Source organism: Adlercreutzia murintestinalis, assembly GCF_943192905.1.
Lineage (GTDB): Bacteria > Actinomycetota > Coriobacteriia > Coriobacteriales > Eggerthellaceae > Adlercreutzia_A > Adlercreutzia_A murintestinalis.
The window spans coordinates 1-57,671 of sequence record NZ_CALPCC010000008.1; the positions used below are offsets into that span (position 1 = coordinate 1).

General features: G+C 61.1%; 42 protein-coding genes, 2 tRNA genes and 1 riboswitch (1 of these 45 running past the window's edge). Of the genes, 13 read left to right on the forward strand and 31 right to left on the reverse strand.

Features of this window, described 5'->3' with window-relative positions; genetic code table 11:
- Nucleotides 1-214: 214 nt before the first annotated feature.
- The 4 genes from alaS to NFR19_RS03655 all read right to left on the reverse strand — a co-directional run bounded on the left by alaS (nucleotide 215) and on the right by NFR19_RS03655 (nucleotide 6,566).
- Complete coding sequence (alaS, locus tag NFR19_RS03640) at nucleotides 215-2,851, reverse strand: alanine--tRNA ligase (protein WP_251212430.1); 2,637 nt, start codon at nucleotides 2,849-2,851, stop codon at nucleotides 215-217.
- A 294-nt stretch (nucleotides 2,852-3,145) separates the two neighbouring features.
- The gene (locus NFR19_RS03645) at nucleotides 3,146-4,522 is read right to left on the reverse strand and encodes an AI-2E family transporter (RefSeq protein ID WP_251212431.1); all 1,377 of its coding nucleotides are present in this window, start codon (nucleotides 4,520-4,522) and stop codon (nucleotides 3,146-3,148) included.
- Nucleotides 4,497-5,099 carry a DUF948 domain-containing protein gene (locus NFR19_RS03650; RefSeq protein ID WP_251212432.1) on the reverse strand — a complete coding sequence of 201 codons (603 nt, stop codon included), beginning with the start codon at nucleotides 5,097-5,099 and terminating at the stop codon, nucleotides 4,497-4,499. Before NFR19_RS03650 ends, NFR19_RS03645 begins: the two co-directional genes overlap by 26 nt.
- Before the next feature lie 135 nt (nucleotides 5,100-5,234).
- Nucleotides 5,235-6,566 carry a replication-associated recombination protein A gene (locus NFR19_RS03655; RefSeq protein ID WP_251212433.1) on the reverse strand — a complete coding sequence of 444 codons (1,332 nt, stop codon included), beginning with the start codon at nucleotides 6,564-6,566 and terminating at the stop codon, nucleotides 5,235-5,237.
- 368 nt (nucleotides 6,567-6,934) lie between these two features.
- On the opposite strand from NFR19_RS03655, the gene NFR19_RS03660 reads away from it, so the two are divergent.
- Nucleotides 6,935-7,741: a UTP--glucose-1-phosphate uridylyltransferase gene (locus NFR19_RS03660; protein ID WP_251212434.1), complete on the forward strand. Its 807-nt coding sequence runs from the start codon at nucleotides 6,935-6,937 to the stop codon at nucleotides 7,739-7,741.
- 2 nt (nucleotides 7,742-7,743) lie between these two features.
- Here the strand turns inward: NFR19_RS03660 and NFR19_RS03665 are convergent, their stop codons facing one another.
- Nucleotides 7,744-8,949 (reverse strand): acetate/propionate family kinase, encoded by a 1,206-nt coding sequence (locus NFR19_RS03665; protein WP_251212435.1) that lies wholly within the window; start codon nucleotides 8,947-8,949, stop codon nucleotides 7,744-7,746.
- A gap of 159 nt (nucleotides 8,950-9,108) precedes the next feature.
- Here NFR19_RS03665 and NFR19_RS03670 point away from each other — a divergent pair, with 159 nt between their 5' ends.
- Both NFR19_RS03670 and NFR19_RS03675 read left to right on the forward strand, forming a co-directional pair.
- Nucleotides 9,109-9,666 carry a hypothetical protein gene (locus NFR19_RS03670; RefSeq protein WP_251212436.1) on the forward strand — a complete coding sequence of 186 codons (558 nt, stop codon included), beginning with the start codon at nucleotides 9,109-9,111 and terminating at the stop codon, nucleotides 9,664-9,666.
- A 60-nt stretch (nucleotides 9,667-9,726) separates the two neighbouring features.
- Nucleotides 9,727-10,296 carry an HdeD family acid-resistance protein gene (locus tag NFR19_RS03675; RefSeq protein ID WP_251212437.1) on the forward strand — a complete coding sequence of 190 codons (570 nt, stop codon included), beginning with the start codon at nucleotides 9,727-9,729 and terminating at the stop codon, nucleotides 10,294-10,296.
- 83 nt (nucleotides 10,297-10,379) lie between these two features.
- Here the strand turns inward: NFR19_RS03675 and NFR19_RS03680 are convergent, their stop codons facing one another.
- Genes NFR19_RS03680 through NFR19_RS03700 form a run of 5 tightly spaced genes read right to left on the reverse strand, consistent with a single transcriptional unit; the run spans nucleotide 10,380 to nucleotide 14,491 of the window.
- The gene (locus NFR19_RS03680) at nucleotides 10,380-11,336 is read right to left on the reverse strand and encodes a magnesium transporter CorA family protein (protein WP_251212438.1); all 957 of its coding nucleotides are present in this window, start codon (nucleotides 11,334-11,336) and stop codon (nucleotides 10,380-10,382) included.
- A 29-nt stretch (nucleotides 11,337-11,365) separates the two neighbouring features.
- Nucleotides 11,366-11,830 (reverse strand): 6,7-dimethyl-8-ribityllumazine synthase, encoded by a 465-nt coding sequence (ribH, locus tag NFR19_RS03685; protein ID WP_251212439.1) that lies wholly within the window; start codon nucleotides 11,828-11,830, stop codon nucleotides 11,366-11,368.
- A gap of 15 nt (nucleotides 11,831-11,845) precedes the next feature.
- Nucleotides 11,846-12,481, reverse strand: a complete 636-nt coding sequence (locus NFR19_RS03690; RefSeq protein ID WP_251212440.1) for a riboflavin synthase — start codon at nucleotides 12,479-12,481, stop codon at nucleotides 11,846-11,848.
- Entirely contained in the window at nucleotides 12,463-13,608 is a 1,146-nt protein-coding gene (ribD, locus tag NFR19_RS03695) for a bifunctional diaminohydroxyphosphoribosylaminopyrimidine deaminase/5-amino-6-(5-phosphoribosylamino)uracil reductase RibD (RefSeq protein ID WP_251212441.1), read from the reverse strand. The genes NFR19_RS03690 and ribD overlap by 19 nt, the downstream gene beginning before the upstream one ends.
- A gap of 1 nt (nucleotide 13,609) precedes the next feature.
- Nucleotides 13,610-14,491, reverse strand: coding sequence for a DUF362 domain-containing protein (locus tag NFR19_RS03700; RefSeq protein WP_251212442.1), 882 nt, complete (start codon nucleotides 14,489-14,491; stop codon nucleotides 13,610-13,612).
- A 112-nt stretch (nucleotides 14,492-14,603) separates the two neighbouring features.
- Here NFR19_RS03700 and NFR19_RS03705 point away from each other — a divergent pair, with 112 nt between their 5' ends.
- The 7 genes from NFR19_RS03705 (at nucleotide 14,604) to NFR19_RS03735 (ending at nucleotide 22,964) form a co-directional block, all read left to right on the forward strand.
- Nucleotides 14,604-15,614, forward strand: a complete 1,011-nt coding sequence (locus NFR19_RS03705) for an ABC transporter substrate-binding protein (RefSeq protein ID WP_251212443.1) — start codon at nucleotides 14,604-14,606, stop codon at nucleotides 15,612-15,614.
- Between the two features lie 6 nt (nucleotides 15,615-15,620).
- The gene (locus NFR19_RS03710; RefSeq protein WP_251212444.1) at nucleotides 15,621-16,352 is read left to right on the forward strand and encodes an ABC transporter permease; all 732 of its coding nucleotides are present in this window, start codon (nucleotides 15,621-15,623) and stop codon (nucleotides 16,350-16,352) included.
- A gap of 192 nt (nucleotides 16,353-16,544) precedes the next feature.
- Nucleotides 16,545-16,620: transfer RNA gene (locus NFR19_RS03715), tRNA-Ala, on the forward strand.
- 255 nt (nucleotides 16,621-16,875) lie between these two features.
- Entirely contained in the window at nucleotides 16,876-18,708 is a 1,833-nt protein-coding gene (locus NFR19_RS03720; protein ID WP_251212445.1) for an NAD(P)-binding protein, read from the forward strand.
- Complete coding sequence (locus tag NFR19_RS03725) at nucleotides 18,702-20,516, forward strand: [FeFe] hydrogenase, group A (RefSeq protein WP_251212446.1); 1,815 nt, start codon at nucleotides 18,702-18,704, stop codon at nucleotides 20,514-20,516. The genes NFR19_RS03720 and NFR19_RS03725 overlap by 7 nt, the downstream gene beginning before the upstream one ends.
- A complete protein-coding gene (locus tag NFR19_RS03730; RefSeq protein WP_251212447.1) occupies nucleotides 20,513-21,529 on the forward strand; it encodes an ABC transporter substrate-binding protein in 1,017 nt (338 codons plus the stop codon). The genes NFR19_RS03725 and NFR19_RS03730 overlap by 4 nt, the downstream gene beginning before the upstream one ends.
- The gene (locus NFR19_RS03735) at nucleotides 21,522-22,964 is read left to right on the forward strand and encodes an ATP-binding cassette domain-containing protein (protein ID WP_251212448.1); all 1,443 of its coding nucleotides are present in this window, start codon (nucleotides 21,522-21,524) and stop codon (nucleotides 22,962-22,964) included. The genes NFR19_RS03730 and NFR19_RS03735 overlap by 8 nt, the downstream gene beginning before the upstream one ends.
- Before the next feature lie 119 nt (nucleotides 22,965-23,083).
- Here the strand turns inward: NFR19_RS03735 and NFR19_RS03740 are convergent, their stop codons facing one another.
- Together NFR19_RS03740 and NFR19_RS03745 are read right to left on the reverse strand one after the other, a co-directional pair.
- Complete coding sequence (locus tag NFR19_RS03740; RefSeq protein WP_251212449.1) at nucleotides 23,084-24,604, reverse strand: alanine/glycine:cation symporter family protein; 1,521 nt, start codon at nucleotides 24,602-24,604, stop codon at nucleotides 23,084-23,086.
- A 51-nt stretch (nucleotides 24,605-24,655) separates the two neighbouring features.
- Nucleotides 24,656-24,761, reverse strand: a riboswitch (glycine riboswitch).
- A 134-nt stretch (nucleotides 24,762-24,895) separates the two neighbouring features.
- Nucleotides 24,896-26,233, reverse strand: a complete 1,338-nt coding sequence (locus NFR19_RS03745; RefSeq protein ID WP_251212450.1) for a coproporphyrinogen III oxidase family protein — start codon at nucleotides 26,231-26,233, stop codon at nucleotides 24,896-24,898.
- A gap of 205 nt (nucleotides 26,234-26,438) precedes the next feature.
- Here NFR19_RS03745 and NFR19_RS03750 point away from each other — a divergent pair, with 205 nt between their 5' ends.
- Nucleotides 26,439-27,803: a PFL family protein gene (locus NFR19_RS03750; protein ID WP_349665504.1), complete on the forward strand. Its 1,365-nt coding sequence runs from the start codon at nucleotides 26,439-26,441 to the stop codon at nucleotides 27,801-27,803.
- 132 nt (nucleotides 27,804-27,935) lie between these two features.
- Here NFR19_RS03750 and NFR19_RS03755 read toward each other — a convergent pair whose 3' ends face one another.
- The 12 genes from NFR19_RS03755 to NFR19_RS03810 all read right to left on the reverse strand — a co-directional run bounded on the left by NFR19_RS03755 (nucleotide 27,936) and on the right by NFR19_RS03810 (nucleotide 41,478).
- Complete coding sequence (locus NFR19_RS03755) at nucleotides 27,936-28,787, reverse strand: MetQ/NlpA family ABC transporter substrate-binding protein (RefSeq protein WP_251212452.1); 852 nt, start codon at nucleotides 28,785-28,787, stop codon at nucleotides 27,936-27,938.
- Nucleotides 28,788-28,817: 30 nt separating this feature from the next.
- Complete coding sequence (locus tag NFR19_RS03760; protein WP_251212453.1) at nucleotides 28,818-29,477, reverse strand: methionine ABC transporter permease; 660 nt, start codon at nucleotides 29,475-29,477, stop codon at nucleotides 28,818-28,820.
- A gap of 1 nt (nucleotide 29,478) precedes the next feature.
- Nucleotides 29,479-30,570 carry a methionine ABC transporter ATP-binding protein gene (locus tag NFR19_RS03765; protein WP_251212454.1) on the reverse strand — a complete coding sequence of 364 codons (1,092 nt, stop codon included), beginning with the start codon at nucleotides 30,568-30,570 and terminating at the stop codon, nucleotides 29,479-29,481.
- 127 nt (nucleotides 30,571-30,697) lie between these two features.
- Nucleotides 30,698-32,047 (reverse strand): DHA2 family efflux MFS transporter permease subunit, encoded by a 1,350-nt coding sequence (locus NFR19_RS03770; RefSeq protein ID WP_251212455.1) that lies wholly within the window; start codon nucleotides 32,045-32,047, stop codon nucleotides 30,698-30,700.
- 49 nt (nucleotides 32,048-32,096) lie between these two features.
- Nucleotides 32,097-32,173 (reverse strand) — tRNA-Pro (locus tag NFR19_RS03775).
- 64 nt (nucleotides 32,174-32,237) lie between these two features.
- Nucleotides 32,238-33,815 (reverse strand): bifunctional phosphoribosylaminoimidazolecarboxamide formyltransferase/IMP cyclohydrolase, encoded by a 1,578-nt coding sequence (gene purH / locus NFR19_RS03780; RefSeq protein ID WP_251212456.1) that lies wholly within the window; start codon nucleotides 33,813-33,815, stop codon nucleotides 32,238-32,240.
- 122 nt (nucleotides 33,816-33,937) lie between these two features.
- A complete protein-coding gene (locus NFR19_RS03785) occupies nucleotides 33,938-34,927 on the reverse strand; it encodes an XdhC family protein (protein ID WP_251212457.1) in 990 nt (329 codons plus the stop codon).
- Complete coding sequence (gene purN / locus NFR19_RS03790) at nucleotides 34,917-35,525, reverse strand: phosphoribosylglycinamide formyltransferase (RefSeq protein WP_251212498.1); 609 nt, start codon at nucleotides 35,523-35,525, stop codon at nucleotides 34,917-34,919. Before purN ends, NFR19_RS03785 begins: the two co-directional genes overlap by 11 nt.
- Nucleotides 35,518-36,573: a phosphoribosylformylglycinamidine cyclo-ligase gene (gene purM / locus NFR19_RS03795; protein WP_251212458.1), complete on the reverse strand. Its 1,056-nt coding sequence runs from the start codon at nucleotides 36,571-36,573 to the stop codon at nucleotides 35,518-35,520. The genes purN and purM overlap by 8 nt, the downstream gene beginning before the upstream one ends.
- A gap of 487 nt (nucleotides 36,574-37,060) precedes the next feature.
- On the reverse strand, nucleotides 37,061-38,539 hold the full coding sequence (gene purF / locus NFR19_RS03800) for an amidophosphoribosyltransferase (RefSeq protein WP_251212459.1): 1,479 nt from the start codon (nucleotides 38,537-38,539) through the stop codon (nucleotides 37,061-37,063).
- Nucleotides 38,536-39,609 carry a class B sortase gene (locus NFR19_RS03805; protein ID WP_251212460.1) on the reverse strand — a complete coding sequence of 358 codons (1,074 nt, stop codon included), beginning with the start codon at nucleotides 39,607-39,609 and terminating at the stop codon, nucleotides 38,536-38,538. Before NFR19_RS03805 ends, purF begins: the two co-directional genes overlap by 4 nt.
- Nucleotides 39,610-39,816: 207 nt before the next feature.
- A complete protein-coding gene (locus NFR19_RS03810; RefSeq protein WP_251212461.1) occupies nucleotides 39,817-41,478 on the reverse strand; it encodes a polyphosphate--AMP phosphotransferase in 1,662 nt (553 codons plus the stop codon).
- A gap of 102 nt (nucleotides 41,479-41,580) precedes the next feature.
- Between NFR19_RS03810 and ppk1 the strand changes: the two genes are divergently transcribed.
- The gene (ppk1, locus tag NFR19_RS03815) at nucleotides 41,581-44,472 is read left to right on the forward strand and encodes a polyphosphate kinase 1 (RefSeq protein WP_251212462.1); all 2,892 of its coding nucleotides are present in this window, start codon (nucleotides 41,581-41,583) and stop codon (nucleotides 44,470-44,472) included.
- Here ppk1 and glmM read toward each other — a convergent pair.
- The 4 genes from glmM to rpoB all read right to left on the reverse strand — a co-directional run bounded on the left by glmM (nucleotide 44,455) and on the right by rpoB (nucleotide 54,363).
- On the reverse strand, nucleotides 44,455-45,792 hold the full coding sequence (glmM, locus tag NFR19_RS03820; RefSeq protein ID WP_251212463.1) for a phosphoglucosamine mutase: 1,338 nt from the start codon (nucleotides 45,790-45,792) through the stop codon (nucleotides 44,455-44,457). The genes ppk1 and glmM overlap by 18 nt on opposite strands.
- Before the next feature lie 2 nt (nucleotides 45,793-45,794).
- A complete protein-coding gene (hisE, locus tag NFR19_RS03825; RefSeq protein WP_251212464.1) occupies nucleotides 45,795-46,217 on the reverse strand; it encodes a phosphoribosyl-ATP diphosphatase in 423 nt (140 codons plus the stop codon).
- A gap of 71 nt (nucleotides 46,218-46,288) precedes the next feature.
- Nucleotides 46,289-50,719: a DNA-directed RNA polymerase subunit beta' gene (locus NFR19_RS03830; protein ID WP_251212465.1), complete on the reverse strand. Its 4,431-nt coding sequence runs from the start codon at nucleotides 50,717-50,719 to the stop codon at nucleotides 46,289-46,291.
- Entirely contained in the window at nucleotides 50,719-54,363 is a 3,645-nt protein-coding gene (gene rpoB / locus NFR19_RS03835; protein ID WP_285813445.1) for a DNA-directed RNA polymerase subunit beta, read from the reverse strand. The genes NFR19_RS03830 and rpoB overlap by 1 nt, the downstream gene beginning before the upstream one ends.
- Nucleotides 54,364-54,594: 231 nt before the next feature.
- On the opposite strand from rpoB, the gene NFR19_RS03840 reads away from it, so the two are divergent.
- Complete coding sequence (locus tag NFR19_RS03840; RefSeq protein WP_251212466.1) at nucleotides 54,595-55,836, forward strand: diphosphate--fructose-6-phosphate 1-phosphotransferase; 1,242 nt, start codon at nucleotides 54,595-54,597, stop codon at nucleotides 55,834-55,836.
- Nucleotides 55,837-55,925: 89 nt separating this feature from the next.
- On the opposite strand, the gene NFR19_RS03845 is transcribed toward NFR19_RS03840, so the two are convergent.
- The 3 genes in view from NFR19_RS03845 to NFR19_RS03855 are tightly spaced (at most 17 nt apart) and all read right to left on the reverse strand, a layout consistent with a single transcriptional unit that may run on beyond the window.
- The gene (locus NFR19_RS03845) at nucleotides 55,926-56,642 is read right to left on the reverse strand and encodes an ABC-2 transporter permease (RefSeq protein WP_251212467.1); all 717 of its coding nucleotides are present in this window, start codon (nucleotides 56,640-56,642) and stop codon (nucleotides 55,926-55,928) included.
- On the reverse strand, nucleotides 56,620-57,522 hold the full coding sequence (locus NFR19_RS03850; RefSeq protein ID WP_251212468.1) for an ABC transporter ATP-binding protein: 903 nt from the start codon (nucleotides 57,520-57,522) through the stop codon (nucleotides 56,620-56,622). The genes NFR19_RS03845 and NFR19_RS03850 overlap by 23 nt, the downstream gene beginning before the upstream one ends.
- Before the next feature lie 17 nt (nucleotides 57,523-57,539).
- Nucleotides 57,540-57,671, reverse strand: partial view of a GntR family transcriptional regulator gene (locus NFR19_RS03855; RefSeq protein ID WP_251212469.1) — the 3' portion only. Its footprint extends 261 nt past the window's final position; only the last 132 of its 393 coding nucleotides appear in the window; its start codon lies beyond the right edge, outside the window; it ends in the stop codon at nucleotides 57,540-57,542.

Below are 57,671 nucleotides of genomic sequence, written 5' to 3' on the forward strand. Positions count from 1 at the left end.
TATTCAATCACCATCGCGTTGCCACCTGCAACCCCTCCGACACAATCTCCATATTTGATTTTGCGAGAGCGCGGCCGAAAACCATTAGGTCCAGCCACTTTGTTTTACCCGATCACCGTGGCTTTTTGCTCCATAAAAGTGACACACGTGCAAAAGCAACGTGCGTCAATGAAGAGGTGCTTATTCACAAGCAAAACGATCCGCGAGCGACTCCCTACAGTACCATGTTGCGCGCGATCTCCAAGGCATCTTCAATGCCAGCCGGGTTCTTACCGCCAGCCTGCGCCATGGTGGGTTTGCCACCACCACCGCCACCAATGGCTGGCCCCATGGCCTTGATGATCTGCCCAGCATCAAAGCCCTTCGCCACCGCTTCGTCGGTAGCCGCTGCCATCAGCACCGCCTTGCCGTCATTCTCGCCCGCAATGACCAGTGCTCCTGGCGCAGCCATGCGCGCCCGCACCACATCCCACAGATGACGCTGCCCACCGGCTTCTTGCGCTGGCGTCTTCGCAATAATGACCGGATAGCCCGCAGGCGCCTGCTGCGCCATCGACAACAGCTCGTTAATGCCATCATCCGAGACGGCCTCTTTGCCGCGTTTGGCTGCCTGTTGAAGCTCTTTCATGCTCTTGAGGTTCGAAGCGGTGCGCTCGGAGACGTCGAACAGCGGCACCTTCAACATGCTGGCCGTTTCGCGCAGTTCAGCTTCCATCTTGTCCACATACGCCAAAGCCCCGTAGCTGGTTACCGCCTCGATGCGCCGCGTATTTGAACCCACGCTACTCTCGCTCGTTATCTTCAGGAAGCCGATCTCAGCGGTATTGTTCACGTGGCAGCCACCGCACAGTTCTCGGCTGAACTCGCCTGCCTCCACCACGCGCACGTCGGTATCGTACTTCTCGCCGAACAGCGCCGTCACGCCGTTGGCGCGGGCCTCGTCGAGCGTGGTCTCGTAGATGGTGGTGGGCACAGCCTCCATGATACGGTCATTGGCAACGCGCTCCACCTCGGCTATTTGCTCGGGCATCATGGCCTCGAAATGCGTGTAGTCGAAGCGCAAACGATCAGGGCCTACATAGCTGCCAGCTTGGCGCACGTGATCGCCCAGCACCTGACGCAGCGCCGCATGCAGAATATGAGTTGCCGTATGGTTGCGCTCGATGGACGCGCGCCGCCGCGCATCCACGATGGCCTCCACCGTATCATCCGTGGCAATGCGACCGCCCTCCACCTTCACGCTATGGCGCACCAGACCCTTCTCGGGCGCGGTGGTATCTTCCACGTAGGCATGGACCTGCCCGTCAACGATGCGGCCGGTATCTCCCACCTCACCGCCCATCTCGGCGTAGAACGGCGTCGTGTCCAGGAAGATATCGCCCTTCTCGCCCGCTTCCAGCACATCAACGCGCTGCCCATCGCGCACCAGCGCAACTACCGTGGCGGGCGCTTCGGTGTGTTGGTACCCCACAAATGCGGTGGGTCCCACCTCGTTCAGAATATCGGCGTACACGCCGCCGTAGGTGCTCCATGCGGCCTCGGCATCTTTGGCGCCAGCGCTGCGAGCTCGCTCGCGCTGCGCCTCCATTTCGCGCTCGAAGGCGTCCATGTCTACCTGAATGCCGCGCTCGCCCACGATCTCGGAGGTGATCTCGACCGGGAAGCCATAGGTGTCGTGCAGCGTGAATGCCGTGGTGCCTGAAAGCGTCGTGCCCGAAAGCGTGGCGAGCTCCTGCTCTAGGTATGCCTGCCCGTGGGCCAGGGTGGCGCCGAACCGGTCCTCTTCGGCCATGATCAGCTTGCGCTCAAGTTCGCGGTTCTCCACGATCTCCGGGTACACGTCTCCCATCAGACGAACGATCTCGTCCACGTACTCGTTGAGGAAGTGACCTTCCACGCCGATCAGATGCGCTTTCATGATGGCGCGACGCAGCAGACGGCGCAGCACGTAACCGCGGCCCTCATTGCCGGGCAAGATGCCATCGGCGATCATGAAGGTGACCGCGCGACTGTGATCGGCCATGATGCGCAAGCTGAGATCCACCGTCGCGTCCTCGCCATAGGTGGCGCCCGCCAGGCGCTCGCCCACCGCGATCAAGCTACGCAGCACGTCGGTTTCGTAATTGGTCTGCACCCCTTGCAAGATGGCCGCAATGCGCTCCAAGCCCATGCCGGTATCAATGTTCTTCTTGGGAAGCTCCACCAAAGAGCCGTCTTCCTGGCCGTCGAACTGAGTGAACACGCAGTTCCAGTATTCAAGGAAGCGGTCGCAATCGCAGCCGGGCGCACAGTCGGGGCTGCCGCAGCCGAACTCGGGGCCCTGATCGTAATACAGCTCTGAGCATGGCCCGCACGGCCCCGTAGGACCTGCGCGCCAGAAGTTGTCGTCTTCGCCCAGGCGCGAGATATGGTCGTCAGGTACACCCAGATCCTTCCAGATCTGGATGGTTTCATCGTCGTCCTCGAACACGGTGAAGTACAGCTTCTCAAGCGGCAAGCCCAGCACGTTCACACTGAAATCAAGCGCCATGGTGCACATCTCGCGCTTGAAGTACTTGCCGAAGCTGAAATTGCCCAGCATCTCGAAGAAGCTGAGATGGCGACCGGTCGTGCCGATGATGTCAATGTCGTTGGTGCGCACGCACTTCTGCACGGTAGTGGTGCCCACGTAGGGCTCTTCCAGCTGCTTTTGCTGCAAGAAGTACGGCTTGAACTGCACCATGCCGGCACTGGTGAGCAACAGTGAGGGGTCGTCAGGAATCAGCGAGGACGAGGGCATGCGCTTGCAGCCCTTGCTCTCGAAATAGCTGAGGTACGCTTCGCGAATCTGCGCGGTTGTCATGTATTCCATGGGCGATCTTTCAACGGTCCGATAGTCTCCGATGCATTATATAGCTAAGCATGCGGTCCCGACCGCCCACAAGCCGCTCGGGACCCACGAAACGGCAATGTTCCATTACGTCTGCACAGTGCGCGACGTTTCCAGTGCCGCAGGGAGTCTGGTCGTCGCGAGCACCCCTGCCCTCGCCCGAACCCTTGACGCGCTTTCGCCCGAGCCTTTGGTGCGCTCTTGCGTACGTTTACGTTTTCGCCCTTGATCCGCTCCTGGTCGTGCTCTTGCTCGCGCCTTTGGTGATATTCACCTTTAGTGACGCTTTTGCCCTTTGCCCTTGTGGCTCTTCACCTTGCGGAACCGAGCGATCAGGCCGCTCTCGCTTTTCACCGGCTCGAAGCTGGAAGTAGCATCCATGAGCGGATGCGCTGAGCCGTCCTGATGTTCTTGCGGGGTGCCCTTGAAGAACACGCCATCCTCGCTGACCACCTGACGCCCGGTGCGCTTCTCGAAGTAATACACGAAGCACGACTTCATCACCGCAACCGCCGGAATGGCCAAGAGCATGCCCACTAGCGACCCTAAGATGCCGCTCATGGCTCCGCCGATAGCCGTGCCGAACATCATGGCGATCAGCGTGAGCGCCGGATGCACATCAACCGAATTGGACATGATCTTCGGGCTGATGAAGGTGTAGACGAACTGCTGAATCACGATGGTTCCGATCAGTGCGATGATTGCCGTCAGTGGGCTGACGAACACCGCGGTAATGGCCGCCGCCGCACCACCCAACCACGGACCGATGATGGGAATGATGTTGAGCACACCGGTAATGACACCCAGCGCAGGCGCATTGGGAATGCCAACCACCCCGAACAGAATGCCGCAAGCCACACCGATCAGCAGGCATTGCAAGATCATGCCTTTGATGTAGCCGCCCATGATGCGCGTGAAGGTGATATGCAGGAAATGCGCGTCGTCATAGTATTTGGGATCAAGAAGGCGCTTTATCTCGTTGCGCAAAGCGGGAAGCCCCATCAGGAACCAAAATGCGATGACCAACGCGAAGCCGATGGCCATAAACGCATTGGCCACGCCCGCGCTCATATCGACCATGGCGGTGGCAGCCCCCGAGGCCATGCCCGACGCCCAGCTCGACAACGAAGATGCTGCGCTGTCGATGAAGTTTTTCATGGTGTCGTTCTCGAACCACTGCGCATACTTTCCGTATTCGGTGTTGAACCAGTGGGTGATGTTATCCACGTAGGTAGGAATGCCAGACAGCAGATTGCGAAATTGCTCGGGCAAGCCGAACATGGGCGAGAACATCAGGAAGCACACTGCGGCGAGCACCACGAACATGATGAGGTAAGCGAGCGTGGTGGCCAGCATGCGATTCATGCCGCGATCAGCCATGCCATTGACAAGCGGACGCAACATGAAGATGAACAGCAGCGTCCAAATGATCATGCTGACGGGCAGCGCCAGCACGTTCAGGAGGTAGATGGTAACGCCGATCAGGATAATGGCGCCCACGGCGGCCCAGATGCGCATGAACCACCGTTTCAGCCTCTCGTCACCCGAGACGGTGGAGGGCAGAGCCGCCACGCGCTTCAAAGCCTGAGGGCGCGTGGCGGTATTCGATGCGTTTGTTGAGGATGCGCTATTCGGCTGCTTGTGCTGCGCCATTATGCGTCAGATCCTCATGTTGCGGTTCATCGTTGAGCGGTGCTGTGGTTTCAACTTTCACCGCGGTGTAGCCTTCGTTGACGCTTTCAGGCGCATCGCTGCCAGCCAAGTCGGCGTCAATGCCATCGAGCATAGCATCTTCCACGTGCTCAAGCCCTTCTGCCTTAGCCTTGCCCATTTCCTTCGAGACATCTGATGCGTGCTTGCCGCCAAGCTTGTTGCGCACCTTGCGGGTCAAAGAGTTCACCAGGTCCATAGGAGCGTTCGCCACGTTATCGACCGTATCGACCGCGCGAGTGACCGTGCCGGTTATCTGATTGACGTCTTGCAGGATCTCATCGACGCGCATGATCTCCAGATTCGCAGCATCCACCGTAAGCGATACGCGCTCGACCAGCGGTTTTGCGTCCTCGGTCAGCTGCTGCACATTGTCAAGCGTCGGCTCGATTTGCTTTTGCACGTCGTCTACCATGCTGCGCGTGCGACGGATGGTCAGAACCAGTTCAACGATGAACCACACGAGGGCCGCACCCACCACGATATACACGATCGGAAGGATCATATTGATGATATCCATGCTTCACGCCTCCTTCGCCAAGCTAACTTGAACAAGTATTCTATGACTTAGATTGCGATTTTGCGCGAGCATTCGTCAGCAGGTTGAAATGCCGTAAAGAAGATGCAGACAGACGGTCAGGCACGGGCACGGGCGCTACTCGCTCAAGTCGGCCCGATCGCGCGCGATGGCGTCGGTGCGATACGCCTCCCAACCGCGCTCGCCCGCCTGCCAGAAGGAACCACGGCTCACCCCGTCGGGCAGATACTGCTGATCGACCCAACCGCCCGGGTAGTTATGAGGATATTTGTATTCGCCGTAGTCATCCGAGCCAGGGCGATGTCGGTCGCGCAGATTGTCCGGCACTTGCCGCAGCGGGCCTTGCCGCACTTCTTGCAGTGCCTTGAAGATGCCGCACGCCGCATTCGACTTCGGTGCCAACGCCATATAGGTAGCCGCTTGAGCCAAGATGAGCTGGCATTCTGGATAACCGATGACCTCCGCCGACCTAAAGGCCGCCTCGGCCACCAAGAGCGCTTGCGGATCCGCATTGCCGATATCTTCCGCCGCCAGAATGAAGATGCGCCGCGCGATGAACTTCGGGTCTTCTCCCCCGTCGATCATGCGCGCCAGCCAGTAGAGCGCCGCATCAGGGTCGCTCCCGCGCATGCTCTTGATGAACGCGGATATGATGTCGTAGTGCATATCCTTATTCTTGTCGTAGGGCAGAGCGCGATGCGGTGTTGCCGTGCGCACCATATCCTCGGTGATAGCGAAAGGCCCCGCCGCTGACGCATCGTCGGTGGGACGGGCCAACTGCGCCGCCAGCTCCAACGTGGAGAGGGCACTGCGACCGTCACCCCCTGCTAGCAACACGATGGCTGCGCGCGCATCGTCCTCGAGCGTGAACGCGCCAGCAAGACCACGCTCTTCGGTGAGCGCGCGATCGAGCAGCTGGCCGATCTCAGCGTCAGAGAGCGCGTGGAGCTCCACGATGCGGCTGCGGCTCAGCAGCGCCGAATTGACTTCAAAGAAGGGGTTTTCCGTGGTAGCGCCCACCAGCACCACCACCCGGTCTTCCACCGCATGCAGCAACGCATCTTGCTGGCTGCGATTGAAGCGGTGTATCTCGTCTACGAACAGGATGGTCCGCATGCCGCCCGCAGATAGGCGCTTCTCAGCTGCGGCAATCTCACGGCGCAGATCGCTCACGGTGCCGCCCACGGCCGAAACTTCCACGAAAGAAGCCCGCGTGTTTTCCGCGATCACCTGCGCGATGGACGTTTTGCCCGTGCCTGCGGGACCGAAGAGGATGACGCTACTCAAGGTATCGGCCTCGATGGAGGCGCGCAACCAGCTGCCTTCGCCCACAGCGTCGGCCTGCCCAACCACCTCTGCTAGCGTACGAGGGCGCATGCGCACCGCGAGCGGCGCCACCGCTCTACGATGGGCGTCTTCTATATCGCTGAACAGGCTCACGGTATCCATGAGTTCATAGTATCACGGGTTGCGTAATCGTACAAATGTTTTATAACTCCCGATGCGTGCTAGACGTTAACGCGCCGTAACGCAGAATTCATAATCTGTCCAAAACTGCATCATAAGGGCTTCAAATGCATTTCCTATACTGAACGCGCCGACATGAGGCGAGCTGCCTGTTTGGATCATCCACTCAGCTGGTGCGCCTGATTGAAGGCCTGCTTACCCTTTTGAAGCAGCGCGGCTCACGCCGCATCATCCCCTCTTTTCTGACGCCCCCGGTCCTCGGGGGCGTCGCCTTTTTCTCCGCTGTGCGACAGCCCATACGCCATGCAAGATTGGTAAGATAGTGCCACCGTGTCGAAGAAAGGAACCTCATGAAGGCTATCATCCCCGCTGCTGGTCTTGGAACCCGCTTCTTACCTGCCACCAAGGCGGTCCCCAAGGAGATGCTCTTGGTCGTTGACCGTCCCGCCATCCAATACGTGGTTGAAGAGGGTCTTGCCAGCGCCGCCGATGAGGTCATCATCGTCAATTCCCGCGAAAAGCATGCGATCGAAGAGCATTTCTCTCCCAACCCCGATCTGGTTAGCCTGCTGCGCGAGCGCGGCAAGAACGCGTATGCGGACGCGGTGGAGTACGTGGGCAACCTGAACGTAGGATATGTGTATCAAGATGAAGCGCTGGGGCTCGGTCATGCGGTGCTCTGCGCAGCTGAGGCAGCGGCTGGCGAGCCGTTCTACGTGCTTCTTGGGGACGTGCTCGTGCCAGGCAACCAGATGCTGCCTGCCATGCAGGCCGTCTCTGATGCCCACGGTGGCGCCAGCGTCATCGCCGTCATGCCCGTACCAGACGAAGAGGTCAGCCGTTTCGGCGTCATCGCCGGTAGCGAGGTCTCAGAGGGCGTTTGGAAGGTGGATGCGCTGGTGGAAAAACCTGCCCTCGAAGATGCGCCGAGCAACTTGGCGGTATTCGGGCGCTACCTGCTCACTCCGCGGGTTATGGAACTGCTTGCCCAGGTCCAGCCGGGCGTTGGTGGCGAGATACAGCTGACCGACGCGCTGGATGCGTTGCTTGTCGAAGAGGAAATGTATGCGCTTGTGGTTGACCCGGCCGACGGCTTTGACACCGGTACGGTGCCCAGCTGGCTGGAAACGAACAACACGCTCTTCGCGCAGCGATAGGCTCAGTCGACGAGCGCGCTGGTCTCGCGGGCGATGCGCATCTCTTCATCGGTGGTTACCACGCATATCTTGATGGGGCTATCGTCGATGGAGATGATGCGATTGACGCCGATCTGGCCTGTGACATCGTTCTTCTCTAAATCCAAGATCATGCCCATATGGGCGAGACCGGCGAAGACGCGTGCGCGCAGTTCGGCTGAGTTTTCGCCGATGCCCGCGGTCATGACCACCGCATCGGTGCGCGTCATGGCCGCATAGAAGCTACCGATGGCTTTTTGCACCCGGTATACATACATATCCACCGCCAGTGCTGCATGCTCGTTGCCCGCATCCGCCGCCGCCAGCACATCACGCATATCGGCCGACAGACCGCTCACGCCCAGAATGCCCGACTCCTTGTTCAGGATGCGGTCCATCTCTTCAAAGCTGATGCTATCGCGACGCATGATGTACGTCACGATAGCCGGGTCGATGGAGCCGGACCGCGTGCCCATCATGAGCCCTTCAAGGGGCGTGAACCCCATGGTGGTATCAATGGATTCCCCGTGATTCACGGCCGTGATGGAGCCACCGTTGCCCAGGTGGCACGTGATCAGGCCCACATCCTTCAGTGGGCGCCCCAACAGATTGGCCGCCTGCTGGGCCGCATAGCGATGCGACGTGCCATGCGCACCATAGCGGCGGATCCCGTAGTCTTGATAGTAGCGCTGCGGCAACGGATACAGGTATGCCTTCGGCGGCATGGTGGTATGAAACGCCGTGTCGAACACCGCAGCTTCAGGTGTGTGCGGCAGGCGCTCGCGCAGCAAGCGAATGCACGCGTCGGCAGGCGGATTATGCAGCGGCGCAAGCTCTTCGCAGCGCGTGAGCTTCTCGAACGCTTCGTCGTCTATCAACGTTGATTCGCTGAAATACTCACCGCCCGCAACGATGCGGTTGCCGACCGCCTGAATATCATCCAAAGAGGCAATGGGCGAGTCGGGGTCCCTCTCAAGCATGTCCAACAAGATACTCAGGCACTCCGGCACCGTGCAGCCTTCCACCGGAACCGTCTGCTCACGAAAGTCAGGAGCGAAGGCGACCTCCATGCACGCCCCCGCCGCCCCAATGCGCTCTGCGAGCGCCTTCATCAGGCGTATCTTCCCATCGGTCTGTATCAACTGGCACTTCAACGTTGAACTGCCAGCGTTCACCACGAGCACTATCATGCGCGCCTCCTGCCGATGCGTATGTTTCCACTTGCTCACAGATCGGGTTCGGTTCAAAAACCCCTGGTACCCAATATAGGCGAAGTAGCGTAAGCTGTGGCATACCGTCATTGAACGGAAAGGACAGGGGAATACCGATCAACGAGAGAAGGGCAAAGCATGAAGAAGATCATCTCCATTATGACCGCGGTAGCGTTGGTGGCAGGCGCGCTATGCTTGGTAGGCTGTGGCCAGAACAACGAGCAGCTGATCCGCGAGAAGCTGACCGAGGAACTGGATACGTTCAAGAACCAGGACGACTCCGCTTTGAGCAGCATCGCCACCGCCATGGAAAACGAAGGGCTCGATGAGATGGGGATCGACTCGCAGGAGTTCGCCGCGGCTGTGCTGGATGGCTTCGATTACACCATTGATGACGTGCAGGTCAACGGCGATACCGCTAACGCAACGGTGACCATCGTCTCCAAGAGCAGCTCTGATTTCACTCAGCGCATCACCGAGGTCGCGCAGACGCTCGTTGACGATCCGGCCATTGCCGAGCTGACCTCGGAAGAGAAGATGAGCAAGTTGGGCGAGGCCGTCATGCAGGCGTTCGATGAGACCGAAGTGGTTACCGAGACCGCCACCATCGAATACAAGCTGAACAACAACACCTGGGAGCCGGTGGACGGCAGCAACTCCCTGGCTTCGCTGGACAGCATCGTCTTCGCTCGGTAAGTCAGCGCAAAGCTGGTAAGAACGTAACGCACGCGCCGACCGGGAAGAAAGGAGCGCATCATGGAAACCCTCTTCAAGGCCATCAGATCGAACATGTTCGTGCAGGCCATCTTGTTCATCTTGCTGGGACTCTTCTTGATCCTGTGGCCCGGCGTTACCGTGATGACGGTCATTTACCTGTTCGGCGCCCTGTTCGCCCTGTCGGGTGCGGCATCGCTCATTGCGTATGCCCGCCCGAACGGGGCCGACCGCCACTCCCCCAGCGTGCTGACAACCGGTGTGCTGTGCCTGCTCATCGCGCTGGTCGCCTTCGTCTTCCCGGAAGCTGTTGCTGGGTTCTTCTCCATCATCGCAGGCATCATCATCGCGCTGTGCGGCATCGTGTGCGCCATCCGCTCTATCGAGTTGCGCCGCTTCAACGACAACTCCTGGATAGCGCCGCTGATCATTGGCCTTCTTGTGGCCGCAGGCGGTATCGTCATCATCGTGAACCCGTTCGAGTCGGCCGCCACCTTCATCTTGGTGCTGGGCGTCATCATGCTCGTGAACGGCGCATGCGAGCTGTTCATGGAATACCAGCTGAAGCGCCTTCAGAAAGCAGACATCCAGAACGCAAACGACGCATTGTAGCCGGGCGTCCCACCATCGTAGCTGGACGACCCGCCATCATGGCTGAGCGTTCCTGCGTCCCCCTACCATCGTAGCGGGCGTTCCTATAGCCACCGCTTCCGATAGAACAGCACCAAAAGTGCGACGATGCAGACGGCGAACACTCCTAGCATCACCGCCCACATCGCAGGAACATCCGCGCCGGGCAGGGTCACCAGATTCATGCCGAACCATCCTGTGACCAACGTCATGGGGGCCAGTATCACCGTCACGATGGTGAGCAGCTGCATGATGGAATTCTGACGCAGATCGATATGGGTCTGATGCAGCTCATGAAGCTGTAAGCTGTATTCGCGCAGTGTGTCCGCTCGATTGCTCAGGCGATCGGCCAGGTTCTCGATATGATCGAACTGACGCGCTTCCTCGTGCGACATCATCTTATTCTCGTTGTCGGAGAGCATGGCGCCCATCGTGGCAAGCTGCTGATAGAACGCCGCGAACCGCATGGAGAGCCGTCGGTATCCCATGATCTGGGAGGTGCGCACCTCGGTATTGAGGTCCATCATGGCCTCTTCCAGATCTTCCATGTTATCTTCTATGGTGCCCATGTAATCCAGATCGTCCAGCATCAGATACTTCATGAACACATAGAGACAATGAGCCACCGAGGTGCTGCGCAGCACGCCGGCTTGCACGATCTGCGCGAGCACGTGCTTCGCCGCTGCGCCATCGTCCACGAAGACCAGCTTGCGCTTGTCCAAAAAGAAAGCGAACGTATCTGGATCCGCCGCTTCAAGAGAGCGTGCAGGAACGGAGAACGAGCCCATCACATGGTCAGGATAGATATCCACATAGTTGCTCTCAGCATCAGCCAGTGTCTGAGAGGTGGCAAGATCGGTGCAATCCTCAAGGCCAAGCTGGCAGAACTGAGCGGGGGTGAGTACTTCAACAACGGGCAGCGCGCTGGTCGCAGCCTCGTCTGCCGATACCTCGACCAGATTCGAGGCGAGCGTGCTCGCTTGAAGCGCCCCGACCGAGCGCAGCTCGTAGTAGATGGACATGAGCGCGTCTTCCGCTGCGCGTCGCCGCGTCAGGCCATGGCGCGCATCAGGTTCACCATCTCAATGGCACCTTCGGCGCATTCGCTTCCCTTGTTGCCCGCCTTGCTCCCCGCACGCTCAATGGCCTGCTCGATGGTATCGGTGGTGATAACGCCGAACATCACCGGCACACCAGCCTGCAAGGATACCTGGGCAATGCCCTTGCTCACCTCGGCGCACACGTAGTCGTAGTGCGTGGTGGCGCCACGAATGACCGCACCCAGGCAGATGACCGCATCATAGCGGCCGCTCTGTGCCATCTTCTGCGCTGCAAGGGGTATTTCAAAAGCGCCAGGCACCCAGGCAACGTCAATATCCTCCGCTGCAACCTGATGGCGCATGAGCGCATCTTGAGCTCCACTGAGCAGTCGCGCGGTGATGAAATCATTGAAACGGCTGGCAACGATACCGAAACGCGCACCCTTCGCAACCAGCTCACCTTGGAACACCGTCATGTTCGCCGCCTTTCGTTAGAAACCGTTTTGGACCAAAAAATCCATCGTGATGCCTGAGGATTCTTGTGCGCCCATCAACTTCTCGATGTATTTTCCTATGATATCGCACTCCACGTTGAGCGCGTCACCAACCCGCTTATCGCACAGGTTCGTATGCGCGAAGGTGTGCGGGATGACCGAGACCTCGAACGTGGCGGCATCGACCGCGGTCACGGTCAAACTGATGCCGTCAAGAGCCACCGACCCTTTTTCCACGATCAGCGGCGTGAGATGCGCAGCATCGGCGATGCGAATGCGCACCGCGTTGTCGTCGTGCGCAAACGATGCGATGCGCGCGGTGCCGTCAATGTGACCCGAAACCAAATGCCCGCCAAGCCGGTCGGACAGGCGCAGCGCCCGTTCCAGATTCACGGGGCTGCCCGGACGCAGCTGCCCCAGATCGGTGCGGGTCAACGTTTCGGGCATGGCGTCGGCCATAAATCCGCTCGCTGACAGATCGGTCACCGTGAGGCAGACGCCGTTCACGCTGATGCTGTCGCCCAGCTTCGTGCCCTCGACCACCGTGGATGCCTTGAGCGCGATCGTAGCTGAGCGCGCGCCGGGCGTGATGCGCTCAACGCTGCCGACCTCTTCTACGATACCGGTGAACATGGCTCATCCTCGTTTCCTGACGTATACCGCACATCGCCCTCGATCAGGATATCATCCCCTAAGGCCGTCGTCTGCGCGTTGACAAGCGACGCGCATGCCGATGGCTCAGCCACGCCGCGGCCCGCAAGAGGACCAGGGGCCGAAGCGCCGCCGAACAGCTTAGGCGCAAGGTATGCCTGCACCCGATCGATCAAGTGCGCATCGAAGAGAGCACCCAAAAGCACCGGTCCACCCTCTACGATCACGCTGGAAATACCACGCTTTCCCAATGCGTCCACCAACTGCGGCAGCGGCACATGATCATCAGGAGTTACCGGCAATGCAAGCACCTCGCAACCCGCCTGTTCATAAGGCGCCAAGCGCGTCGTGTCGCTCGCGCCTCCCACGATGAGCGTGGGGTGCTCGTGCGCGGTTCGCACGAGCTGGCTTGTGAGCGGCGTGCGCATGTGCGTGTCGCAGACGATGCGCATCGGCTGATGAGCGCCTTCCACCCCGCGCACGGTCAGCGCAGGGTCATCGGCGAGCACCGTGCCCACTCCAACCAGAATGGCGGCGGCGCGGGCACGATCCTCATGCACGCGCCCGCGCGCGTCCGCGCCCGTGATCCACCGGGATGCGCCCGTGCGCGTAGCCACCTTGCCATCCAACGTCATGGCATATTTCGCAACAACCAACGGGCGTCCCGTTGTGATGAAGTGGAAGAAGGCGCGGTTCAGTGCATCACATTCCGCGCGCATCACGCCTTCGTCCACCCGAATGTCAGCGTGCCGCAATCGCGCGATGCCTTTGCCAGCCACCAAGGGGTTTGGGTCGGCCGACCCGACCACCACGCGCGCCACGCCCGCCTCGATGAGCGCATCACAGCACGGCGGCTGCTTACCGGTGTGCGCACAGGGCTCAAGCGTGACGTACGCAGTGGCGCCAGCCGGATCAATACCGGCACGCTCGCAGGCGACCAGCGCCTCGCGCTCGGCATGGGGCGCACCATAGCAGGTGTGCCACCCTTCGCCGAGCACCTGACCATCGCGCACGATAACGCAGCCGACCTGCGGGTTCGGCGCGACCCATCCACCTCCGCGCGCCGCGAGTTCAAGCGCGCGAGCCATATAGTCGGCATCCGAGAACACGCTATACCTCGATCAGTTCGTAATCCTTGCTGCCATATCCCAAGCGCGCCGCATGGTCGATGATCTTCGTGCCTTGCTTCGACTCGATGCGCTCGACCAAATGATCGCGTCCCGGATCGCTTGAGCCATAGACCGCATCGATACACGCCTGATCGATGGCAACCGGATCGGTGGAGGCGAAGATGCCGATATCTGCCATGCAGGGGTCTTCTGCCACCGCGCAGCAGTCACAGTCGACTGAGAGGTTCACCGCGATGTTCACGAACGCCAGATTGCTGCCGAAGTGATTCACCACCGTCTCGGCAGCCTCAGCCATAGCCTCCAGGAAATCTTCCTGCGTGGCATGCTTATCCCAGAAATCACCCTGCACGGTGCTCGCGGCACCGGTATGGATGAGCACCTTGCCCGCATTGGAAGCGCACCCGATGGAGAGCTGCTTGAGCGCGCCGCCGAAACCGCCCATAGGGTGCCCCTTGAAGTGGCTGAGCACCAGCATGGACTGATAGTCCATCAGATGCTTGCCCACCAAGTTCTCATGCAGCACCCGCCCGTTCTCAATGGGAAACGACACGTCGGGGCCATCGGCATCCATGATGTCCACCTCGAAGAACTCGGTCCACCCATGCGCCGCCATCAGCTTCTCGTGCTTCTCGGTGGCGTCGCGCGCACCCTCGTAGGCGGTGTTGCACTCCACGATGGTGCCATCCACCTCTTCCACTATGGGGCGCATGAACTCAGGGTGTAGGTAGTTCTGATTGCCCTGTTCACCTGAGTGCACCTTCACCGCCACCTTCCCCGGCAGCTTGACGCCTAACTTCTCGTAAAGGCGCACCACGCTCTGTGGGCTGATGTCCGTTGTGAAATAGACCTTCGATCTCGCCATGACTGGGGGCTCCTTTCGGATAGAATCTGTTCTTTGCATGATACAACGCGCGCATGCGCGTAGGAAAGCAGGTGCGCCAACGCCTGCAAAGACAAAGAATAGGAGTCCCCTTGTGAGAATCAACGCTTTGAAGGCGATGGTCGTGAGCGCATGCGCTGCCCTCGCGCTCGCCAGTTGTGTAGGATGCTCGACCCCCGCATCGACACCGAGCGAAACCGAAGCCGCCGTCGTTCGCGTCGGCACCATGCCCACCGAAGATATCCTGCCTTTATGGGTGGCACAAGACAGTAACATGGCTGCCGCCGATGGCACCACTGTTGAGGTGGTTCCCTTCGATTCCGCCCAGGCGCTTTCCGCCGCCATCACCGCAGGCGAGGTGGATATGGCCATGACCGATATCATGCGCGCAGCCAAGCTGACCGAGAGCGGCACCGCCGTCGATCTGGAATGGGTGACGCTGGGCGAGATGGCGAGCCAGGGCGTGTTCGGCATCTTGGCGCCCGCCGATGCGCCATACAGCACGCTTCAAGAAATGGCCGCCTATGCTGCCGATTCCGCGAGCGCCGATCTGCACGGCGTTGGCGTGGGAGCGAACACGGTGCCCGAATACGTGTTCAACATGCTCTGCGCCGAAGCGGACGTGACCATACCCTCGGAGGAAGTTGCCAGCCTGCCCGAGCGCTACGGCCTGGTCGCCTCCGGGCAGCTGATGGGCGCGGCGCTTCCGGCCCCCCTGCTGGCCCTTGGTGAGGCGAACGGCATGAAGGTCATTGCTGACGATTCGCAAGGCAGCAACATCTCGCAATCGGTCATGGTGGCGCGCGCCGAGTGGGCCGCCGAAAACGAGCAGGCTGTGCTCGATGTGGCCGAGATCTGGGATGGCGCGGTGAAGCTTTTGACCGACGACCCTGAGGCGTATCACGATATCTTGGTGACCAACGCCAATCTGAACGAGACCATCGCGGAGAGCTATCCTATCAGCAGCTACCCCAACGCGCTGAGCAACGGAGCGCTGGTGCATCCGAGCGATACGATGGTGCAGCCCGTGCTCGATTGGATGAGGTCACGCGGGTATGGCGGCGCTGTCTCCTATGATGCAGCCACAGGAGCTATGAGCCTGTAGGCGCACATGGGCAAGGCGGTCGGATACATCTGGGGAACCCTGCTGGTCATCGCCGTGTGGTGGACGCTCGCGGCGGCCATCGGTTCCCCTGCGCTGCCCACCCCGGCCGCTACCGTACCGGTGTTGATCGCTCAATGCGGAGCCATCATGCCGGAGTTTTTGCTGAGCTTAGAGCGCATTTTAGTGGCCATGCTGATCGGCACGCTCATTGGCGCTCCCCTTGGTCTGGCGCTTGGACGCTCGCGACGCGCCGACCTCATCTTGGGCCCTGCGCTCTACATTCTCTACCCTCTGCCCAAGATCGTGCTTCTGCCCATCCTGTTCGTGCTGCTCGGCATTGGGGGCGAGGCGAAAGTGACCCTCATTGCCATTGCTGTGTTCTTCCAGATGGTGGTCACCATGCGCGATGCCGCCCGTGCCATCCCTGAAACAGCCGTGGAATCCATGCGCAGCTTGGGCGCGGGGCGGCTGAGCACCTTCGCGCACTTGATCGTGCCCGCCTCGCTGCCGTCGCTGTTCACCGCGTTGCGCATCACCACCGGAACGGCCGTGGCCATCCTGTTCATCGCTGAATCTATGGCGGGCAGCACCGGGCTTGGCTACTTTATCATGCATTCATGGTCGCTTCTCGAATACGCGCGCATGTTCGCGGGCATCATCGCCTTCGCCGTGATGGGCGTGCTGATCTATGAGGCCTTCGATGTAGCTGAGCGGCGTTTCAGCACGTGGCGCAGCTAGACGAGCGAAACGCAGCATCCGCGCGACCCGGCGCAACGACCCAACGTGCAACCTAACACCGCATTCCAGCACCGCGACCGATACGATCCTCCTCCCCTCTCTCAAACCCCATCTTGGGCCCAGCCTAAAACCTCGATTGCAGCGCCGCGTCGTTGCGCTATAATAGTTCGGCGCGGCAACAGCCGCATCCATGGGGCATTAGCTCAGCTGGGAGAGCGCGTGGTTCGCAATCACGAGGTCAGGGGTTCGATCCCCCTATGCTCCACCATGAATTTGAGAGCCGGTACACTCGGCTCTTTTTCATTCCTGCACGGTTTGCAGGGAATCGAACCACAAGGTGCTCTTTACCCGCATACAACGCGCGGGGCACCCTGCGGGCACGGCTCGGAACTCATAAGATTTCTCCCTATCGCCTAATCGTTATCACATCCGAAACATTCCTCGCTCATACTTGACGCATTCGTATTCGGAACTGCCGCGCGCGAACCTTTGCGGCATCGATGCTTTCCGATGAAGGAGAACCATGCCACGTCTCGTACTAGAAAGCCCCACAGCTGCTGAGGCCGAACATGCCCGGCTGGCTAAGAAGGCAGCCGCCATGCTCGCCTCAACCCCCTGCGAGCAATGCCCTGTGGAATACACGGCCGCGCTGAGCCGTATGTTCTTGGCCGATTCCTGCGGGAAATGCACGCCCTGCCGTGTGGGCCTGCGTGCGTGCTGCGCGAAGCTTGACAGCATCCTCGACGGCACGGGTAGCGCGGAGGTGCTGGACGAGCTCCGTGCGACCGCCGAGGTCATGCGCGCCGCATCCGACTGCGCCATCGGCTTCACCGCCGGACGCATGATCCTTGATGCGCTCGACGGTTTCGCGGAGGACTTCACCAGCCACATCGAAGACGATTCATGCAGCCATCGCGCGCGTGCTCAGGCAACCTGCACGACCACCTGCCCGGCCCACGTGGATGTGCCCGCCTATATCGCCTGCATCCGCGCTGGACGCTTAGACGATGCGCTGCGCGTCATACGCAACACCAATCCGCTTCCTACCGTGTGCGGGTACGTATGCGAGCATCCCTGCGAAGCTACCTGCCGACGTGCGCTTGAAGACGCACCGGTCAACATCTGCGGGCTCAAGCGCTATGCTGCCGATAATGCCACGTGGAGCCCGGCGCCTGCGCCTCTTCCCGCTACCGGCAAGACCATCGGTATCGTTGGCGGCGGCCCCGCCGGTCTCACCGCTGCCTACTATCTGCGTCTCATGGGACACGATGTCACCATCTACGATCAGCGAGAGAAGCTGGGGGGTATGGTGCGCTACGGCATTCCCGACTACCGGCTGCCGCAAGACCACCTTGATGCTGATATCGACTTTATCCTGAGCACCGGAATCGCGGTTCGCACCGACTGTGCGGTCGGCACCGATGTTACCTTCGAAGAGCTCATGGATGCCCACGATGCCATGTTCGTCTCCATCGGCGCGCACGAGAGCAAGAAGCTCGGCTGCGCTGGAGAGGATGCCGTTGGGGTCATGTCAGCCGTTGAGTTCTTGCTCGCCGCCAGCAGTGGATGCGCGCCCGATTTCAACGGGAAGCGCGTCTGCGTGGTGGGAGGCGGTAACGTGGCCATGGACTGCACGCGCACCGCAAAGCGCTTGGGAGCGCGCTCGGTCGAGTGCGTCTACCGACGCCGACTCGCAGATATGACAGCCCTTCCCGAAGAGATCGACGAGGCGAAGGCGGAAGGCTGCCAGATCACGCAGCTCCAAGCGCCCATCGCCATCGAAGTTGACGACCAGGGCGCCGTGTGCGCGCTGATAGTGCAACCGCAGGTCATCGGTGCCATCGGGCGAGGCGGCCGACCGACTCCCTACGATGCCGACGTGGCGCAACGCACGATCCCCTGCGACGCCATCATCATCGCCATCGGTCAAGCTATTGATTCCGGCGCGTTCGCAAGCATCGTCCAGACCGAGCGCGGCTGCATCGTGGCGCAGGAGGACGGCGCCATCGCAGGTGCCCCCACCCCCTTGTATGCCGGAGGCGATGCAGTGAGCGGGCCTTCCACCGTCATCAAGGCGATCGCAGCCGGACGCGTGGCGGCAGCCAATATCGATAACGCGCTTGGCTATACGCACGACGTGTACGACCGCGTTGACATCCCGCCTGCGCGCTCTGCCGTGGGGCCCTGCGGACGCATCGAGCTCAAAGACGTCATCTCCGCCGATGCGGCGCAGACCTTCGAGATCGCAAAGCTGGGCATGAGCGCCCAAGAAGCACATCAAGAAGCAAGCCGTTGCCTGCGCTGCGACCATTACGGGTTCGGGGCAACGTGCACTCAGGAGGTAGCATCATGGTGAACGTGATCATCGACGGCATCGCGCTCGAGGCAGAGGAAGGCGCCACCATCCTTGAAGCCGCCCAGCGCGCAGGGGCGCAGATTCCCACCTTGTGCTTCCTCGCCCAACTCAACGACATCGGATCGTGCCGCGTTTGCGTGATTGAGGTGGAAGGCGAGGATCGCCTCGTTGCCTCCTGCAACACCGTGGTGCGCGAAGGCATGGTCGTGCACACCGACACCGATCAGGTGCGCACCGCACGCACGACCGCCCTTCAGCTGCTGCTCTCTCAACACGACTTGAACTGCGCGTACTGCCCGCGCACCGGCACCTGCCGCTTCCAGAAGCTCCTGCTCGATGCGGGGCTCATCGCATGGGATCCATCCGGGCTGTTCGTGACCGAGACGCCATCGCCCTACGCCAAGCAACTCGTGCAAGGCAAGCGAGCGGCCTGGCCAGCAGAGCGCATCGTACAGCGCGACGAGAACCGATGCATCCACTGCGGTCGATGCATCGCGGCGTGCGACCGTCTGGAAGACATCGGAGTCTGGGCGTTCAGAGGCACGGGCAGCCGCTCGACGGTTGGCGTTGCCGACGGCATGAGCATGCGTCAGGCGGGTTGCGTCTCGTGCGGCCAATGCATCACCCATTGCCCCACCGGTGCCCTCTCCGAGCGCGACGACACCAGCCTGCTGCTCGATGCCATCGCCGACCCGGAGCAGACCACGGTCGTGCAGATCGCGCCCGCAACACGAACGTCGTGGGGCGTGGGCCTCGGCGCTGACGATGGAGCGCTTCCCGTTGAGCGCATGGTAGCCGCCTTAAAGCAGCTTGGCGTTGACTATGTGTTCGACACGTCCCTCGCCGCCGATCTGACCATCATGGAGGAAGGCACCGAACTGCTCGAGGGGCTCACTAATCGCACTGCATCCGACGATGGCATCACCTGGCCGCTCTTCACGAGCTGCTGCCCAGCATGGGTTCAGCATGCGAAGGATCACCATCCCGATGCGCTCGCGCACCTCTCCACCTCGAAAAGCCCCATGATGATGCTCGGCGCGGTGATAAAGACCTGGTTCGCTGAGAAGCAGGGGATCAAGCCCGATAACATCTTCTCGGTCGCGCTCATGCCCTGCACCGCCAAGAAGGCAGAGATCACGCTTCCGATGAACTCCCATCCCGATATCCCCGATATGGATGCAGCGCTCACCACGCGCGAGCTCACGCGCATGATCAAGAACGCCGATATCGACGTTGACGGCCTTGAGGACATGCCCCTTGACGACCCGCTGGGCACCTTCACGGGCGCAGGCGTCATCTTCGGCACCACTGGTGGCGTCATGGAAGCCGCTCTGCGCACTGCGTATTACGTGGCCACCGGACAAACAGCGCCTCCCGACAGCTTCGCCTTCGCCGTCAGCGAGCATGGCGCTTGGACCGAGGGCACCTTCGATATGAACGGCACGTCAGTGCGCTGTGCGGTCGTGCATGGCCTCTCGAACGTGCATGCGCTGCTGGAAGCCCTTCGCGCGGGCGTTGTCACCTACGATTTCGTGGAAGTGATGGCGTGTCCTGGCGGATGCGCGGGCGGCGGCGGACAGCCTATCGACGGATCGGATTGCGAGCGGGGCCTGCAGCGCGGTCAAACGCTACGCTCGATCGACAAGACCCAGATGCCGCTGCGCTATTCGCATGAGAACCCGCAGATCAAGATGCTCTACGACGTATTCTTCGGCAAGCCCTGCTCGGAGCGCGCCCACCATCTGCTGCACACCATCCATCTTCCCCACGACGGCAAAGACGCCACGGCAAAGGAGGCAACCGCATGACCAGAACATCCATTACGCTTGGCGCCCGGGCGCTCGCGCTCATCCTTGCCGCGGCATGCCTTCTCACCGGGTGCGCATCCACGCCCGCAGCACCAGAACCCGACAGCACCGCTCCCGTATCCTCTGACGCAGCGGATACCGCCGCTAACGTGCTGCGCATCGGGTCGCTGAAAGGGCCCACCTCTATCGGGCTCGCCTCCATGATGGCGCAGGACCAAGGTCAGTTCACCATCGCGGCTTCGGCCGACGAGATAGCACCCCAACTCCTTCAAGGCCAGCTCGATATCGCGCTCGTGCCAGCGAATCTGGCCGCCACGCTCTACCAGCGCACGAGCGGCGCCATTCGCGTCATCGACGTCAACACTCTCGGCGTGCTGTATGCCGTGAGCGCCGCTGAGGTGACGGCGGTCGAGGACCTTCGTGGACGTACGGTATACCTGACCGGGAAAGGGACCGTTCCCGAATACACCGTGCTCGCCCTCTTGGAGGCCAGCGGTCTGACCACCGAGGACGTGGACCTGCAATTCCGTTCCGAGCCAGCCGAGGTTGCTGCGCTCATCGCTCAAGACCACGAGGCGGTGGGCATTCTACCGCAACCCTATGCCACCTCAGCGAGCATGAAAGATGCCGCCCTTAGCGAAAGCATCGACCTGACCGCCGCTTGGGAAGCTGCCACCGGGGGTGCCCGCGGCAGCCTGATCACCGGCGTGACCATCACCAAAGCAGATACCGTAGAAGCGCAGCCCGAAGCGATCAATGCCTTCTTGAGCCGTCATGAAGCCTCTGCTGCCATCGCGCAGAACGACCCCGATGCCATCGTTGACCAGGTGGTTTCCCTTGGCATCATCGACAACGCAGAGGTCGCCCGAAAAGCGATCCCGCTCTGCAATGTTGTCTGCCTGACCGGTGATGAGATGAAGCAGGCCCTTTCGGGCTACCTTGAGACGCTCTACGCGCAGGCTCCCGATGCGGTGGGCGGCGCGCTGCCCGGGAATGATTTCTACCTTGCCTAACGTCACCATGCCCGATCATGGTGCACCGGAAGAGCACGCACGACCACGGTCTTCTCGCTCTGCGGGCGGATTCGCCTTAGGCGCCCTCTTTTGGATAGCACTCTGGTGCGTCGTCGCCAGCATCATCGGCAACGACCTGCTTTTCGCGGATCCATGGGCCGTGCTCGCATCGCTTGGGGAAAGCGTCGCACAGCCATCGTTTTGGATAGCCATCGGGAACACGGCAGCGCGCATCATCGGCATTGGCGCGCTTTCGGGCCTTTGCGGTCTCATCCTCGGATCGCTCGGACATCGCTTCATGCTCGTCCATCAACTCTTCGCGCCGCTGTTGCACGTGATGAAGAGCGCACCGGTCGCCTGCATCGTCGTGATCGTGCTCGTCATGTGGGGAGCACAGGGGGCATTCGCCACCATCGTCGCCTTCGTCGCCTTCCCGCCGTTCTACGTTGCCATTCAACAGGCACTCGAAGCGCGTCCGCGGCGCACCGAAGAGGCGCTGAAGCTGCTCGGGGTAAGCCGCTGGAAGATATTCTGCGGCTGCATATGGCCCGCCGCGCTGCCTTTTTTCACCTCTGCGAGCAAGACCGCCGTTGCGCTCGCATGGCGGGCGGGCATCACCGCCGAGTTGCTTTGCCTGCCACTCGGCTCGATCGGTGCCGAGGTGTACACCTCGAAGCTGACGCTTGACAGCGCAGGACTGCTCGCATGGACCATCACCGTGATGCTTCTCAGCTGGCTCAATGAGCGGATCGTGCTCGCAGCGCTGCGCTGTTCAGAAGGGCTCGCAACATGGGCGCTCAACGGCACGCGCGCGCATCTGCCCACCTCCTCCCCCCGCTCCCTTCCCGCGCCAACGGGCGCGACCCCGGTATCGCTCATCCTTGAAGATGTGCACAAGGCATACGGGGACACGAGCGTTCTTGCGGGCTTCTCTCTTGGCGTCTCCCTAGGCGAGCGGATTTGCCTGATGGCGCCCACCGGCGAGGGCAAGAGCACCGCGCTCGGCATGCTCGCGCGTCTGTGCACGCCCGATGCAGGACGCGCGCATGCGCCCGCGCGCATCGGCATCGTCATGCAGGACCCCACGCTTCTGGAAAACCTCAGCGCATTCCAAAACGTTGCTCTTGCCGCAGGAAAGCGCATGAGCGCTGATCGCATTCGCGCACAGCTCGCATCTCTGATCGGCGCTGATGCTCTTGACCGAGCAGCATCTGAGCTATCCGGCGGCACAAAGCGCCTGACCGAACTGGTGCGTGCGCTGCTCTCGGACGGACAAGCGATCGTGCTCGACGAGCCATTCACCGGTCTTGATCCCGCGCGTCGCGAAGCGGTCTGCGCTTTCATCAAGGACGCGCTCGATGGCAGGCCCCTCATCGTTGCCACGCATGACCCCACCGACGCCGCCTTGCTTGATGCCGCTATCGTGCGCCTCTGAGCGCATCTTCTGCCACAGCCCCAGCGCATCGGATATCATGAATGACCGCACCAGAGCCCTGACCTGACCGCTTGCAACATGCTGGCGCCCCACCATGAAGCGCCAGCATGCTCCTTCCGCTACCGCTCGCTTCGGTCAGATCCGCCGTGCGCAGCCTCATCCTCAGCGGTGCGCGCAAGCTCCTTCGCCACCTTAACCGCGGCTGCGCGCTCTTGATCCTCGAGCTTCTCTTCACCCACATCGCTTGCCCGCTTATCGTGGCGCGCATTCGCGATAGCCAAGATAGGCGCGCTCAGTGCGAACAGCGCAATGGCGTTGGGCAGCACCATGAGCTGGTTGAACATATCCGCCAACTCCCAAACGAGCTCGTTGGAGAGCAGCGAACCCAAGAAGATGAACGCCAGTGCCACGATCGTGAAAGGCAGCACCGCTTTCTTGCCGAACAGCCACTCCACATTGAGCTTCGCGAAGAGATTCCACGACAAGATGGTGGAAAAAGCGAAGAACAGCAAGCAGATGGCCACGAACCACGCACCCAAATCGGCACCGAAGAACTTCCCGAACGCCAACTGCGCGATGTTGGTCTTGGTGACCGTCTCGGCGGTCAGCGTCATATAGTCGCCTGTCGCCAGCGTGCCATCGCCCACATACATCGTGGAGAGCACCACCAGCGCGGTCATGGTAACCACCACGATGGTATCCACGAACACGCCGATCATAGCCACAACGCCCTGCTCGTGCGGCTCGCGAACCTCAGCGAGCGCATGCGCGTGCGGCGTTGAGCCCATGCCCGCTTCGTTGCTGAACAGGCCGCGCTTCGCCCCCTGACTGATAGCGGCGATGATGCCGAAGGTGGCGCCGCCAACGCTCGCCTGCGGGTTGAAGGCGCACTCGAAGATCAGCGCGAAGGTGGCGGGCAGCGCAGGCGCATTCATGATGAGGATAACGAGGGAACCTATCACGTAGAGGATGGCCATCACGGGAACGATCTTTTCCGTGACCGCCGCCAGGCGCGACACGCCGCCCACGAACACGAAGCCAGCCAGCACCACCACGAGCAGACCGATGACCCAGGTGGGCACCCCGAATGCGTTGTTCATGGTTTCGGCGATGGAATTCGATTGCACCATGCACCCCATGAAACCCAGCGCCAAAATAATGGCAACAGCGAAGAATCCGGCCAGGAATTTGCCACCCTTGCCCTTGAAGGCGGTGGTGATGTAGTAGACCGGACCGCCATGGACCGTGCCGTCCGGGTCGGTGATGCGCGTTTTCTGCGCCATGACCGCCTCAGCGTAGTTGGTGGCCATTCCCAACAGCGCGATGATCCACATCCAGAAGATGGCTCCTGGGCCACCGATGATGATGGCGCCGCACGCGCCGACGATGTTGCCAGTGCCCACCTGCGCCGCCACGGCCGTCGACAGCGCCTGGAACGACGTCATAGCACCGCCCTGGTCACCGCCACGCAACGAGAAGTCGCCGAACAGACGGCGCCATCCTTCGCCGAAGCAGCGGAATTGAACGAATCGCGTCCGAATGGAGAACCACAGCCCCATACCCAACAGCAGGATGATCAGGACGTAGTTCGACAGATAGTTGTTGATGGTGGTCACGATGCCAAGAAGTGCCTCTTCCACGCTCTTCCTTTCTCCTTGCGGTCGAAAACCTGAAGAGCGCCCCATATGAGGCAGCTTCGCTCTGTCCGTTTGCCTGAGAGATTCGGCACGCCGCCCTACGATCAGCGGCTGCCTTGCACCTTCGGCACTCACTTAAGAGTTCTCCAGAGTTTTCTCAGCTTCCGGTCTGCCGCAGCATTCCGGAAACGTCATCGAAATAGTTGCGTCTGCGATTATGCGCGAAAGGGCGGCATGCGCGCAAGGGTTCCAAGATAAGATGGCCCTTCTTTCCGCGAAAGGCAACCGCGCGCGTCAAAGGCACGGCGCGGCTGCGTCCTCATCGCCGAAGAGCAGCGCGCGCTCGGCTCCCGGCAGCGCTGCACGCGCCTGCTCGCGCAGGTTGTTCATGCTGGCCAGAAACTGCCGGTACATCACCACTACCAGATAGCGTCCGCGCACCGTCAGCGTCAGCTCGTGCGCATCATCGGTGGCAAATGCCCGGTTCACGCGCAGAAATGCCATCTCGATCGGCAACCCCGCATCCACGCTGCACCCGAAATCTTCCTTGAAGTGCTCCTTGTCCAAGCGCAGCTTGTACAGATCGAGCAGCAGTCGATAGCGCATCAGGTCGTGCTTGCTCATGTCCGCACGACCCATGATGGACATACGGCCCGCCTCAATAGCAGCGTTGTAGTCGGAGATGCTGAACGTATTGACGTAGAGCGCATCCCCCAAATGCGTGATGGAGCCACTCCCGATCGCTGGATAATCCACATAGTTCGTCTGGTATTCGTCAATATGATCCGGGTCATCATCGCATCCATGATCGTCCGTTCGCGTGAACGTCCACAACGTGGAACGCTCGAACAGGGCATCGTCTCCGTCGGCGAGCACGCCATCGACGATGCGATAGAAGCGCTCTTCACGGGTGCGATCGAGCTTGCCGAGCGCCGTCTGCATCTTCCGCATGGTCCCCTGCGAGGCATACAGCGGTGAGAACGTGACTTGACGCGCGCCGCACAACGCCACCTTCTCCAAGTCGGCGAAAAGGATGTCCTCGGTTTGCGAGGGGAAGTTGAAGATCATGTCCACGTTCAGCGAATCAATGTATCCGTGCGCTTCGGCGATGCGCTCAAGTATCTCCGCGCCCGATCCGTACTTCTTGTACCGATCCATCTGCTTGAGAAGCCCATCATCGAAGCTCTGCACGCCCACGCTCAGCCGCTGCACGCGCCCCGCCATCTTCTCCAGGTACGGTTTGATCAGGTGGTTCGGATTCGTCTCCACCGCCACCTCGGTCACCCCGAATGCATCGCGCGCCAGATCTATCGTCTCGCACAGCTCGTCGATCATGATGGTGGGCGTGCCGCCACCCACGTACACGCTCTCGATGCGATAGCCCAGATCAGCCAGCATCAGCATCTCCTTGCGCATGCTTGCGAAATAGGGCTTGGCTATCTCTTCGCGAAACGGGTAACGGTTGAAGCTGCAATACGGACAGAGCACCTGACAAAACGGCACGTGCATATACAACATATAGCGACGCTGAGGGTCGGCAACGGGAAACTGCGTCTCCTGCGTCGGCGCAAGCGCAAGTTCGCGCTTCGCGGCAGACTTCACCACTGCGGTGAGAATGCGCTCTGATAGCATGGTGCCCCCCTTTGAAAGCCGCACCTAGCACCTGCGGCCTACACACCTTTTTATCTCAACAGAAGATTCTACTCAAGATGAGCCCGATGCGCGCGGCGTTTTTCGCGGCGGCAGACTGCGCGGGGTCACCATGCGCGCTGCACTGGTCGAACTGGTAGAATCTGATGAACGCACCACGGCCGAAAGCCCCGACGGATGGAGAGCTATGCAGCTGACACCTGCTGAGATACACGAAACGCTGGCGATGGTCAGCAAGCAGCACCTCGATATCAGGACCATCACGCTGAGCCTGAACCTGCGCGGGTGCGCAGACGCCGATATCGATGCGGTCTCGCGCAAGGTATACGAGCGCATGGCACGCGCGGCCGAGCGGCTCGTTCCTACCGCCGACCAGCTAGAGCGCGAATTCGGCATCCCCATCGTGAACAAGCGCATCTCCGTGACACCCATCGCCGAGGTATGCGCCGCCACCGAAGCGCATGACCTCTCGCCGGTTGCGCGCGCCATGGACCATGCCGCCGCCGAGGTTGGGGTCGATTTCGTGGGCGGCTTCACGGCGCTCGTGCAAAAAGGCGCCAGTCGCGGTGACGAAAAGTTGATGGATTCCATTGCGAGCGCACTAGCGGACACCGAGCGTGTCTGCTCGTCGGTCAACATCGGTAGCACGCGGGCCGGTCTCAATATGGAGGCCATCTGGCGCATGACAGGCGTCATTATCGACACCGCGAATGCCACGGCCGATCGCGACTGCATCGGTGCAGGCAAGCTCGTGGTGTTCTGCAACGCGGTGGAGGACAACCCGTTCATGGCCGGCGCCTTCCACGGGTCGGGTGAGGCGGACGAGGTCATCAACGTGGGCGTGAGCGGCCCGGGCGTGGTGCGCGCCGTGCTGGCCGATCTGCCCGCCGATGCCGATATCACCGCTGTTGCCGAGGCCATCAAAGCGACCGCGTTCAAGATCACACGTGCAGGCGAGCTGATGGCGCGCGAAGCGGCGCGACGGCTCGGCTACTCCAAGGGCATCCTGGACCTGTCGCTTGCCCCCACACCTGCCGAGGGCGATTCGGTAGCCGAGATCTTGGAGGCCATCGGCGTGGGCACCTGCGGCGGTCCCGGCACCACCGCGGCGCTCGCCATGCTCAACGACGCTGTGAAGAAGGGTGGCGTGATGGCGTCATCGTCGGTCGGCGGCCTCTCGGGCGCGTTCATCCCGGTGTCTGAAGATGCGGGCATGATCCGCGCAGCCGAGGCGGGCGCGCTGACGCTTGAGAAGCTGGAGGCCATGACGTGCGTGTGCTCGGTGGGCCTCGACATGATCGCGGTGCCCGGCGACACGAGCCGTGAGACCATCTTCGGCATCATCGCGGATGAGGCAGCCATCGGCATGATCAACAACAAGACCACCGCCGTACGCATCATCCCGGCCATCGGCAAGAGCGTGGGCGACACGCTCGACTTCGGCGGTCTGCTGGGGCGCGCACCGGTGATGCCCGTCAATCAGCATGCTGGCACCGTGTTCGCCCACCGCGGCGGTCGCATGCCCGCCCCGCTGAACTCCTTGAAGAATTAGCGTCCTTGAGGTGGCGGGCACACCCCGTCGTTCAGCGACGCACAAAGGCGCGTGACGCAAAAAGAGCGCTTGCGCCACCCGAAGGCGATGCGCAAGCGCTCTGGAGCGTTGCTCTTCTGTCAGCAGTGCAGCTTAGAACAGTGCGACCACCGAACCGTTGTAGTTATCCTCGATGAACTGCTTCACCGCATCGCTTTGCAGTGCGTTCACCAGCGCCTGGATCTTCTCAGCATCCTGGTTGCCATCCTTGACCGCGATAACGTTCACGTACGCCTCGGCTGCCTGACCCTGATCGGACTCGGTCGCAAGGGCATCGGCCACCTGCAAACCAGCCTCGAGCGCATAATTGCCATTGATGACCGCCAGGTCAACATCGTTGAGCACGCGCGGCACCTGTGCAGCCTCCACTTCCTGAATATTCAGGTTCTTCGGATTCTCGGCAATATCCACCACGGTGGCAGACAGGCCCGCGTCGTCCTTCAGCTTGATCAGGCCCTCCTGCTCAAGCAGCAGCAGCGCACGCGCCTCGTTGGTGGCATCGTTGGGCACCGCGATGGTAGCGCCATCGGGCAGCGCCGTCAGATCGGTGGTCTTGCCCGTATAGATGCCCATCGGCTCGAAATGAATGCCCGCCGCATCAACCAACGTCGTACCGTTCTCGGCATTGAAGTCGTTCAGATACGTGATGTGCTGGAAGTAGTTCGCATCCAGCTCACCATCCTGAAGCGCGGTGTTGGGCAGCACATAATCGTTGTAAGGAACGATCTCAAGCGTGTAGCCTTCTTGAGCGAGCTGGTCGTTCACCACTTCCAGGATCTCAGCATGCGGCGTCGGGCTTGCGCCCACCTTGATGATCGTGTCGTCGCTGGTTGCGCTCGCTGCACTGCTCGCGCTCTCGTTCGACCCGCATCCGGCAAGGCCCGCCACGGCGAGCGCACCGACCACAGCAGCAGCGCCCAGTTTCTTCACGAGGGACAATTTCATAGTATGCTCTTCTCCTTTCGGACCGCGCGTCTAACGCAGTCGCTTATCTACCTTGCTCACCAGCTTCAATCCGCCTTCTTGGAAGATCTGCACGATCACCACGAGCAAAGCAACCGTGATGAGCATGACATCGGATTGATACCGGTAATAGCCATAATTGATCGCGATGGCACCCAAGCCGCCACCGCCGACGAAACCCGCCATAGCCGAATAGCCCAGAATCGTGGCGAGCGATATGGTTGCGCCCACCAGAAGCGACGGCTTCGCCTCGGGCAAGAACACCTTCCAGATCATCTGCCAGGCTGACGATCCCATCGCGCGCGCCGCTTCGATCACGCCGCCATCGATTTCCTTGAGCGACGACTCCACCATGCGCGCCACGTAGGGGGCCGCTGCCACCACAAGCGGCACGATGGTGGCATTCGAGCCGATCGTGGTGCCCACGACCAGCCGTGTGAACGGCAGAATGGCTACCAGCAGGATAAGGAAGGGCACCGAGCGCAGCACGTTCACGATGATGCCGACGATCAGGTTCACCGCCCGATTGCGTCGAATGCCGCCATCTCCGGTGATGTAGAGGATGACACCGAGCGGAATGCCGATGAGATAGCTGATGACCGTTGAGACCACGGTCATATACAAGGTCTCCCATACGCCATTCGCGATCAGCGATACCAGTTCAGGTGACATGCTAGAGCACGCTCCCTTCTCTTACGGCCGCATCCTCAAGCTTCTCGCGCTCGGCGCGAACCTCACGCGGGCCCTCTTCCTGCACGGGTTCAGCAGGCGGCACTGCCGCACTTTCTTCGTAGAGAATGCCACGCGAATCAAGGTACGCGCGGATGCGCTGGCGGGCAGCCTCGTCGTCAGGCAGCTGGATGAGCATCTGGCCGAACGCCTTGCCGCCGATGTTCTCGGTGTTGGCGGACAAGATGTTCACCATGACGTCGCATTGCACGGTCATATCCGATATCACGGGCGCCCCCGACTCTTCGCCGGTGAACGCCAAACGGAGCGTGTTGGGGGTGTTGTCGATGGTGAGCGCCCCTTGCGACGGCTCGATCAGGCGCTTTGCGGTGTCAGAGGTAGGACGCAGGAACACATCGTGCACGCTTCCCTGCTCCACGATGCGCCCATCGCTCATGACGGCCACCCGATCGCAGATCTGCTCGACCACCTTCATCTCGTGGGTGATGACCACGATGGTAACGCCCAGCTGCTCGTTGAGCCGCTTCAAGAGGTCAAGAATGGATGCGGTCGTGATCGGGTCAAGAGCGCTGGTGGCCTCGTCGCACAGGATGATGCGCGGGTTTGACGCCAGCGCGCGCGCGATGGCCACCCGCTGCTTCTGACCGCCGGAAAGCTGCACCGGGTACGCGCGTGCCTTGTCAGCCAAATCCACCATCTCGAGCAACTCAGCAGCGCGCTTGGACGCCTCGGCTTTGGGCGTGCCTGCGATCTCGAGCGGATAGCGGATATTCGCCTCAACCGTGCGCTGCGATAGCAAATTGAACTGCTGGAAGATCATGCCGATGCCACGGCGCGCCTCGCGCAGCTGCTTGCGACCAAGGCCGCACAGATCGGTGCCATCGATGATCACCTGGCCGCTCGTCGGGCGCTCGAGCAGGTTCATGCAACGCACGAGCGTCGACTTGCCAGCCCCGGAAAAGCCGATGATGCCGAAAATATCGCCGTCGTCGATGCGCAGGTTCACATCATGCACCGCATCCACCAGTCCAGCAGCCGTTCGGAAGCTCTTATTCAGGTCTTTCAGTTCGATCAAGACAGATCCTTCGAGTCGTTTTTCGCACGGTGAATGATTCTAGGGCATGCCCGGGTGTTCTCAAAATAGCGGTATCGGATAGACGGCCATCGGTTTTCACGATGGCGGTCGTGCTCCTTTGTGCGCGCTAGCGTACCTTCCACACCGCGCACGCCAGCACGGCGCACGAGAGAACCGCCGAGAATGCAAAAGCGAGGTCGAAGGCCACCGCCGCAGCTCCGGCCGATGAGATGATGAGCATCATCAGCGCCGTGCCCAACGAAGCGCACGCCTGACGCACCGTGGTGAAGAAGGCGCTGCCGTCCACCATGTGCTGCGGCTCAAGCTCGCGCATGCCCCACGAGTTGAGCGGCCCGATGAGCGAACTCACGCCGATGCCGCGCACGGTCTGCATCACCATGAGCAGCCACAGCGGCGTGGACGCATCGACAAAGATCATGCTGACCGCACCAACAGAGAGAAGCACAGCGCCGCCGATGACGACCGTGCGCGCCCCGATGCGATCAGAGAGCATCCCGGCAAGCGGGTTGAACACCACCGCCAGAATGGTTGCCGGAATGAACACCACGCCAGCATCAAGAGCCGAACCCCCGCACACGTTCGTTACGAACAGCGGAATGATCAGCGTGATGCCCATAAACGATGCGAACAGGCAATTCTGCGCAAAGAAGCTCACGCGGTAACTCGCAGCATCGAAAATGTGCATGTTGATGAGCGGGTGCGCAATGCGCTGCTGTCGCGCAATGAAGGCGATGAGGAATGCCACGCCCAAAAGCCCGGGCGTCGCCACCTCTACCGACAGAAGGGGCACGCTGGCAGCATTCGTAAAGCACAGGAGCAGGCCTCCGAATCCCAGCGTTGACTGGATAAACGAGATAACGTCAAGATGCGCATCACGCGCCGCCACCTTTTCGCACGGAATGAGCGCAACGGCACAGACGAGCAACACCACCAACGCTACGAGCAAGATGATGAAGAAGCTGCGCCAACCGAGCGTGTCAGCGAGCGCACCACCAATGAGCGGCCCGATGTTCGGCGCGAAACCCATGGCGATACCGGCGATGCCCATGGCTGTTCCCGTGCGCTCTTTAGGAAAGCGCGTCATCGCGATGGTCTGGAGCACCGGCAACGTGATGCCGGTTGCCACTGCTTGCGGAATGCGCCCTATGAGCAGCACGGTGAAGTCTGGTGCTACCCAATCAATGGTCACGCCTACTGCGAAGAGCACTAATGCCACCAGCATAAGTTGACGGATGCTCAGGCGGCGGGACAGATGGGTCACGAGCGGGACCGTGATGCCGATGCACAGCATGAAGATGGTCGTGAGCCATTGCCCTGTATAGTCGTCCGTGCCAAGATCGGTTTGCACTGCGCCCAGCATGGAGTTCATCACCGTTTGTGTGAGGGAGCCAAGCGCACAGGTGAGCACCACGATAGCAAAGGTACGATACGTACTTCGCGTGGAATCTCTCTCCATGTACCCTCCCGAAAGTGAAAAGGGCCGCCATCTGGCGACCCTGAATTCCTGGTCGGGTCGACAGGATTTGAACCTGCGGCCTCTGCGTCCCGAACGCAGCGCTCTACCAAGCTGAGCCACGACCCGTTGAAAGCAGACGATATGGTACCACAGATGAACGCATCTGTGGTACTTCGCTCACGATATCGGTCTAATGACGGAAGTGGCGGTGACCGGTGAACACCATGCACACGCCCTGCTCGTCAGCAGCCGCGATAACCTCTTCGTCGCGGATGGAACCGCCCGGCTGAATGACCGCAACCACCCCTGCCTGCGCAAGCGTGTCGAATCCGTCGCGGAACGGGAAGAAGGCATCAGAGGCTGCAACCGCGCCGCGGGCCTTCTCGCCCGCCTGCTCTATAGCGATGCGCGCCGAGTTCACGCGGTTGGGCTGGCCGCCACCCACGCCCACGCTCGCATGGTCCTTCGCGATCAGAATGGCGTTGCTCTTCACCGACTTCACAGCGCGCCACGCGAACATGAGCTCGTCCATCATCTCGGGCGTAGGCTGCACCTTGGTCGGGCACGTGAAGTCAGTCGGATCCTCAGCCACGCCATCGCTTTGCTGTGCGAGCAGACCACCTTCCACCGAGCGGAACTCGATACCTTGGCCCGCCGGATTCACTCCACCGGTGGCGATCAGCCGACAGTTGGGCTTGCTCGCATACATCTCACAGGCATCACCGGAGAATGCGGGAGCCACGATGACCTCCACGAACTGCTTGTTCTCGAAAATAGCCGCTACCGTCTCGCCTGTCACGTCGCGATTGAACGCCATCACGCCACCGTAGGCGCTCACCGGGTCGCACTCGTGTGCGCGCTTGTATGCTGTGGTCACGTCCGCATCCTCGCATACGCCGCACGGCGTCAGGTGCTTCACGATCACACAGGCTGGCTCGGTGTACTCACGCACCGCCGCCCACGCCGCATCCATATCAAGGTAGTTGTTATAGGAAAGCTCCTTCCCCTGCAGCTGCATACCGCACGCCAGGCTCTGCTCAGCGCCGGGGAAATCATCGCGCACATAAAACGCAGCTGCCTGATGCGGGTTCTCTCCATAGCGCAATGCCTGCTTCTTCGTAAGCCCCAGCTGCATCTGCTCAGGGAACGCCAGCTGATTGTCTGCCGCATCCATCTGCGCGCCCATCCATGACGCGATGGCGCCATCGTAGGCGCTCGTCGTGCGAAACACATCCAGCGCCAGCCGTTGACGCGTGGCGAGCGTCGTCGCGCCGCCTGACCTGCGCATCTCGTCCAGGATCCCCTCATAGCTAGCTGGATCGGTCACCACGGTAACACTGGCGAAGTTCTTCGCAGCGCTGCGCAGCATGCTCGGGCCCCCAATGTCAATGTTCTCGATGCACGTTGCGAAATCAGCACCGCCCGCTACCGTCTTCTCAAACGCATAGAGATTGACCACCACCATATCGATCATCTCGATGTCGTGCTCTGCTGCCTGCGCCATATGATCGGCGTTATCGCGCTTGGCCAGCAAGCCGCCATGCACACGGGGATGCAGCGTCTTCACGCGGCCATCCATCATCTCGGGGAACTCGGTCACCTCATCGATGGGCGTCACCGGAATGCCCGCCTCGGCAATCGCCTTCGCCGTGCCGCCCGTGGATATGATCTGCGCACCGAACTCATCTGAGAGCGCCCGCGCGAAATCGACAATACCCGTCTTATCCGTGACCGACATCAGTACGCGCTTCACTTTTGGATCTGCCATGGTCTCCCCTTGTCTTCTCGTTTTGACTTCTACTCTCTCGGTTCCCGTATGAAAGCGCTGACGTGGAGCACGCGAAGTTCTTCGGAGCTTGTTTCGCAGCGCACCGTGCTCCAAGCGCCTGGTCATCTTCCCAAACTCGCCTCATGGCGTCTGCGCGCCTCTTCGCTGTAGCGCCCCCGATAGCGCACATCGATCAGCTCGGCAACGATAGCGATCGCCAGCTCAGCTGGCGTCTTCGCGCCGAACTTCAAGCCGATGGGCCGTTTTACCCGCTCCCAATCCTCTTGCGTGATGCCAGCCGCCAGCACCAGATCACGCACCGTCTCGTTCTTGCCCGCGCATCCCATCATGCCCACGTAGTGCACGCTGTTCTCCAACGCCCAGATGCAGCTTTGCGGGTCGAACATATGCCCGCGCGTGAGCACGCACACGTAGTCTTCCGGTCGCGCTGGCATGTTCTGCAATTCATGGAAGTCGCCCCCGTGCAACAAGATGCGCTCTGCAGTGGGAAAGCGCTCGTCGTTGAGAAATGCCGGGTCGTAGTCAACCGCAACCACCCGAAAGCCCACATGATCGGCCAGGCGCGCCAGCTCGACCGCCACATCGCTCGCACCGAGCAACCAGACGCGCACCTTGCCGAAGAGCGGCTCGCTCGCCCAGGTCAAGCCGTCGAATTGATCGTTGTGCATAGACGGTCCGCGCGTGACGTCCTTCATCTGGAAGATATCGCGCGGGCTCGGCTCGCGCGGGCTCACGATCTCCTTCGCATCGTTGCAGAAGAAGACCATGTCCTGTCCATCGGCCGACCCTTGTTCGCCATACTTCTTCGTCACTTCATTGTCCACATTGGCCTGCGCCGCCTCGGCATCGTAGACCACCTTGAACCCGATCCAGGCCAGATCGCCCTCGTCCATGGCGGCCAGCGCGCGCTCGAACGTGGGCAGGTCCGCCGCGGTCAGGCTGGCTGCGATGCGCGCGAGCGCCTCGGGCCCGATGTGCGGGTCGCCTTCGCTGGCCTCTTCTGAGAACGCCGGGAACTCCTCCACCGAGAGCTGCACCGGGCGCCCGGCCCGCAGATCCTCGATGATGCCCTCGATCGCCTCACGCTTCATCTATATGCACCTTCCTCTCGGCATCCAGCCGCATGCGCCCCTCGGCGATGGCGCGCAGCACCTGTGGGTACAGTTCGTGCTCCACCGCATGGATGCGCGCTTCGAGCGCATCGCGCGTATCATGCTCCAAAACAGGCACCGCACGCTGCGCCACGATGGGGCCCTTATCGTATTCCTCGTTCGCCAGATGCACCGTGACTCCCGTCACCTTCACGCCCGCATCCCATGCGTCCTGTATGGCATGCGCACCCGGAAACGACGGCAACAGCGCCGGATGCAGATTCAGCACGCGGTCGGGAAAGGCATTCAGCATCACCGGCGTTACCTTGCGCATGTACCCTGCCATGACCACCCATTCAGCACCTGCCTCATGCAAAGCGTCCACGATGGTCTCATCAACCGCATGCGCATCTTCGTACGCGCTGCGCTCAAGCACCAGCGTAGGAATGCCCGTCTTGCGCGCCCGTTCGATACCGAACGCATCCGGATTCGATGCTACGACGAGCACCACCTGCACCGGAAGACCGCGCTGCGCTTCATCAAGGATCGCTTGGAAGTTGGTGCCGCTCCCTGAGAGCAGCACCCCGCATTTAAGCATGCTCATAGCGCACCTGACCGCTTCCCGCCGCGACGCGTCCGATGGTGCATACCGTCTCTCCGGCAGCCTCAAGCGCCGCCTTCACGTCGTACTCGTCAGCGGCATCCACCATGAGAACCATGCCGATGCCCATATTGAACGTCTTGAGCGCCTCGGTTTGATCAAGGGTCGCCGCCGCGCACGCGCGCGCAACGATGGGCGGCACCTCCCACGTACCGAGCTGCACCACGGCATCCATCGTCTTCGGCAGCGCGCGATCGACGTTCTCGGTAATGCCCCCGCCGGTAATGTGTGCAAGAGAATGCACCGCACCTGGCAAGCTGCGAAGCACCCCGAGCACCGGTTTCACGTAGATACGCGTAGGGGTGAGCAGCGCCTCGAGCAGGCTCGCACCACCCAGATCATCCGCTGGAGCACGAAGGGCCGATGCCTCCACCCCTTCCACCAACACCTTGCGCGCCAGGGAATACCCGTTAGAGTGAAGGCCGCTCGAGGCGAGCCCCAAGAGCACATCGCCCTCGCGCACGCGGTCGGGCCCGATCATGTGCGCACGATCCACCAGCCCTACGCAAAAACCGGAAAGATCGTAGTCATCAGGATCCATCACACCAGGATGCTCGGCCATCTCGCCACCGATCAGCGCGCATCCTGCCTGTTGACAGCCGCGAGCGATACCACCCACGATATCGGCCATGGCCTCAGCGGAAAGCTTGCCAACCGCCACGTAATCGAGGAAGAACAAAGGCTCAGCACCAGTTGCCAGAATATCGTTAGCGCACATGGCGACCAGATCGATGCCCACCGTATCGTGCTTGCCCAGCATCTGGGCTACCTTCAGCTTCGTACCCACACCGTCGGTGCCGCTCACCAAGATGGGGTCTTCCATCTCCTTGGCCGCCTTGATGGAGAATAGCCCGCCGAAACCACCGATATCCCCGATCACCTCCGGACGGTACGTGGTATTCACGATGCCCTTGATGGCGCCGACCGCGCGTGCCCCCTCGGCCGTGCTTACCCCTGCTTGCTCGTACGTTACCGATTCAGCCATCTTGCCGCCTTCCGGGAAGAAAATGATGATGAACCCATTCTATCGGAATCGCGCGCAGGTTCACCCAAGGAAGTCAGCGCAGCGCGCCCAGATGTGCCACGTGCGAGCGCGCGGTGTCCGGCAGTCGCATTACCGAGAGCATCACCTGGATGAATGCCGATATGATGCGCGCATCGAAGAGGAGCATGGGCGCGCGAGCGAAGCGCACCGCACCGCCGCGGATCCGGCACCGTTCGGCAGTGCGATGGTCGCATGGTGTAGCCCCAAGAAAGGAAATCGCCCGGGTGCTTGGTTCAAGCACTCGGGCGATTCCGCTGCATCATCCCCTCAAATGGTGCAGCCGTTGCCAGCGAAGATGTCCCGCGCCTCCGCCTTCCGCGGCGCATCCTTGACCGACGTTCGCGCTTCGCCGAAGCCCCCTTTAAAACATCAGCGCGCGCCCACCGGCAGAATGGGTCATATCAGGCAACTCTGGAAGTATACAACACTATCCGGCAGTCCCGGCGTAAACCTCATTGAAATCACGCTTTGTGAAGAAACTCATCTGCGCCACCTCATCAGAGATGGGCACCGGGTACTCCCCGGTGAAGCACGCCTCGCAAAACCCTTGGGTGCGAGCATGGCGCACCGCTTCGCGCAAGCCGTCCAACGAGAGGAACGCCAACGAATCAGACCCGATCCATTCGTTCATCTCTTCAAGCGTCATGTTCGCAGCGATGAGCTGGTCGCGCGTGTCGGTGTCGATGCCGTAGAAGCACGGCCACATCACCTCAGGGCTCGTAATGCGCAGGTGCACCTCGGTAGCGCCCGCATCGCGCAGCATCTGCACCAGCTTCTTGGACGTGTTGCCCCGCACGATGCTATCGTCGATGACCACAAGCCGCTTGCCTGCGATCACATCGGGGAGCGGATTCAGCTTCAACCGAATGCCCAGCTGCCGCATCTCCTGAGTTGGCTGGATGAACGTACGCCCAACATAGCGATTCTTCACGATGCCGTCGGTGTACTCGATACCGCTCTCAGCTGAAAAGCCCAGGGCTGCCGGTACGCCGGAGTCGGGCACCCCAAGCACGAGATCGGCCTCAACGGGCGCCTCGCGCGCGAGGATGCGGCCGGTATCACGACGCGCCTGATACACGCTTTGTCCGTCGATCACGCTATCGGGCCGCGCGAAATACACGTACTCGAAGATGCACGCCGCCGGTTTGGCAGCGCGTACCGCCTGCTCGCCACTGAGCCCGTCTTCGGCGAAACGCACGATCTCGCCCGGATTGACATCGCGAACGTATTCGGCGCCCACGATATCGAGCCCGCACGTTTCCGAACTGACCACCCAGCCCCGCCGATCGGGCAACTGCCCGATGCATAACGGCCGAATGCCGTGCGGGTCGCGAAAAGCATAGAGCGCATCGGCAGTGGCGATCACCATGGCGTAGGCCCCGCGCATCAGCTCCATGGCATGCGCGATGCCATCACGAAGATGATGTGTCTCACGCGTTACCACGCCGATGGCTTTAGCAGCCACTTCGCTATCGGTGCTCGAGCGCAGCTGCACGCCCTCGTCGATCAGTCGTGCCCGCATCTGATTGGTGTTGGTCAGCGTACCGTTGTGCGCCAGCGCGAACAGCACATCGTCTATTGCTGACATGTGGGGCTGCGCCGCTTCCCACACAGCCTTGCTGCCGCTGGTGGAATAGCGCACATGCCCAATGGCCACATTGCCCGTCAGGCTCGCAAGGCTCGCATCGTCGAACACCTGCGTGACAAGCCCCAGGTCCTTCGCCACCGTGACCGTGCTGCCATCTCCCACGGCAATGCCTGCGCTCTCCTGCCCGCGATGCTGGAGCGCCTGCAGGCCGAAGCCCGTCATGCGCGCTACGTCGCTACCGGGCGCATAGATGCCGAACACCCCGCATTCTTCCTCCGGATGATCGGGGATCACCCGCTGGGCGCCTCTCTCGCTCATAGCGTCCTTTCCGCCACGTCGCTCGCAACGTCGGCTACATGACCTTCGTCAATCAACGAATTGCCCAGCGCCACATCGCTGCCCGCTGGCAGGAACTCGTCCACCGTGCAAAACGTAACGATGCGATACCGGTTATCAGGCTCGCTGCACGTGCTGAACGCGAATACCTGTCGCACCTCGGAGGCCTCAGGCGCAGGTGGATCGGTCGGCTCCACGATGTTGGCATCCAAGCGCGCTTGCACGTATTCTTCGAGCCCTTCTTCGGTGCTGAACATGGGGATCACGATATCGGTCGACGAACCCAACACTTTGTTCACCGCAAACGAGGTGGTTCGAAAATTGCCTTCGGGCGTGAGCACATAGAACGTGCGGTGCTGATTGAACAGATCGCTGTTCCAGGCGAAATCGGCCAGCAGCGCGAACATGGAGCCATTGGCCATATGGTGCGCATAGATCACGTTAACCTGATCGGTCCAATCGCCGCTATTGACCCCCTCCAAGAACACGCAACCATATTCGGCGCCGAAATCCCCCACGGAGTTCTGTCCGAAATTATGCTTGAGATAGTAGGTGCTGTCGTCTTCGCGCCAGCAAATGGGGTAGCTGATGATGGTGCCGGGAACATACACCCAACCCACCACGTCAGGATTGACCGCGCGCAGCGCATCCCAATCAACGTTGAAGCTGGCAAGCGTCGTGATATCGCCATCCTCGTTCAAGCTGAACGCCTCATCGGCCAGCTTGTCGTATTCGCTCTGACCATTCCAGTACGTGAAGAGCAGCCAACCCAGACCGCCAAGCGCGCATGCCAACACGATGATGGCGGCGATGAACACCACGCGCCAAGCGGCACCGCCCTTGTGCTTCTTCTTGCGGGAAGGCTGCTGGGGCGGCTGCGCAGAACCCTGCATCGGCACCTGCCGCACCGGAGCAGGTGGACGGGGTGGACGCGGAGGCTGAGGGATGGAGCGATACGACTGGGGATACCCGGAGTTTTGCTGCACGGATGGCTGGAGCGGATATCTATCCGCATCGCTTCTGCTCATGATCGGGCCATACGTATTGGTCATACCTGCCTTTTCGGGCGCTACTTCTTCTTCATCTCGTCGAAGAAGCCTTTACCGACAAAGATTACGATGATCAGCACGATAACGGCGATGATAACGCCGATGACCCACGGCTCAATGGTCATACCGAACAGTTCCATGGAAACTCCTCGCTCCTTGATACGTTATGCCCATTCTAAAGCAATGCGCGCCGCTTTCATAGCCACCGCATCAACCCAACCGCGCTTCGAGCGCTTCCACGATGAGGCGCAGCGCCTTGCAGCGCGCGTAACGCTTGTCGTCGCTTTCCAACACCAACCAGGGCGCATAGGTGGTCGAGGTGAGGCGGAACATATCATCGATAGCGCTCTTATACTGAGCGTACTTGTCACGATTGCGCCAATCGTCAGGCGTGATCTTCCATTGCTTGTCCGGATCGGCCGCCCGCGCTTCAAAGCGAGCAAGCTGCTCTTCGGGGCTCACGTCCACCCAGAACTTGAGCAAGATGGCGCCCCAATCAACCAGATCGTGCTCGAATTCGTTGATCTCGTCATACCCGCGTGCCCACGCCTCGGGCGCTGTGATGTCCTCTACCCGCTCTACCAACACGCGCCCGTACCACGAGCGATCGAACAGCGTTACGTGTCCAGCCTTTGGCAGGCGCGTCCAATAGCGCCACAGATGGGGATGGGCCAGTTCGGGTTTGGTCGGCGCCGGACTCGGCACGATGGTATACGCACGAGCATCGAGGGCTTGGGCCACCCGCTTGATGTTGCCGCCCTTGCCTGCCGCATCCCACCCTTCATACATCAAGATGAGCGGTATGCGCGCCTGGTACATGAGGTTTTCCAACGTGAAGAGCCGCTTCTGAAGGCTCTTCAGCTCCTTTTTGTACTCATCGCGCGGCAGCACCAGATCGTGCGCGATGCCGTCCACCGTAGGATGGTCAGCCACGATCTCGAAGCGCGACTGCGCAGGTGCGAACGAGTGCTGCGCTTCGGCTTGCGCGCGTGCCCCGAGCAGCTGATCGCTTTCCGATGCGCCTTCCTCGCGCATGCGGGCAAGCGCGGCATCAGCCCGACGATCCTGCTCGACGCGCAACTCGGCTGCCTGCGCATCCCCTGCGCGTTTGCGCGTGAGCGCCTGTTCGAGCGCATGCACCAGCGTACGCGCGATCAACAGATTCGCACTGCGCTTATCCTCGCCGTTGACGAGCACCCACGGCGCGAACGCATAATCAGATCCCTCGAGCAGTCGATCGAACAGCTTGTAGGCCCGATCGTAATCGGCCGTGCTCGCCAGCTTGCCCTCAGGCACCCGCCAACGCGTGGCCGCGTCGTCGCGCAGCGCTTGCAGGCGCTTCTTCTGCGCTTTCTTCGATACATGCACGAAAAACTTCACCACCGTGTAGCCATCCTCGTGCAACTGCTCTTCAAAATCGCTGATGGATTCCAAATAGTGCCGCGTGCCGCCTGTGGGCAGCATGAGCTCCGCCTCATCGCGCGCCATCATCAGCTGAGTGGCCTTCGTATACCACCCGCGATCGTAGAAGGTGATATGCCCGCGCTCTCCAAGCGCCTGCCAGAACTCTTCCATCATGGGATAGAAGCTCTCCACCCCTCTGCGATATCCAGCGAAATCGCGCAAGGCACCAGCGTCCACATCAGCTGGCACATAGACGCTGGTGGCACGCGCATCCAAGTGATACATCAGATCCGAGATGCGCGAACCCTTACCAGCCCCGTTCCACCCCTCGAAGAGAACGACCAAGCCAGCGCTTTCGCTGACCGCGCGCTGCTGGAGAACGACCAGGCGTCTCATGAGGGCATCGTGTTCTTGCTTGTATGCCGCCTTATCGGGGCGCGACGCACCCCAGTCGATCGTTTCCAGCATGACATCCTCCTTACCGCTGCGCCAATCTTAGCACCGCACGCGCGCCGAGGGGTATACTTTTGCATGATCAAGGGCATCACAGCATGAACGAGGGGGCTCTCCATGGGCGAAGATGAGAACATGCGTCGCAGCGCAGCGCCATATCTGCAAAATCGCGAACTCTCGTGGCTGGAGTTCAACAAACGCGTCCTTGACCAAGGCGCCGATGACACGGTACCGCTGTTGGAGCGGCTGAGCTTCATCAGCATCTTCTGGTCGAACCTGCAAGAGTTCTTCATGGTGCGCGTCGGCAGTCTCACCGACTTGGCGCTGCTGAAAAAAACCATCATCGATGCCAAGAGCGGCATGACGCCCGCCGAGCAGCTGGAAGCCGTCTACAAGCGCTGCCATCAGCTCTACCCTTATTACGAGCAGTGCTTCAAAAAACTGCGAGAGCTTCTTGGTGTGGAGGGCATCCGCAATGTGGACCCACATGATAGCAACGAGGAACAACGCGCGGTGCTGACGCAGCACTTCCGCGCTAACGTGATGCCGTTTCTCTCGCCCCAGATCGTGAATGCGCACCACCCCTTCCCACATTTGGAAAACGGTGCGCTCTACGTGGTCGTGCGCCTTGACGAGCAGGGCAACAAGAAAAAGCACAAGACCGAGAAGGGTGGCGCCGAAGGCGTGACGCTCGGCATCGTGCCGCTGCCACGCCAGTGCGAGCGCATCGTCACGCTGCCGGGCAAGGGTTGCCAATTCATGCTCCTCGAGAAGCTCATCGAGATGAACGCTGCTGAAATATTCAGCATGTACAAGGTCAAGCACACCAATATCGTCTGCGTGACGCGCAACGCCGACCTAGATGCCGCTGAAGGTGAAGACGAACAGGGCGCCGATTACCGCGAGCAGATGAAGCGCATCCTCAAGCGGCGGGCACGCCTGGCGCCCGTGCGCCTGGAGAGCCAGCGCGAGCTTTCCACCACCGTGAAGCGCGAACTGCTGGACCGCCTCCACCTCAAGAGCCACCAATGCTTCGTATCGTCGGTTCCGCTTGATATGAGCTATGTATACGAACTCGCCGGACGAGTCAGCGCCGACCAACGCGCGCGCCTCACCTATCCCCCGTTCACACCCGCATGGCCCGCATGCCTCGATCGCACGCGATCGGTCATCAACCAGGTGGTAGAGGGCGACAAGCTCATCAGCTATCCCTACGAGAGCATGGACAGCTTCGATATGCTGCTGCGCGAGGCAGCCGTCGATCCGGCCGTGGTCTCCATCAAGATAACGCTGTATCGCCTGGCCAAGCAGTCGCGCATGGCCGAAGCGCTCATCGCCGCAGCTGAGGCTGGCAAAGACGTCACCGCCATCTTCGAGCTGCGCGCACGCTTCGACGAATCGAACAACATCGAATGGTCGCAGCGCTTCGAGCAGGCAGGATGCAAAGTGCTCTACGGATTCAGAAACCTGAAAGTGCACTCCAAGATATGCTGCATCACCCGCCAAACCCCTGACGGGCCGCAATACATCACGCAGATGGGCACCGGCAACTACAACGAGAAGACCGCAGCGCTCTACACCGACTTCTCGTTCATGACCGCAGACCCCCAGATCGGCCGCGACGCCGATGCTTTCTTCCGAAACCTCGCACTTGAGAACCTCAGCGACGAATACCGCACGCTGTGGGTGGCTCCGCTCATGGTCAAGCAAAACATCCTCGCTGGCATCGACGAGCAGATCGAGCGGCACCGGCGTGGGCTGCCCAGCGGACTCTTCTTCAAGACCAACTCCATCACCGATCGCGACATCATCGAAAAGATCGTCGAGGCATCGCGAGAGGGGGTACGCTGCACGCTGCTCGTCCGCGGCATCAGCTGCATTGTGCCCGGCCTTGCTGACTACACCGCCAACATCTGCGTGGTCAGCATCGTAGGGCGCCTGCTCGAGCACAGCCGCATCTATTGCTTCGGGCCGCTCGATGGCGATGTGCGCATCTATCTGTCGAGCGCCGACCTGATGACGCGCAACATGGACAAACGCGTGGAAGTGGCTTGGCCCCTTCTTGATGCGCGACTGCGCAGCGAAGTGGTGGGATACATTGGCACCTGCATGTCAGATACGGCCAAACTGCGCGACCTGCTGCCGAACAAGGAATACACGCCCCTGCGCTTCTTCGCCACCGAAGACCCTGCCACCGGACGCATCATGCTGTTCGATTCGCAGGAATACTTGATCGGACAAGCGCAGGAGAAGCGCTTGGAAGCCGCCGAGATGGAAGCGTTCCGGCATCAAACGCAGGCGGTGCCCACCATAGGCGCCTATGCTGAGACTCCCAACGTTCAGGTTGAACCAACACCGCCGGTGCAAAGCGAGCAAAAACCCAGCACGCCTAAGGCCAAGAAAAAGAAGAAGAAAGCTTCCCCTGAGGTTCCCGTGGTCACCATACCTCCCACAGCAAGCACTGCGAGCAGTGGCGAAGCGACTGCGCACGGCGATACCACGCCTGCCAACATGCCCGCGTATGCTACTGAGAACATGACGGCCACGGGCATGGCCAGCGCCTCAGCGGAAGGTATCTCAGCGGATGCGGCACATGGTCTCACAACGGATGCTCCGCAACACGATCCGCGCTGTGATGTTATGGTTCCGGTTGTAGATATGCCCCTCGCACCTGCCGAGGCGCTTGCGCCCGATGCGGCGCCTGCCGTGCACATGGCTCCCGTGCACCATTTTGGCATGAAGGTGCCACCGCGCTTCATCGGCACCATTCCCACCGGCACCACGGCACCCATCGATGTTGCGCGCGTGCACGCCGCGGTGGACGGGTCAGGGCCACTTCAGCCGGTGTCTCTGGCCATGCAACGCTACGCCAAGAACGCCCATGGACGCGACGAGGTGCAATACGACTCACCTGAGAGCTTCTTCGAGAAGCCCCCCGAGGACAACCAGATCGTCATCCCGCGGGAAAAGAAGACGGGGTTCTTCGAGAGACTATTCGGCGGCAACTGAGGCTGCTACGCGTTCGGCGATGCGCTGAGCCATATCGGCATCCTTCGCCTCGACCATGACGCGCACCACCGGTTCGGTGCCGCTCGGGCGCAGCAGCACGCGGCCATCATCGCCCAGCTCCGCCTCTGCCGCAGCAACAGCCGCAGCGACCGCTTCGCTCGTTGCTACCGCTTCTTTATCGGCAACGGGCACGTTGATCAGCTCTTGAGGGAACTTGCTCACCGTTGCTGCCGCCTCTTCAACGGTAATGCCGCTGCGCTTCACCGCCGCGAGAAACTGCACCGCTGTCATCAGGCCATCTCCGGTGGAGTTGTGCTCCAGTAAGATCATATGCCCCGACTGCTCACCGCCAATAGCATATCCCTGCGCGCGCATCTCTTCGAGCACATACCGATCGCCCACTTTCGTCTGCACCACCTGAATGCCCGCATCGCGCATCGCGTGCACGAAGCCCAGATTGCACATGACCGTGCTGACCACCGTGTCTGCTGGCAAGATGCCGCGCCGCTTCATATCAAGAGCGATGACCGCCTCTACGATATCGCCGTCGATCTCAACGCCTGCCGGTGTCACCATCATCACCCGGTCAGCATCACCATCGTGCGCGATGCCCACATCGGCATGCTTGTCCGACACGAGTTGCTTGACCGGCCCAAGATGCGTCGAGCCGCATTCCACGTTGATATCCATGCCGTCGAAATCATCATTGATGACATGGACCGCAGCGCCAAGTCGCTCAAGCGCCTCAGCGGTGGTCACCGAAGAGGCACCGTGCCCTGTATCGAGGGCCACCGTAAGCCCCTCGAACGTGACGTCCTGCCCGCGCACGGCATCAACAGCATGCTGGATATAGATCTCGGCAGCATCGTTCAAGTCAACGCTGAAACCAACATCGGCCCCTTGCGGCATGTCATCTTCGACCCCTTCAAGGCCACCTGCATCGATGAATGCCTCTATAGCGTCCTCAGCATCGTCGGAGAGCTTGTAGCCCTTTGAGTCGAAGAGCTTGATCCCATTGTATTGGGGAGGATTGTGCGAAGCCGAGATGACCGCGCCACCCGCAGCGGAGAGCTTGCGCGTGAGCAGTGCTACCGCAGGTGTGGGAACGATGCCCGCCAGAAGCGCCGTGCCGCCCGCACTGGTGATGCCAGCCACCATGGCCGCTTCCAGCATGTCGCCCGACAGGCGCGTATCTTTGCCCACCACGATGGTCTTGCCCAAAAAACGCACCGCGGCCTGCCCCAGACGGTATGCTATCTCGTTGGTCAACTCCACATTAGCGATACCCCGTACGCCATCGGTTCCGAACAGCCTCGCCATGACTATTTCCCCCTCTTGATATGTTCCTGATCGAGCAATGCGACTCCGCCGCGGAGCGCAATGGCGTCCTCGGTCATGCGCGTGTTCATCTCTGCGGCCATTTCCTCGAGTGAAACCCCGTAGCGCGCGAGCACCACCATGAGATGGTAGATCACATCTCCTGCTTCGTAGCGCATATGGTCGATGTGAGCATCGCGCTCGGCCGCATCGGCTGCCTCGACATCTTTGACCGCCAGCGCCACCTCGCCCGCCTCTTCCATGAGCTTCTTCAAGACCGTATCGGGCGAGCCGCTCAACAGTCGGTAGGTGTAGCTTTCCTCTCCAGCGCTTCTGCGCGCCTCGATCGTCTGCTGAAGGTGCTCAAGGGCAGCACCGATTTGCGATGCGGGCTGCTCACCCTCGGTGAAGTGGACTTTATTGGTCATGGGCGTCTCCCTTATGCGAGATCATGCAAAAAGGCGGGGCCGCTCTCAGCCCCGCCTCATCTTCGACCAGCCTATTGGGCGTCAGGAGTGCTTTCGCTCTCATCCTCCGCGGCAGCAGCCTCGGTCTCGGCGTCAGTGATGCCGAATCCAAGACCCTCAACAGCTCCCAGAAGCGCATCGAGCTCTTCAAGATTGCGCTGGTAGCTGCGCGGCGGCAACGCCTCGCCCAGCATTTCCTCGTCGTCGTTATTGAAGGTGGGCGGCTCGTCCCCACCGATCAGGATGGTGTCATCGGGGCTGAACACCATATCGAGCAGCTGCGACATATCGTCGCTCGTTGCTGACAGATCGTCTTCGATCACATGCATCAGCCCGCGCTCTTCCAAGCCATCCTTCAACTCTTCGATGGCCTTCACGCCAATGCCCTCGATGCGCAGCAGGTCGTCCTCGGTGTGACCCAGCAGATCAGCCACCGTCTCGATGCCCGCCTCGCTGAACTTGTTCGCCCAACGCTGGCTCACGCCCAGATCATCGAAGATGTAGAGGCGTGCCTGCTCATCGGTGAGATTGTGGCCGCGTCGACCCATGGTGAGCGCATTCAAATAGCTGCCGTAGCTGCCAGCAGCATTGAAGAATCCTTCGCCATCGAGCGACCAATCCTGCGGACGCGGCAGCAAGCTCTCTATCTCGCGCAGCGCCTCGGGCGCATAGTCGGGCAGCACTTCGCCCTCGGCACCCTCGATGGGCGCGCCCTTGTACGTGAGCGTCACGTCGCGGTACCGCTTGAGGCCAGTGCCTGCCGGGATGGGCTTGCCGATGATGACGTTCTCTTTGAGGCCCGCCAAGTGGTCGGTCTTACCCTCGATCGCGGCATCGGTCAGCACCTTCGTCGTCTCCTGGAACGATGCTGCCGACAACCACGAGTCGGTTGCCAGCGATGCCTTGGTGATGCCGAGCAGCAGAGGCTGGCCTACCGGCGGCTCCTTGCCTTCGGCGATCAGGTCATTGGCGATATCCTCGAACTCGAAGCGATTCACCTGGCCACCCGGCAACAGGCTAGAATCACCCGCATCGAGCACGGCCACCCGCCGCAGCATCTGACGGGCGATCACCTCGATGTGCTTATCGTTGATGTCTACGCCCTGGCTGACGTAAACGCCTTGCACCTGCCCCACGATATAGCGCAGGGTCGTATTCGGATCGGTCAAACGCAGCAGGTCGTGCGGGTTGATGGAGCCCTTGGTCAGCTGCTGGCCGATGCGCACCTCGCAGCCGTCCACCACGCCGGGCATCATGGTCACGCGCGACGATACCACGTACTCGCGAACGTTGCCTTCCTGATCGTGGATGGTCAGCACCTTTGAAGACTTGTCTCCGCCGATCTGCAGCGTGCCGCTGATCTCAGCCAGCACCGCCTGACCCTTCGGCTTGCGCGCCTCGAAGAGCTCCTGCACACGGGGCAGACCATGCGTGATGTCCTCGCCCGCAACGCCGCCGGTGTGGAACGTGCGCATGGTGAGCTGGGTGCCCGGCTCGCCGATGGACTGGGCCGCGATGATACCCACTGCCGTGCCTATGTTGACCGGACGGCCGGTGGCCAGATCCCATCCGTAGCACTTCTGGCACACGCCATGTTCGGCATGGCAGGTCATGATGGTGCGGATGATGACCTCTTCGATGCCCGCCTCGCGCATGTTGCGCAGCTGCTGCATGGATGAGATGTAGTCTCCTGCATCCAGCATGATCTCGCCGTTGGTGTCGCAGACCGGCTCCAACAGGCAGCGCCCGATCAGGTTCTCGTCCAGCTCGCCCTTCTCGTTTTCCAGCGGGTAGGGTACGCCATCGTGAGTGCCGCAATCGATCTCGCGGATGATGACGTCTTGAGCCACGTCCACCAGACGACGGGTCAGATATCCCGAGTCAGCGGTACGCAGCGCCGTGTCAGCCAAGCCCTTGCGAGCACCGTGCGTGGAGATGAAGTACTCGAGCACCGAGAGGCCCTCGCGGAAGTTCGCCTTGATGGGACGGTCGATGATCTCACCCTTCGGGTCGGACATCAGGCCGCGCATGCCAGCGAGCTGACGGATCTGCTTGATGTTACCGCGCGCGCCCGAGAACGCCATCATGTAGATAGGATTGAACTTATCGAAGTTCTCGGCCATCGCATCGCCAACCTCTTCGTTGGCTTCATTCCAGATATCGACCACTTGCTTGTGGCGCTCTTCGTCGCTGACCAGGCCCATCTCATAGTCCTCGTCAATGGCGGCAACCTTCGCGTCCGCCTTCTCCAAGATCTCGCCTTTGCTGGGCGGGATGGTAGCGTCATAGACCGAAACGGTCACGCCCGCACGCGTAGCGTAGTGGAAGCCCGCATCCTTCAGACCATCCAGGATCGGCGGCAATTCGGAGAGCTCGTAGGTGTTGCACACATCCTCCACCAAACGGCTGATCTCCTTCTTGTTCATCTCGTAGTTCAAGAAGGTGTAGTCCGGCGGCAGCACATCGTTAAAGATGATGCGACCGACCGTCGTCTCGATGCGGTCGCCCGCCTTGTGCTCTTCGACCACGCCATAGCTCGTAGCCACCTGGCACGGCACGCGCAGACGCACCCAGATCTTCGCCTGGAGGTCCAGATCGGCGCGCGCATCGTAGGCGCGCATGGCGTCGTCGATATCGGTGAACACACGGCCTTCGCCCTGGAAACCATCACGCGCAGCGGTCAGATAGTACAAACCGATGATCATGTCCTGTGTGGGAACCGTGAGCGGCCGACCATGTGCTGGGCTCTTGATGTTGTTCGAGGACAGCATCAGCACACGCGCCTCGGCCTGAGCCTCAGCCCCCAGCGGCACATGCACGGCCATCTGGTCACCGTCGAAGTCGGCGTTGAACGCGGTGCAGACCAGTGGATGCAGACGGATGGCCTTGCCCTCTACCAGCACCGGCTCGAACGCCTGAATGCCCAAACGATGCAAGGTTGGTGCGCGGTTCAAGAGCACCGGATGGTCGGCGATGACCTCTTCGAGCACGTCCCACACACGGCTCGCCCCGCGGTCGACCTTGCGCTTGGCATCCTTGATATTGTTAGCGTATTCCAGCTCAACCAGACGCTTGATGACGAACGGCTTGAACAACTCGAGCGCCATCTGCGACGGCAGGCCGCACTGGTGCAGCTTCAGCTGCGGACCCACCACGATGACCGAACGGCCCGAGTAGTCCACGCGCTTGCCCAGCAGATTCTGGCGGAAGCGACCCTGCTTGCCCTTCAACATGTCGCTGATGGACTTCAGGGGACGGTTGCCCGGACCAGTAACGGGGCGTCCGCGACGGCCGTTGTCGAACAGCGAGTCGACCGCCTCTTGCAGCATGCGCTTCTCGTTGTTCACGATGATCTCGGGAGCGCCTAGATCAAGCAGGCGCTTCAAGCGGTTATTGCGGTTGATGACGCGACGATACAGATCGTTCAGGTCAGAGGTGGCGAAGCGGCCGCCGTCCAGCTGCACCATCGGGCGCAGATCCGGCGGGATCACCGGCACCACGTCCAAGATCATGTCCGAAGGCTCGTTGTCGCTCTTCAAGAATGCGTCGACCACCTTCAAGCGCTTGGTAGCCTTGACGCGCTTTTGACCCTTGCCGGTGCTGATGATCTCGCGCAGCTCTTCGGCCGTGGTCTCAAGATCGATCTGCTCAAGCAGGTCGCGCACCGCCTCGGCGCCCATGCCGCCACGGAAGTAATCCTTGTAATTGGCACGCATCTCGCGATAGAGCGCCTCATCGGGCACCAACTGCTTCGGCTCGATCTTGAGGAACTCATCGAGCGCGTCGGCACGCAGGGCCTTGCGCTCGTTGAACTCTTCGTAGATGTCGGCGATCTCGGCTTCCACCTCTTCGGGCGTGAGACGGTCGTCATCATCAGCATAGTCGACAAAATCGTCATCTTCGGGCACATAGTCGGTGGATAGCTTGCGCGTAGCCTCGATCAAGCGGTCGCGCTCGGCGTCCAGCTCTTCCAGATCGGCTGCTAGCTCGTCGCGCAGCTCGTCAGCGTCTTCCTCGCGCGCCTCTTTATCCACGTAGGTGACAATGGAGCTGGCGAAATAGAGCACCTTCTCCAGTTCCTTCGGCGGGATGTCCAACAGATACCCCAAGCGCGAGGGGCTGCCCTTGAAATACCAAATATGGCTCACCGGCGCTGCCAGTTCGATATGGCCCATGCGCTCGCGGCGCACCTTCGAGCGGGTGACCTCAACGCCGCAGCGCTCGCAGACGATGCCACGGAAGCGCACGCGCTTGTACTTGCCGCACGCGCACTCCCAGTCCTTCGTGGGGCCGAAGATCTTCTCGCAGTACAAGCCGTCCTTTTCCGGCTTGAGCGTACGATAGTTGATGGTCTCAGGCTTCTTTACCTCGCCGCGCGACCAGCTGCGCACATCCTCGGCGCTTGCCAAGCTGATGCGCAGCGCATCGAAATTGCGCACATCGTATTCGGTGGTGTTCGCCATTATTCGGCTCCTTTCTCTTCTTGGGAGCCAATTAGCTCGTTGGCAAGGTCATCGAGAGCTTCTGCGGTATTGCTGTTGATAGGCGCCGTTGCGGCCACATCGGTGGCCACCAGCGTATCCCCATCATCGATCAAAAGCTCTTCTGCGGTTTCGCGGTTGATATCGCTCATGAGCTCGCCCAGCTCGGCGGCGATATCGTCGATAGCGTTGCCCTCTTCCTCTTCGGTCTTACGCGCACCGCTGGCCAACGCCTCATAAAGAGCGCGGTCTTCATCACCTGCATCGATGTCCATGTTCACATCGCGCGTGCCGCCCGCACCTTCCAATTCCACGTTCAGGCACAGGCTCTTCATCTCTTTCACCAAGACCTTGAAACTCTCAGGCACCTCGGGAGCGGGGATGTTCTCGCCCTTGACGATAGCCTCGTAGCTCTTCACGCGACCTGCCGTGTCGTCGGATTTCACGGTCAGGATCTCTTGGAGCACGTTGGAAGCGCCGTAGGCGTAGAGCGCCCACACCTCCATCTCGCCGAAGCGCTGGCCGCCGAACTGCGCCTTGCCACCCAACGGCTGCTGGGTGATGAGGCTGTAAGGGCCGGTGGAGCGCGCGTGGATCTTGTCGTCCACCATGTGGCCGAGCTTCAGGATGTAGGTGGCGCCCACGGTGATGGGTTCGCGGAACTTCTCGCCGGTGCGCCCGTCGTAGAGCCAGGTCTTGCCGGTCGGCGTCAGCTGCGGCACCAGCTCGTCGCGCGCCTTGTCGCCGTACTTCTTATGGTTGATGTTGATCAGGTTGCGGTTCGCCTTCATGATGGCGTCCGAGATCTCTTCCTCGGTTGCGCCGTCGAAGACCGGCGTGGATACGAACAGGGGACCCTCTACCACTTCATCGGTCTCTTCCTCATCCGACCAGCCCCACTTCGCAGCCCAGCCCAAGTGGTTCTCCAGCAGCTGACCCACGTTCATACGAGAGGGAACGCCCAGCGGGTTTAAGATGACGTCGATCGGCGTGCCATCGGCCAGGTAGGGCATATCCTCCACCGGCAGCACGCGGGAGATGACGCCCTTGTTGCCGTGGCGACCGGAGAGCTTGTCGCCCTGCTGCACCTTGCGCTTCTGAGCAACGTAGACGCGCACCAGATCCTTCACCTGAGGCGGCAGGTCGTCGCCCTCTTCGCGGTTGAAGCGCAGAATGCCGATCACGCGACCGCCAGCGCCATGAGGCACCTTCAGCGACGTATCGCGCACCTCGCGCGCCTTCTCGCCGAAGATGGCACGCAGCAGGCGCTCTTCGGCGGTGAGCTCCGTTTCGCCCTTCGGGGTGACCTTGCCCACCAGCACGTCTCCCGGGCCTACCTCAGCGCCCACGCGAATGATGCCATCGGCGTCCAGATCGGTGATCATGTCATCGGAGATGTTGGGGATCTCGCGGGTGATCTCTTCGTCGCCCAGCTTCGTCTCGCGCGCATCCACCTCGTACTCGGCGATCTGAATGCTGGTCAGCAAATCTTCTGCCACCACGCGTTCGGACACGATGATGGCGTCCTCGTAGTTGTAGCCTTCCCAAGGCATGTAGGCCACCATGAGGTTGGCGCCCAGCGCCAGCTCACCGTGGTCGCAGCTGGGGCCATCGGCCAGCACGTCGCCCACCTCGACGGCATCCCCCTTGCGCACGATGGGACGGTGGTTGATGGATCCGGACTGGTTGGAGCGCTGGAATTTGGGGATCAGATACTCGTCGTATTCCCCGTCCTTCGTCTCGATGATGATGGTCTGACCGTCCACGTAGTCGACCACACCGGGGTTTTGGGCCACGATTATCTCGCCGGAGTCCACTGCAATACGATGCTCGATGCCCGTACCTACGAGCGGCGCTACCGGACGCAGCAGCGGCACGGCCTGACGCTGCATGTTCGATCCCATGAGCGCGCGGTTCGCGTCGTCGTGCTCAAGGAACGGGATGAGCGAGGTAGCCACGCTGGTCATCTGGCGCGGGGACACGTCCATGTAATCCACCTGCGCGGGCGGCACCTCGTCAGGCTCGCCGAACTCGCCAGCAGCGTTCTTCGTACGGCAGAGGATGCGCGCGCTCGGATGGAACACGCCATCCTTGTCGCGCGTGCCGAATTCGCGCGTCTCAGGATCGAAGGGGTCGTTCGCCTGCGCGATGACGTAATTCTCTTCCTCATCGGCGGTCAGGTAGTCCACCTCATCGGTGACCTTGCCATCGATCACGCGGCGATACGGGCTCTCGATGAAGCCGAAGGGATTCACGCGGGCATACGCTGCCAAGCTGCCGATCAGGCCGATGTTGGGGCCTTCAGGCGTCTCGATGGGGCACATGCGCCCGTAGTGGGAGGTATGCACGTCGCGCACCTCGAAGCCAGCGCGCTCGCGGGACAGACCGCCCGGGCCAAGCGCTGACAGGCGGCGCTTATGCGTGATGCCCGCCGCAGGGTTCGTCTGGTCCATGAACTGCGAGAGCTGTGACGAACCGAAGAACTCCTTGATGGCCGCCACGATGGGACGGATGTTCACCAGGCTCTGCGGAGTGATCTCGTCGGGCTCCTGCATGCTCATGCGCTCGCGCACCACGCGCTCCATGCGCGACAGACCGATGCGGAACTGGTTCTGGATCAGTTCGCCCACCGTGCGGATGCGACGGTTGCCGAAGTGGTCGATGTCGTCGGTCGTGTAGCCTTCCACACCATCGTGCAGCGCGATGATGTAGCGCATCGTGCGCACGATGTCCTCTTTGGTGAGCGTGGAGGACTCGTCCACCTCAGGGTCTTCACCGAGCTTCTTGTCGATCTTGTAGCGGCCTACCTTCGCCAGGTCGTAGCGCTGCGGGTTGAAGAAGAGCCCATCGAGCAGCGTGCGCGCCGAATCGATGGTGGGCGGCTCGCCCGGACGGAAGCGCTTGTACAGCTCGATCAGGCTCTCTTCTTTCGTCGTAGCAGGGTCGCGCTCGAGCGTGCGACGCAGCATCTCGGAATCACCCAGAAGATCGATGATCTCTTCGTTGGTCTCGGCCAAGCCGAGGGCGCGCACGAGCAGCGTGGCCGGCTGCTTGCGCTTGCGATCGATGCGCACAGAGAGCACATCGCGCTTGTCGGTCTCGAATTCGAGCCAGGCACCGCGGCTAGGGATGACCTTGGCGTTGTAGATGGTCTTGTCAGAGGTCTTGTCGCGCTCGCTGCCGAAGTAGACGCCGGGGCTACGCACCAGCTGGCTGACCACGACGCGCTCGGTGCCGTTGATGATGAACGTGCCGCGCGGGGTCATCAGCGGGAAGTCGCCCATGAAGACCTTCTGCTCTTCAATGACGCCCGTCTCACGGTTGATGAAGCGAACGTTGGCGCGCAGAGCCGCCTGATAGCTGACGTCTTTCTCCTTGCACTCATCAACGGTGTACTTCGGTTCCTCGAACTCATGCTCGCCGAACTCCAGCGCCATATCCTTGGTGCTGTTCTCGATGGGCATGATGTCGTTGAACGCTTGGGTGATGCCTTCGGTCTGGAAGTGCTTGAAGCTGTCAACCTGAATACCGATCAGATTTGGCAGATCCATGACATCCTGGATCTTCGCAAAGCTGCGACGATCCCTGTAATTGCTGGTAGCACGCTGTTTTTTTGCCTTGGCCACGAAGCGTCTCCCCTTTCGATGCAAGCTTGAATCTGAAAATTGCAGCAACGCACTAAAATAAGTATGAAAACCACCTGTGTCAAGGATTTTTTTTACTAATTATGTAGATTTCATGTTGTTTAAGACGGTGCCGAAGGTGACGCTTTCGCGACCACTGGCACCTGCCGTTGAAGAGAGCGCGTGGGCTTGCTAGTCTTTCCCGAGAAGCATATGAAGATAAAGGAGCTTGAGATGGGCAATTGTCTTGTGGCGCAATCCGGCGGTCCGACCGCGGTCATCAACGCATCGCTGGCGGGCGTGATCCGCGCGAACCAACTGAACCCCCTCTACGACCGCGTGCTGGGCGGCATCCATGGGATCGAGGGCGTGCTGACGGGTAAGCTGTACGACCTGACCGATCTGCCGAGCGCCGAGATCGAAGTGCTGCGCCAGACGCCGTCGAGCGCGCTGGGCACCTGCCGCTACAAGCTCAAGCGCGACAACCCGGCCGATTTCGAGCGATTGCTGGCCGTGATGGACGAGCACGATATCGACGTGATGTTCTACATCGGCGGCAACGATTCCATGGACACCGTGGATGCGCTGTCGGAATACGCGGCGGCGCACGGCAGCGCCAAGCGGTTCGTCGGCATCCCGAAGACGGTGGACAACGACCTGGTACCGGTGGACCACTGCCCCGGCTTCCCGAGCGCGGCGAAACTGGCGTGCCTGGTGACGCATGCCACGCGGCTCGATTACGACGCCTACACGCGTCCAGAGGTGTTCGTGCTGGAGACGATGGGGCGCGATGCGGGCTGGCTGGCGGCGAGCTGCTGCTTGACCGGCGACGTAGACCTATTGGTGCTGCCCGAGGTCGATTTCGACCGCGAGGCGTTCCTGGCGCAGGTGCAGAAGAAGATGGACGAGACCGGAGCATGCTACATTGTGGTAAGCGAAGGCGCGCACTATGCGGATGGCACGTACCTTTCCGCGGGCGACTCGGCCAACGACGGCTTCGCGCATGCGGTGCTGGGTGGCGCGGCCGCAGCGCTCAAGCAGATGATCGTGGACGCGGGCATCGCACCGCGCGGCGTGGTTCAGGACCTCTCGCGCGCGGCCCGCAGCAGCAACTTCGCGCAGAGCAAAGTGGATGTGACCGAGGCCTACGAGTTGGGCATGAGCGCGCACATGCGCTCGGCTGACCCAGCCTTCACCGCACAGGTGGTGGGCGTACATCGCGGGAACGCGCAAACGATGAGATGCGACGGCGGCATCTGTCGCATGGAACACACCTACAATGCGGAGTTCTTCGCCGGACCCGCGAGCGAGTTCGCCAACTTCGTGAAGGCGTTCCCCACCGATTGGATCCTGCCTGACTACCAAGGCGTGACCGAGGATGCGCTCGATTACTTCCGTCCGCTCGTGGAAGGCGAGCCAGCCATCATCTATGAGAACGGGCTGCCCGCCACCGTCGAGCCGTTCAACCGCCGTTAGGCACGAACCGAGAGCGCACAGGAAAGCGGAGGGAGATGGCCCTCCGCTTTTTCATACCCAAAGACTGCCACTGATTCGCCGATCAGACGCTAGAACTGCCGCCCTTCGTAGAGCTTCATAGCAATGCCTGCGCTGATGGCGTAGGGCACGAGCAGGCACGCGAAGACCAATGCGCTCAAGCCGAGGGAGGTCAGCGTCTCTTCCGGTGCGGGCAGGAAGAGCGTCTGGAGCACCGGAAGCATCTGTACGACCACGTCATCGAAATCGCTGATCAGGTAGAGAGCGCCGACCATGATGAACACGAAGACCAAAGGGACGATCCGCGTCGCCTTCGTCATGCCGAACCGCATAAAGAGCGGCATCGAGAGCATCGCGGCTATGAGGAGCATCGCGGCTATGAGGAGCACATGCGCAGTCTCCACAACAGGATCGAACCCTTCTGCGAGCGATGCGACGAACGGTATCTGCGGCAATGACGAGGCGATGAGGGAGCCGACCAGGGAGAACACCATACCGAACACAACGCTCGCTATGGTGACGATCAGGATGCTGGCATAGCGGCCAGCGATCACCTGGCGGCGGCTGATCGGCAACGTGAGCCGGAAGCGCTCCCACCCGTTCATCTCATCGTAGGCGACGATAGAGAATATGTACATGAAGGTAAACGCAGCTGTGATGGCGGCCACCCCGGCGATCAGCGTTCCCGTGCCAAGGCTGACGAACACAGCGACGATCAGCATAATGCTGAGCAGCTGCAACGCGGAATTCTTCATGGTGATGAAGTCAGATTTGATCATGACCAGCATGCTTCTCCCCCTTCAGGACGAGGTTCAGGTAATCGTCGATCGCGACCCGATCCACAGGGATATCCGGATGCGCCTTGCCGAACGCGAAGCGGTCAGGCACGAGGACATCCACACCGTATTCATGCTTCAGAACGAACAGCGGCGCTGTGGCTGCGTCATGCTGCACCAACAGGTCAGCGAGCTGAGAGCTTCGCAGATGCGCGATGCCCGCCTCATCGCAGATCGCCTCCTTCTGCTCACAGAACAGCATGGCCCCCGCATCGATGCAAACCACCTTATCGGCGATCTTCTCCAGATCGGAGGTGATATGCGTGGCCATGAGGATGGCGTGGTGCTCATCCAGCATGAAGCTGCGCAAAAGGTCGAGCATCTCGTCGCGGGCGAGCGGGTCGAGGCCCGCCGTTGCCTCATCGAGCACCAACAGCTCAGGATGGTGCGCCAGCGCGAAGGCAAGCGAGAGCTTCATGCCCATGCCGCGCGAGAGCTTCGCGATCTGCTTCTTCGGATCGAGCCCGAAATCGACCAGGAAGCGGGTGAACAGTGGCGCGTCCCACTCCTGGTACGAAGCGCGCCCGAGCTGGGCGACATCCCGCACGCGCGATGCCTGCGTGAAGGCGCACGTGTCGAACACCACGCCGATGCGCGCTTTCAGGGCTGCGGGCATGTTCGCCGGGTCCGGCAGGGGCTGCCCAAGCAGCGCCAGCGAGCCAGCGTCGGGTGTTATCAAACCGAGCAACAGCTTTATGAGCGTCGTCTTTCCCACCCCATTGGGACCCACGAGTCCAACGATGCTTCCCCGCTCCACGTTCAGATCGAGGGGACCCAGCGCGAAACCGGGATAACTCTTCTCAAGCCCCCTGCATTCGATGGCATATTCCATAGGTGCGAACCTTCTTGTCAGGCAAGCGATGCGCCCGCATCATCGTCCGAGATGAGGTCGAGCATCTCATGCAGCTCGGCGATACCGATCTCGGCGGTCGACGCCTCGCGCACGGCCTGCTCGAGCAGCTCTTCAACATGCTTGAGCCT

Bases quoted from the DNA above. Each gene is read 5' to 3' on its own strand.
- NFR19_RS03680 (WP_251212438.1), bottom strand. From the start codon at position 11,336: ATGTCCATCTACTACGAGCTGCGCTCGGTCGGGGCGCTTCAAGCGAGC.
- ribH (WP_251212439.1), bottom strand. From the start codon at position 11,830: ATGACGGTGTTCCAAGGTGAGCTGGTTGCGAAGGGTGCGCGTTTCGGT.
- purM (WP_251212458.1), bottom strand. From the start codon at position 36,573: ATGGCTGAATCGGTAACGTACGAGCAAGCAGGGGTAAGCACGGCCGAG.
- NFR19_RS03745 (WP_251212450.1), bottom strand. From the start codon at position 26,233: ATGCTATCAGAGCGCATTCTCACCGCAGTGGTGAAGTCTGCCGCGAAG.
- NFR19_RS03700 (WP_251212442.1), bottom strand. From the start codon at position 14,491: ATGGCGAGATCGAAGGTCTATTTCACAACGGACATCAGCCCACAGAGC.
- NFR19_RS03720 (WP_251212445.1), top strand. From the start codon at position 16,876: ATGCCACGTCTCGTACTAGAAAGCCCCACAGCTGCTGAGGCCGAACAT.
- NFR19_RS03845 (WP_251212467.1), bottom strand. From the start codon at position 56,642: ATGCTGGTCATGATCAAATCTGACTTCATCACCATGAAGAATTCCGCG.
- NFR19_RS03725 (WP_251212446.1), top strand. From the start codon at position 18,702: ATGGTGAACGTGATCATCGACGGCATCGCGCTCGAGGCAGAGGAAGGC.
- glmM (WP_251212463.1), bottom strand. From the start codon at position 45,792: ATGGCGAGGCTGTTCGGAACCGATGGCGTACGGGGTATCGCTAATGTG.
- alaS (WP_251212430.1), bottom strand. From the start codon at position 2,851: ATGGAATACATGACAACCGCGCAGATTCGCGAAGCGTACCTCAGCTAT.
- purH (WP_251212456.1), bottom strand. From the start codon at position 33,815: ATGGCAGATCCAAAAGTGAAGCGCGTACTGATGTCGGTCACGGATAAG.
- NFR19_RS03710 (WP_251212444.1), top strand. From the start codon at position 15,621: ATGGGCAAGGCGGTCGGATACATCTGGGGAACCCTGCTGGTCATCGCC.
- NFR19_RS03650 (WP_251212432.1), bottom strand. From the start codon at position 5,099: ATGGATATCATCAATATGATCCTTCCGATCGTGTATATCGTGGTGGGT.
- NFR19_RS03675 (WP_251212437.1), top strand. From the start codon at position 9,727: ATGGAAACCCTCTTCAAGGCCATCAGATCGAACATGTTCGTGCAGGCC.
- NFR19_RS03755 (WP_251212452.1), bottom strand. From the start codon at position 28,787: ATGAAATTGTCCCTCGTGAAGAAACTGGGCGCTGCTGCTGTGGTCGGT.
- purN (WP_251212498.1), bottom strand. From the start codon at position 35,525: ATGCTTAAATGCGGGGTGCTGCTCTCAGGGAGCGGCACCAACTTCCAA.
- NFR19_RS03785 (WP_251212457.1), bottom strand. From the start codon at position 34,927: ATGAAGCGTGAGGCGATCGAGGGCATCATCGAGGATCTGCGGGCCGGG.
- NFR19_RS03665 (WP_251212435.1), bottom strand. From the start codon at position 8,949: ATGATAGTGCTCGTGGTGAACGCTGGCAGTTCAACGTTGAAGTGCCAG.
- NFR19_RS03850 (WP_251212468.1), bottom strand. From the start codon at position 57,522: ATGGAATATGCCATCGAATGCAGGGGGCTTGAGAAGAGTTATCCCGGT.
- NFR19_RS03660 (WP_251212434.1), top strand. From the start codon at position 6,935: ATGAAGGCTATCATCCCCGCTGCTGGTCTTGGAACCCGCTTCTTACCT.
- NFR19_RS03830 (WP_251212465.1), bottom strand. From the start codon at position 50,719: ATGGCGAACACCACCGAATACGATGTGCGCAATTTCGATGCGCTGCGC.
- NFR19_RS03670 (WP_251212436.1), top strand. From the start codon at position 9,109: ATGAAGAAGATCATCTCCATTATGACCGCGGTAGCGTTGGTGGCAGGC.
- NFR19_RS03840 (WP_251212466.1), top strand. From the start codon at position 54,595: ATGGGCAATTGTCTTGTGGCGCAATCCGGCGGTCCGACCGCGGTCATC.
- NFR19_RS03645 (WP_251212431.1), bottom strand. From the start codon at position 4,522: ATGGCGCAGCACAAGCAGCCGAATAGCGCATCCTCAACAAACGCATCG.
- NFR19_RS03760 (WP_251212453.1), bottom strand. From the start codon at position 29,477: ATGTCACCTGAACTGGTATCGCTGATCGCGAATGGCGTATGGGAGACC.
- ppk1 (WP_251212462.1), top strand. From the start codon at position 41,581: ATGGGCGAAGATGAGAACATGCGTCGCAGCGCAGCGCCATATCTGCAA.
- purF (WP_251212459.1), bottom strand. From the start codon at position 38,539: ATGAGCGAGAGAGGCGCCCAGCGGGTGATCCCCGATCATCCGGAGGAA.
- NFR19_RS03770 (WP_251212455.1), bottom strand. From the start codon at position 32,047: ATGGAGAGAGATTCCACGCGAAGTACGTATCGTACCTTTGCTATCGTG.
- NFR19_RS03810 (WP_251212461.1), bottom strand. From the start codon at position 41,478: ATGCTGGAAACGATCGACTGGGGTGCGTCGCGCCCCGATAAGGCGGCA.
- hisE (WP_251212464.1), bottom strand. From the start codon at position 46,217: ATGACCAATAAAGTCCACTTCACCGAGGGTGAGCAGCCCGCATCGCAA.
- NFR19_RS03730 (WP_251212447.1), top strand. From the start codon at position 20,513: ATGACCAGAACATCCATTACGCTTGGCGCCCGGGCGCTCGCGCTCATC.
- NFR19_RS03655 (WP_251212433.1), bottom strand. From the start codon at position 6,566: ATGGATACCGTGAGCCTGTTCAGCGATATAGAAGACGCCCATCGTAGA.
- NFR19_RS03690 (WP_251212440.1), bottom strand. From the start codon at position 12,481: ATGTTCACCGGTATCGTAGAAGAGGTCGGCAGCGTTGAGCGCATCACG.
- NFR19_RS03750 (WP_349665504.1), top strand. From the start codon at position 26,439: ATGCAGCTGACACCTGCTGAGATACACGAAACGCTGGCGATGGTCAGC.
- NFR19_RS03805 (WP_251212460.1), bottom strand. From the start codon at position 39,609: ATGACCAATACGTATGGCCCGATCATGAGCAGAAGCGATGCGGATAGA.